Below are 57,671 nucleotides of genomic sequence, written 5' to 3'. Positions count from 1 at the left end.
ATTGCATCAATCCAACCAACCCATTTTCGAAAAAAGTGGTATCGAAAGACAAATTAAAACTTCCTTTGGCCGCACCGTTTCTATGAGTAAAGGCGCCTATCTGGTAATAGAACACACAGAAGCTATGCACGTTGTAGACGTAAATAGCGGAAATCGTTCCAATAAATCCAAAAACCAGGAAGATACCGCACTAGAGGTAAATATGATTAGCGCTACAGAAATAGCCCGCCAGTTACGACTTCGTGATATGGGAGGTATTATTGTAGTAGACTTCATAGACATGAATAAAGCTGAAAATAGAAAGAAGCTTTATGACCACCTCAGAAATGAGATGAGTGACGACAGGGCAAAACACAAAATATTGCCTCCAAGTAAGTTTGGATTAATTCAAATTACGAGACAGCGCGTAAGGCCAGAAATGAACATCAAGACCCGTGAGGACAACCCTAACGGTAATGGTGAAATTGAAGCACCAATAAGTTTGGTGAACAAAATTAAAGTGGACCTTGAAAAACTGATCAAAAAAGAACATAAAAAGATCACGCTTAGCGCACATCCATTTATTGCAGCCTTTTTAACCAAAGGCTTTCCATCTCCCCGATCTAAGTGGTTTGTAGACCACAAACGTTGGGTGAAAATTTTACCTCGCGATGCTTACACGTATTTAGAGTACCACTTTCACGATAAAGACGGGAAAGTGATTAAATAAAAGAAAACGCCTTTCAAGCAATTGGAAGGCGTTTTTTTATGCCTGAACTTTTCAGAATTAGCACTTTTAAAAATATTATTAGTTCAGAAGATTGAATTAGCAAATACTCAACAAATCTTTAGTACTCATTTAACTTCAATACAGCATAATCAGAAGTAGTTTTATATAATTAACCATAAAATATAAAATCATGAAAGATTTAAAGGAGTTATTTGAACATCAATTAAAAGATCTTTACAGTGCAGAAAACCAGCTGATTAAGGCACTACCTAAAATGGTGAAAAATGCCCACGACAAAAAGCTAAAAGATGCTTTTGAAAGCCATTTGGAAGAAACAAAAGAACATAAAGAAAGATTAGGCGAAATCTGTAAAGAACTAGGCATAAAACCAACCGGAGAGACCTGTAAAGCAATGAAGGGGCTTATTGAAGAGGCTGAAGACTTTTTAAAAGAAGATGCCAGTGAAGAAGTAAGAGATGCCGGTCTTATTGCAGATGCGCAAAGAGTGGAACATTATGAAATTTCCGGCTATGGTACAGTAGTTCGCTATGCAAAAGAACTAGGTCATAAAGATATTGCTAAAAAACTTCAGAAAACCCTGGATGAAGAATATGATGCCGACAATAAACTGGACAAACTAGCCGAAAGTCGACTCAATAAAAAAGCCAAATAAAACCTTTTATTCTGTAAACTACTTAAGCCTTTCAACCGTTTGAAAGGCTTTTTTATATCCAAAAATCTACCGGGAATCTTGTATTATCATGTCTTAATACTCATCAATATTTTATATTTGGAATATGAGAAAATATTCCACTATAGTAAGTATTATTACCCTCATCTTTGGTTTTGCATTTTATGGAGAAAAGCTCACTATCAATATTTATGACACCTACTATATAATTGCTGCGGAAGTGGTTTGCTTTTCTATCTGGTTACTTTTCATGATTATATTTCAGCTTATCAATCTGAAGAAATTTCTATCTAAGAATGCAGCATAATCAAAAGTCTTATACCGTAGAAGAAGCGCTGCAAAAGCTAATGCACTATTGTGCATACCGCGACAGGTCTCAGAAGGAGGTAGAGGATAAACTGGATAATATGAAAATGATTCCGGAGGCTAAAGAGCAAATCATTATTTCCCTGATGCAGGAAGGATTTTTAAATGAAGAACGTTTTGCCAGAAGTTTTGTTCGCGGGAAATTCAGAATTAAAAAATGGGGAAGAGTAAAGATTATTCAGGAACTGAAAAAACGTGGAATTTCATCTCCCATCATCAAATTAGGGCTTTCAGAAATAAAAGAGTCTGATTACCGGCAAACACTTTATGAGTTAGCTGAAAAAAAATTAGAAAAAATAAAGGAGCCTAATGCATATAAAAAAAAGGGAAAACTAGCTGACCACCTTTTGCGAAAAGGCTACGAATCTACTTTAGTTTTTGATTGCATTAACGATCTTACAGACTAACATCGTTTCTTTTATGAGTGCGCTTAACAGCCTGCTCATTTTTGTAATCTATCCACTTCTGACCTCTTAACTTGCGCATATAATTATCAAAATGTCGCATAAAAATAAGATTATAAACAGCTTTTGAAAAATTAGTCAAATTACGGGAAGTTGCTCTAAGGCTCATAGAAAAGCCTGCAGTAAGATACGTCATATGATGCCAGTAACCTTCAGGCATATACAAAGTTTCCCCATGATTTAATTCTGTAATATAGCCTTCAGCTTTTTTTAATACCGGAAATTGATCAAAATCAGGATCATTAAAATTGATATCTTCCCTGGCGATCAAAGCATGTGGAACTTTATATAAATATTTACTTTGTGTAGGCGGAAATAAAATACATTGCTTTTTTCCGTGGAAATGAAAATGAAGAATATTGGCGTAATCTATATCATAATGCATAAATACCTTGGAATTCTCTCCACCAAAGAATAACATTGGCAACTGTTTTAGAAATCTTAAGCCTACATCAGGAAACTTAAAATCTTTCTGAAGGCTGGGCACTTCCTTCATTAAATGATAAAGAAAAATACGGTAGTTTGTAGGCCCTGCTTTTAAAAGATCTATATACTCGCTCATTTTCATTTTCGCATGAGCCTCATTGAATTTATATTTGGAAGAAATTGGCCTGTTATCATAAAGAGGAACGGTTTTATCCCCTGCTACTTCTTTAATATATTCAAGATTCCATTTCTCATAGGCAGGCCAGTCATCGATAAGCCTTTCGATAACTACCGGTTTTTGTGGCTGAACGTAATCCCGAATAAAATCTGCTTTAGAAATTCGCTTAACCCTGGGTATTTGCTGCAGTTTCATTTTTTCGTTCTTCATTCTTCAATACCTGCCTTTCTATGTGTTCTTTTTATTGCCAATCTATTTTTATAGTCTATCCAATTCTGACCTCTAAGTTTGCGCATTAAATTATCATAATTCCTAATGAACAAAAGATTATTTAAAACTTCGGCAATCTTTTTTGGAGATTTTGGAAGTGAACGTAAAGTTAATGATAAACAAGCTGTTTCGTATTTTATAAAATGCCACCAATGGCTGGGAATATATAAAGTATCTCCATGTTTTAGCCTGGTCTCAAAACCTTTTGCCTGCGCCAGGGCGGGATATTTGTCAAAATCTGGCTTATCCATATCTATTACCTCCATACTCACAATAGAATAAGGCACTTTATATAATAAACCCGTTTGATCTGGCGGATAAAGAATAACTTTCTTCTCTCCTACAAAATTAAAATGAAAGTTATTCGCAAGATCCATATCATAATGCATCACTACCTTGGAACCTTCACCCCCAACAAACAATACCGGAAGTTTTTTAAAGAATTTTACCCCCAAATCGGGATATTTAAAATCTTTGATTAACTCAGGGCAATTTTGAAGCAGGTTAAAAAAGAACATTCTTAGATCTGTAGGCCCTTTTTTTAGTATATCTATATATTCATTAAAAGGAACCTTCATCGCTGCGCCATGTGAACTCTGCCTGCCTTTGGCGGGTGTCCCATCATATAATGGAACTATTACCTCGCCAGCTTTCGCTTTAAAATACTCGAAATTCCACTTTTTCTTCGCGTCCCAATCCTCAGTAAGATCTTCGATAACTACCGGTTTCTTAGGAATAAAATATTCCCTCAGGAAATCTTCTTTGGAAAGATTCTTTCTTCTGGGAATATTTTCAAGATCAAGTTTCAAGTATCCTATTTATAACTATGCTTTAGTTTTGGCGTTTTGTTGAGCTTCCAGGTTTCGATCAATTTTATGTTCAGGACGTGACCATCTTGGTTTCTCTCCCTGAGACTGATATTTTGATTTTTCCGCAGCTACACTTTCAGGCTGAGATTTTTTCTCAAAGGCTTTTTGAGGATTTAACCCAAGCATTTTGAACATTTCCATATCCTCACTTACATCAGGATTAGGAGTAGTTAGTAGTTTATCTCCGGCAAAAATGGAGTTTGCTCCTGCGAAGAAACACATCGCCTGCCCTTCTCTACTCATCTGTGTTCTTCCTGCTGAAAGTCTCACCTGGGTTTCAGGCATTACAATTCTGGTAGTTGCGACCATTCTAATCATTTCCCAGATTGGAACCGGCTCCTGTTCTTCCATTGGAGTTCCTTCTACCGGCACCAAAGCATTGATCGGTACAGATTCCGGCTGAGGATTCAAAGTTGAAAGCGCTACCAGCATTCCTGCACGGTCGGCTTCACTTTCCCCCATTCCAATAATTCCGCCGCTACAAACAGTTACATTGGTTTTTCTAACATTTCCAATAGTATCCAGCCTATCCTGATAACCACGGGTAGAAATAACTTCTTTATAATATTCTTCAGAAGAATCCAGGTTATGGTTATATGCATATAACCCTGCTTCTGCCAGACGTTGCGCCTGGTTTTCAGTAAGCATTCCCAGCGTACAACAAACCTCCATATCCAGTTTATTGATACTCCTCACCATCTCCAGCACATTATCAAACTCCTCACCATCCTTTACGTTTCTCCAGGCTGCACCCATACAAACACGGGAACTTCCTGAAGCTTTCGCTCTTAATGCCTGAGCTTTCACCTGGTTTACGCTCATAAGATCATTTCCTTCCAGATCTGTATGATACCGGGCTGCCTGTGGGCAATACCCGCAATCTTCAGGACATCCTCCTGTTTTAATAGAAAGCAGGGTTGAAACCTGAACCGTATTTGGGTCGTGATGTTCACGGTGAATGGTAGCTGCATCATAAAGCAGCTCCATAAACGGTTTATTATATATTTCTAGAATTTCTTCTTTGGTCCAGTCGTGTTTTAGTGCCATGTAATTCGATTTGTATTCAAAAATAACGAAAACTAAGGTTTATTCAGGAAAGCTCCCTTAAGATTTATAAACGGAATAACGAACAATATCATTTTTTTCCGATAAGGAGAGATACTGCATTACCTCCAAATCCCACCGAATTTACCAATATGTTTTCAAGTTTATCTGGTTCTTGTTTAAATTCTGAAAAAGGAACCGGCAAAAATTGCTGATGCTGAAGCATTAAAATTGCCATTTGCAGGCTCAGTATTCCCGAGGCTGCAAAGCTATGTCCTGTTTTCCACTTATTACTTGTAATTGCAGGTAATTTATCCTGAAAAACAGATTTTACGGCATTTACTTCGGAAAGGTCTCCCCCAATTGTTCCGGGAGCATGCATCACCACAGCATCTATATCTTGTTTATCCAGGCCTTGCATGGCCATTTCCATAGATTTCTGAAGACACTTTCCATCTTTGCTCAAAGAAGCTCCATGCTTTAAAGTTTCATTGGCAAAGCCAATTCCTTTTATCACCGCTATTGGAGTTTCTTCATTTTCCAGACTCAACGCCACAACTCCTGCCCCTTCTCCCAGGATCATAGAATTTCTGGTTTTGTCCATATCCAGCGAACGGCATGGAAAATCAATATTTTCAGAAGCATAAATTTTCATCGCCTTCATCTGTGCCAGCGTAAAACCAGTAAGTGGGGCTTCGCTGCCTCCGGCCAGAAAGCTTTTCGCCATTCCGCTTTTAAGCCAGGCGATGGCATTTAAAATTGAATGCATCCCTGTAGAACAGGTGACACTGTGAGAAAATTCAGGACCTTCCAGTTCCAGATCCTGCGCTACCCAAGAAGAGATATTTCCCAGGGTAGTAGATGGTGAACTATAGATAGAAGATTTTCCCGTTTTGAGATATTCTGAATAATATTTTTCAAAAAGACCGGTAGCCCCTCTGCTGCTACCTATATTAATACCGGCGTCCTTATCTGAAATATTTAAATTTTTAAAAGCGGCTCTTCCCGCCAGAATAGCAAAAAGTACCGACTCATCCAGATGCCGGTATTTTGAATTTTCGCTTCTTAACGACGCGACTTCTTTCTGAATATTTTCAGGTAATTTTCCCATCCAGGAAGTGGCTCCTTCAATATCTTTTTTCTGAAAAAAATGATCTTCGGAAAGATAATTTTTCCAGATTTCTTCAGAAGTTTTTCCTAAGGTAGAAATCGTACCGATAGAGGCTATAGCAACCGGGTTTTTCAAAAGCTTGATTTTTCAGCAAAAATAAGGCTGAATTACCGACTGGCTAAATTTAGAAGCCTAAATTCTGCTTTTCTCAGGCTCAAAATAGAGATTTTTTGTAGATGGCATTTTCTTTTTACCATTCGCAATTTCATGAATATCATCTTTCACTTTTTCTGAAAGCAACTCAAATAGAGGCTGGTCCAGCGTCTCGATAACCGGAAACAAAGGCTCCAGTGTTTTATCCCATTGCTTATAATAGGTGAGAATATCGTCTGGAAATACGGTTTTACGCTCTGCATCCTCATCTTCGGGCATAAAAGCTTCTGAAAGGTTTAAGTACCCATAATCATCGGTGAGTTCTTCATCTATCTGAATGTCCCTAACCGCAATTTCAAAATTCTGAGCCGTAGAAAGGCAGTTGGAACTAAAGCTATGATTCATATATTTAGCGATATCCCAACAAAGAATATGCTCCCCTTTATTATTTCTAAAACTGTACTTTTCCAGGTGATCCCTGGTAATAGGTTTTAACCTGTCTGGTGTTTCAGGAGGAAAAACACTATCCAGTTCATCCTGTACCCAGGTAATTGTTCCTTTCGGGATTAAAGCCGTTGCCACAACTCCAAATCCTTTTTGATCACTGATCCATTTCAGCTTTGTATCGGGATGCATCATAATTTTCAGATTAACCTATCTAAATTAGACAAAAATTAAATCCGAAAATTAAAAATATTGACTGATACGCAATTATTTAGAAATTTGAGAGTACGTCTTCTATAACTGAGTATATCTTTTGAAGCTCTTCTTCTGAAATCACATAGGGCGGTACTATATAGATCGTATTTCCAAGCGGACGAAGAAATACGCCATTATCCATAAAGAATTTGAAAAGTTTATTTCGCAAACCTCCGTAACGCTCGGTTTCTACAGCCAGTTCAAACGCAAAAATCACTCCTTTACTTCTCACATTCTTAACCTTGGGATGATCCTTTAATTTCGCCGTAAAAGCCATATTTGACTCTGTAATTCGATTAATTCCGGTCTGAATTTCATCTGTTCTTAAAAGCTGAACTGCAGCCAAAGCCGCGGCACAGGCTAACGGATTGGCGGTATAGGTATGGCCATGAAATAACCCTTTCGCGATATCATTAGAATAGAAGGCGTTGTAAATCTTTTGGGAGCAGGAAGTAAGTCCCATAGGCAAAAGACCTGCGGTAAGAGCTTTGGACATACAAACTACATCTGGTTTTTCTTGCATATAATCTGAAGCAAAGTAGCTCCCGGTCTTACCAAATCCCGTCATCACTTCATCGGCCACCAATACAACCTCATTTTCACGACAGATTTTAAGTATTTCATTTAAGCCTTCGCCATCATGGAATTTCATGGCTGCCGCTCCCTGGATTAAAGGTTCATAAATAAACCCGGCGATATTATGATTTTTAAGAATATTATTTAAAATTGAAATGACCTCCTGGTTGTTTTCGCCGGTCGGCACAGGAATTCTCTCCACCCTGATAAAGTGATCCTCAAAAGCCCCATTATAAACCGACAACCCGGAAACGGACATTGCTCCAAAAGTATCCCCATGAAACCCCTCTTCAAAAGCCAGCATTACTTTTCGGTCATTTCCAAGATTATGATGGTACTGCAGCGCCATTTTGATACCAATTTCGGTAGCTGTGGAACCATTATCGTTAAAAAAAAGCTTTTGCTGACCTTCAGGCAGGATCTCGATCAAAGCTTCTGAAAGTGCAATGGCAGGCTCATGAGTAAATCCGCTAAAAACCACCTGATCCAGGTTCTGCATCTGCTCAGCTACCTTTTCTGTAATATATGGATTGCAGTGGCCATAAACCGCGGTGTACCAAGAGGAAATACCGTCTATATATTCATTTCCTTTCTCATCGGTGAGTGTACATCCTTTGGCTTTTTTAATCGGCAACATTTCCGGAGAGACTTTATGTTGCGTTAAGGGATGCCATAAATGCTTTTTATCTCTTTCGGTTAGATTTTCATGTTCTAAGCTTATATCTCGCATAATCTCTTTCTAAATTTTTCAGCATATTCTTTTACGACCATTTCATCAAAATAAGGCTCCTCTTCAATTCTTCCAACCACCTTTACTTTCCCAAGTTTTTTGATCGCAGCCTCGGTTGTTGGATGTTCATCACCACTAAATATAATCCCGATCTTATCAATTCCCCGGCTTTTCAAGGCTTCGATACTTAATAAAGTATGATTAATACTTCCCAAATAATGTCTAGAAACAAGAATAACCAAATCTTCTTTAGAAATGAGGTCTGCAATAACTTCTTTAGCATTAAGAGGAACCATCAGTCCGCCGGCACCTTCGATCACCAGGTCTTTTTCTGTTTCGGGTCTTTTAATATTTTTAATCTGAAGCTTAATTCCGTCAATTTCAGCAGCGGCATGCGGACTCATAGGCGTATTTAGTGCACATGCGTTTTTGAAGAAAACCGAATCCTTATTACTTACCAGTTTCTTGACTTTATGAGAATCGGAATTTTCAAGATCGCCTGCCTGGATAGGTTTCCAGTAATCGGCTTTTAGTGCTTCCGCAACTATTGCTGAAACAACAGTTTTTCCAACTTCGGTTCCAATCCCGGTAATAAAATAGCTTTTTGGCATTATTCTGAATTTGCCACAAAATTACTCAGGACTTTTAAGACCTCCGAAATTTCCTGCTTCGAATTATAGCTATGTATGCAAAATCTTAATCTTTCACTCTCTGCCGGAACTGTGGGAGAAAGAATTGGTTTTACGATAAATCCCTGTTTCTGCAGTTCCAAAGCTGCCCGTTTCACTTTGGTATTTCCCGAAATAACACAGGCCTGAATAGCCGAATCACTTTCGATAAAAATATACTGAAGATTATTTTGAAGTATTTCAGATTTAAAATGCTGAATATTTTTCTTAAGTTCATTTAAATGGCCCTGTTCCCTGTCTAAATTTCGGTAAGCAGCACTAATTGTAGCTACCGCATGCGGGGATAAAGCGGTGGTATAAATAAGGCTTCGGGAAAAGTTTACCAGATAATCCTTTAGATCACTACTCCCGAGAATCACCGCACCATGACATCCCATTGCTTTCCCAAAAGTATGAATTCTGGCAAAAATTCTACTTTCTAATTTCAGTTGCTGGACAAGGCCCTGACCCTTTTCTCCAAAAACACCGGTGGCATGAGCTTCATCTACAATAAGATTTGCATGATACTTTTCAGCTAATTCCACAAGGCCTATCATGTCTGGAGAATCCCCATCCATAGAAAAAACAGATTCAGTCACAATATAGATCTCTTTTTCCTCCTTGTTTGAAGTTAAACGCTCCAGTTTCTGTGCCAGATCTCCCAAATCATTATGCTGAAATTTGTAATTTCTGGCCAGGCTCATTTTAAGTCCGTCACGTATTGAAGCATGAGAGAATTCATCATATAAAATGATATCAGCTTTTTGGAGAACCGCCGAAAAAAAGCCAATATTAGCATCGTACCCCGAATTAAATATTAAGGCAGACTGGGAATTATGAAAACTGGCAAGCTGGTTTTCTACTTTTTTGAAAAGAGGATGATTTCCTGATAGAAGACGGGAACCGGTAGCTCCGTTTACAGTCCCGAATTCTTTTATTATTTTCAGGCTATTTCCTGTAATAGCTTCAGATCTTGAAAAACCCAGGTAATCATTCGAGAAAAAATCGACCCCACGTGGAAATGGTAATAATTTCCTAAAAGAATCCTCATCTTTTCTCTTCTGAAGTCTTTTCTCTAATTTTAATGGGAGCTTTTTCATGCTACTAAAATATAAAACAGTATTCTTTTAAATTATGGATATTATAGATTTCGCAATTAAAGCCGGAATTGCCGTTGTTGCCGGGTTGTTTATTGGATTAGAACGTGAATTCCGCGGAAAATATGCAGGACTGAAAACCCATGCGCTGGTCGCTCTTGGCGCTTGTATTTTTATTATGATGTCTCTTCAATTTGAAGGTGCAGAATATGCCGATATGACCAGGGTACTTAGCCAGGTAATTATAGGTATTGGCTTTATTGGTGCCGGGACCATCATGAAAAAAGGTAATGATGTGGAAGGTTTGACCACGGCAGCTACTATCTGGTGCAGTGCGGCTGTGGGTTGTCTTTCAGGGTTTGGATATTTTAAAGAACTTTTAGTAGCCACCGCTATAGTTATACTCGTCAACTTTGTATTTAGCCTTGTAGAATCAAAGATTATTAAAAAGAAGAAAAATTGAGCTTATTTATCTTTCATTTTTGAGTGATCTACATTGTCTTCAGGAGTATCATCAACCACACTTTTCAGAATATGGGTGTTCTTTTGATATTTCCCTCTAAGTTCATCCATCACAGATTTATCCCAGAGCTTTACCCCAATAAAATAAGATGCTCTTCCAATAAGATGCGCACTTACCGGGGCGGTTAGAAACAAGAATAGAATAATAACAAATGCCTGGGAAGTAACATCTGCATTACTAAAATAAACAGTGGTAGATAACAATACCAGTCCAACGCCTAATGTAGCTGCTTTCGTGGTAACCGAAATCCTCAAATAAGTATCTGGCATACGTACGATCCCAATTGCCGCCAGAAGAACGAACAGGGCTCCGAATGTTGCTATGGTTCCTATTATTATATCTATCATTTTCTTTTTCGTTTTTCAAGATAATAAGACAGGGCCACTGTACTCAAAAAGGCGATCAATGCCAAAATTAAAGCCGTATCCATCAAAGTAGACTGATTGTATATAATACTGTAAACTGCTATAATTCCTATTCCTGTAGTTATGAGAAGATCTAACGCAACAATCTTATCGGCAATGCTCGGGCCTTTGATGAACCTCCAAAGTATTAATACTGCGGAAACGACCAGCACTGGTAAAATTATAAAATGTAAATATTCAAATAATGTCATGACAATACCTCCAATATTCTACGTTCAAAACCATCCTTAATTCCTTTGATAAACTTATCCCTGTCTTTTACGTACATCGCATGTACAAAAAGTACTTTTTTATCATTAGATACATCCAGACTCAATGTTCCCGGTGTAAGAGAGATCATGTTAGCCAGCATAGTGATCCCCATATCAGATTTTATATCTAACGGAACCATAATAATTCCCGGGGTCATATTAAGTTTTGGTGTGATCACCTCGTAAGCTACTTCAATATTTGCCTTAATAAGCTCATATAAAAAGAACACAAGCAGTATAATGATTTTCGGAACAATAAGAAAATAAGTGCTTTTTTTACGCCCTACGGTAATTAACCAGAGAATATGAAAATTAAGAAAGAAGCCGAACAGATAATTTTCGAATGAAAAATCTCCTGTCAGGGCAACCCAGACAAAGGTCAATAATATGTTCGACAGAAATTTATTCTTCATTATTCCTTAGTTCTTCGAGTTTAAAACTGCATCAATATAACCCTCATTATTCACAAGTTCATCTGCAATTCTCGCTGATAGCAACTGAATGTGCTCCGCACCAAAACCAATATACAAAGATACAATACTCAGCATAGCTACAGGCACTATAAACTGAAGCCTTTTTGCAGTAGTCATTTTAGAGAAATATCCAAAATTACTTCTTAGCGGAAGCTTTTTACCATCTTTCCAGAATACTTCAGCCCATAATTTAGCGATGATCACAAGTGTTATAAAACTGGCAAAAATGATGGCTCCAACGGTTATATAAGAACCACCTGCGAACCCGGCCTTTATCAAATTAATCTTTGGCCAGAATCCTGATAATGGTGGAATTCCCACCAATGAGAATAAGGGGATAAATAGCAACAAACTGATCTTAGGCCATTTTGCGTAAATTCCGCCAAGATCTCGCATGCTGTTTGTACCCTTAATTCTATAGACCACACCACTTAGCATGAACAAATTTGTTTTTACTATAATATCATGTATTAAATAGAATATAGCCCCGGCTATGGCGACTTCTGTAAACATACCAATACCGGCGATCATATATCCAATATGGCAGATAATAAGGTATGAAAACACTTTTCTCATATTGTTTTGAACCAAAGCACCTACCCCTCCACTTATGAGCGTGAGAATAGCAATGATCATTATAATATCATGCAGAAAAGGATCATCAACAAAAATGAGGGTAAAAACACGAATTAATGCATAGACTCCCACTTTAGTTAGTAAACCACCAAAGATTGCTGAAACTGCAAACGGCGGTGTATGATACGATGCAGGCAGCCAGAAATAGAGAGGAAAAACACCTGCCTTGATTCCGAAGCCTATAAGAAAGAGCAATCCTGTGATTTGTACAAGCCCTCTATTCTCAACCTGTGCGATCTGACCTGCCAGATCTGCCATATTTAAACTTCCGGTGATTCCATATAGGACTGCGATAGCCGTTAAGAAAATCATCGAAGCTAGAATATTCAGCGTGAAATATTTTACAGCTCCTTCCAACTGTGCCTTTTCACCACCAATGGTTATGAGCACAAAAGAGCTAATAATCACAATTTCAAACCATACATACAGGTTAAAAATGTCTCCCGTTAAAAACGCCCCGTTTAAGCCAAGTAACAGAAAGTGAAATATGGGAAAATAACCAAATCGCAAACGGTCTTTCAGTACTGATCCCGCTGAAAATATAGAAACTGCAAGTCCTGAAATTGCCGTTAACAACACGAGGGTTGTAGAAAGCATATCGGCCACAAAAGTAATTCCAAATGGGGCTTCCCAATTTCCGGCTTGAATGGTTTGAGTACCATTATTCCAAATATAAGTGAATAACCAGATAGCCAGACCTACACTTAAAATACTTCCGAAAACACTAAAAACCTTCTGAAATCTAATTCTTGCCCACCCAAACATCAGGATGATACTGATGGCCATCTGAAGGAAAAGAGGATATAATATTAATTGTTCATTCATGAATCTTCGTCGGTTGCGTTCATCTCATCCAGATCATCAGTTCTAACCACGGTATGCGCTCTTTTAACGAGCACAATGGCGAAAGACTGAAGACCAAAACTTATAACGATTGCTGTAAGTATCAAAGCCTGTGGTACGGGATCTGCATAAGCCTCTGCAAAGACTTTCGCGTCTCCGGAAATTATTGGTGGCGCTCCTTTTGTGATTCTTCCTAAAAGAAAAATAAGCAGATTAGCTCCATTTCCAAGCAGGATGATTCCAATAATAAGTTTCACCATGCTACGGCGGAGCATCATATAAATGCCCGTCCCATATAAAATTCCTACCATTAATGCTAAAAGGATCTCCATATTAGGCCGATTCTGAAATTGTGAAAATTATAGTTAAGGTTACTCCGTTTACCACAAAGTAAACGCCTATATCAAAAAATAACGCTGAGCCAACACTACCCAAAATCGCAATTTCATCATGCGACCATAAACCTGTCATAAAAGGCAGATCGAAGAATACTACTGGTGCAAGCCCGGCTAAAAATGCTATTGCCAATCCAAGGGGAAGCAGGAAACCCGGATGTATAATTAAAAGTTCTTTAGTTTTATTCAGTCCGTTTGCGAACGAGTGTAAAATAAATGCGATTGAAGCAATTAAACCACCTACAAATCCTCCACCAGGCAGGTAATGCCCACGAAGTAGAATAAAAATAGAAAACACCAACAATACCGGTAAAAGGTAATTAGAAGCTGTCTTTAAAATTATAGTTGTTCGCATGGTTTATTTTAACTTTTTTCATTCTCCTGGTTCAGCCTTTTATCTGCATACCTCCTTCTATCTTTCATCTTCAGCCTCAGTTTCATCAACCCAAATACACCAACAGCAGCAATTGATAATACAGAAATTTCAATTAAGGTATCTGCACCTCTAAAATCTACAAGTATTACGTTAACTACATTCTTACCATGAGCTTCAATATATGAATTAGCAGCATAAAAATCACCTACCTCCTTGCTAACCGGTTCAGAAAGAACTTCAAGGGCCAAAGTGGTTATGATCAGACCAAAGATCGTAGACAAAATACCATCTCTAAGCCTGGTTTTATAATCTGAAAGTTTCAAATATTTTGGCAGTTTATATAGCACCAATACGAAGAGAATCACTGTAAGTGTATCAATAGAAAACTGCGTCATCGCCAGATCTGGTGCACTATAAAAAACAAATATCAAACAAATGGAAAGTCCTACAACTCCCATAGCCGCTACGGCTGCCAGTCTTGACTGCGTAAATACAGTATAAAAAATTCCAGCAATTAAAATTAGTGTTGTGGTAATTTCATAGACTGTAATTTTTGAAAGGGAATTATAGTCTATAGTAAATCTTGTGTTTCCCACCATGATATATCCTACCAGTACCACGAGGAAAAGGATGATAATAGATATATAATTCCGTAGAAATCCATTCTGAAAGAAATTGGTCCAGAAATTAGATATTACTACAAAGAACTTATTGAATTTTTCCAGAATATTTTCCGGAGCAATAAAATCGAATTTAGCGATACCACTCTCAAGTTTTTTAGAAGGCTTAATGATAAAGTAAAGCGCCGTTCCTACTCCTATCGTGATCAAACTCAATATAAAAATCAAATTAAACCCATGCCATAAGGCTAGATGAATTTCAGAAGCATCACCACCCATTGCTGTCACCACCGGTTTAATCAATGCCGATTCAATAATAAAAGGCGCAACTCCAAATACAACACCCAAAACAGCCAGGAGTAGAGGTGGCCCCCACATGATAAAACCAGGCATTTTTACATTAGAATGCTCTTCAGGAAGTTTTCCTGTAAAAGGTTTTATTCCGGCCACGAAACCAGCATATAAGAGTAATATCTTTGTGAGCACAATTGCTATCAGAAGAAATATTACCAGGCTTTCGGCGTGATATGAAGCTTCATAAGTTAATTCTTTTCCAACAAAACCAATTGTTGGTGGGATCCCCGCACTGGAAATTGCTGCTAAAATTCCGGCGATCCCAACTGGAAGCATTACTTTATTTAATCCGGCAAGTCGTGTAATATCCCGGGTATGTGTTTGATGATCTATAATTCCTGTTACCAGGAATAAAGTAGCTTTATAAAGGGCATGAACTACAATAAAAACCGCTGCTGCAAGAAATGCTTCCTGAGTACCTAGCCCCGTTAAGAATACTAGGATTCCCAAGGCTGAAATAGTTGAATAAGCAAGAATACCTTTAAGATCGGTTCTAAAAACGGTATGAATTGCTGAATAAAGCATAGTAAATCCACCTACAAGGATTAAGGTGGTGTTCCATATTTGTTCTCCTCCAAGAACCGGTGTAAACCGCATTAACAAATATATTCCTGCCTTTACCATGGTTGCGGAATGTAAATATGTTGAAACCGGTGTTGGTGCTTTCATAGCTCCCGGTAACCAGAAGTGAAAAGGGAATTGAGCCGATTTGGTAAAAGCCGCTCCAAAAATTAATAATACTGCTAAAAAGTATAATTCATTTCCACGAATCGCCTCACTCATAGTGAGCATCTCAGAAATACTATAGGTGCCGGCAATATTGTTTAAAAGCAATGCCCCCGCTAAAAGAAACAACCCACCAATTCCGGTAATCCCAAGAGCCGTCATGGCCGATTTTCGGGAAGCAGGATTGGTATTATTAAAGCCAATTAAAAAGAAAGAACTAATACTGGTCAACTCCCAGAACACGAACAAAGTGATCATATTATCTGAAAGCACCAGACCGAGCATTGCCCCCATAAAGGAGCCTAAATATCCATAGAATCTATCTAAATATTCGTGACCTTTTAAATAAGAGGAGGTATAAGCAAAGACAAGAAACCCAATTCCTGTAATCATCAAAGAAAACAGTAACGAAAGACCATCCAGCTTAAAGCCAAGATCCACTCCAAAGGAGGGGATCCATTCGTAAGATCTCATAATTACCTCTCCGTTAGAAATAGGAGAAATAAATTGAAAGAAATAAACAAACAATGCTAAAGGAACTAATGATGCAAGGATAGACAGCTTACCTTTAAAGAATTTCCCCGCGAAAACGAGAAAAATAGAAAATAAAAAACCTGTAAGAATTGCGGTAAGCATACTTAGTGAAATCTGTTTCCCGCAAATATAATAGTTATTATTGAAGAATTAGTTTTAGATAATCAGTTAATCCCCACTCATTACAGCTATTTATACTTTCGGATGTTTTAATTAAAAGCCTTCATTATTCTACTGCGAAATTCTTAATTCCCTGAAAAATGCATAAGTCTTGAACTGTTTTAGAAATCTTTTATAAGGATAAAATTATCGTTTTTCAATAATTTATTTATATTTGTTATCGAAAAACAATAAATAATTAAAAATGAAACCTCCAAAATTCTTAAAACTGATTGTTAATATATCTTACTTTCTTTTAGCCCTTGATTTAATACTTAGCAGTCTATGTTATTTATACTTTCTTTTTGGCGGAAGTGTAAAATTAGAATCACTTGATTATATCACCGATATACAAAACGAAGAATCAAGAATTGCTGCCATCGTACTTTTTACCCTGGAGATAATCTATTCTGCAATTTTATTTTATGCTGTTTACATCATAAGGAAGCTAATTAAGGATTTTGAAAAAGAAAGGTTATATACAAAACTTCAAATTACCGGACTGAATCTTGCAGGAAAATTAATTATCGGCGTTTTCATATTACAGATTATTGCAGATTTTTTTACAAGCATAATCCTTGACAATAGATTAAAAATAAGTCTCTCTTTTGAAAATGACCTTGGAAGTCCCTGGCTATTAATCGCAATAGGTCTATTCCTTATTTACTTGAGTAAGATTTTTAAAAATAGTGCTCGTCTATTAGAAGAAAACGAATTAACTGTTTAACAATGGCAATCCTTATTAATCTTGACAAAATCCTGGATGAAAAAGGGATGAAGAGCAATGAACTTGCTGAAATCATTGGTATCACCACTGCAAACCTCTCTATTTTAAAAACTGGAAAAGCAAAAGCGGTTAGATTTTCAACCCTGGAAGCCATTTGCGAAGCTTTAGATTGCCAGCCGGGAGATATTTTAGAATATCAAGCTTAATCAAATCTTGTCTGTATCAGTCCGATAAAATTTTTATTTTAGAGCAAATATCAAAAAAATACTATGCGTACTATTCTTTTAGCTTTCTTATTCCTCTGTTTTACGGGAAACGCTCAAACCAATTCTTACAATATTTCTTTTGAGAATGCGGTTCATCACGAGGCCAAAATTGAAATCAGCTTTCCGGAAGTTAAAACAAAAACCTTAAATATCAGGATGAGCCGTACTTCTCCCGGGCGTTATGCACTTCATGAATTTGTAAAAAACGTATATGGATTCAAAGCCAACAACAGCAAGGGCGAAGAAATCACTGCCAAACGAAAAGGTCCATATTCCTGGGAAGTAAGCGATCATGATGGCACCGTGAATATTGAATATACCTTGTTCGCCAATCGCGGAGACGGCACTTATTCCCAGATTGATGAAACTCACGCACATTTAAATATTCCGGCAACGTTTATGTATGCCGAAGAATTTCAGCACAGGCCCGTTGAAGTGAATTTTGACATAAGAGAGGACCTAAACTGGAAAGTTGCCACCCAACTACAGCAAGAATCTGAAACTACTTATTCTGCTCCAGATTTATATTATTTTATGGACAGTCCCACGGAAATTAGTGACTTCGATATGAAATCTTTCAATGTAAACGGACAAGAAATTCAGTTTGCTTTGCACCATAAAGGAACCGAGGAGAAATTTGCTGAATATTTTGATCAGGTGGAAAGAATTGTAAAACAAGAAAAAGCAGTTTTTGGAGAACTTCCTGAATTCGACTATGGAAAATATACTTTTTTAGCCTGTTATATGCCAAATGTCTCCGGTGACGGAATGGAACATAGGAACAGCACTATTTTAACTAACAAAGAAAGTCTTGCTGAAGGTGGGATGAAAGGAAATATAGGGACGGTTGCCCACGAGTTCTTTCATGCCTGGAATGTGGAGCGCATAAGACCTGCAGAACTTGAGCCTTTTGATTTTGCAGAAGCCAATATGACCGGCTCCCTTTGGTTTGCCGAAGGTTTTACAAGTTACTATACTGGATTAATGCTTTGCAGAGCGAATGTAAAGACACCAAAGGAATACATAGAAGGACTTGCAGGCACTTTTAATTATGTTTGGAACTCTCCGGCCCTGGAATATTTTAGTCCTATTGAAATGAGCTACCAGGCTCCGTTTGTAGATGCAGCAACCTCTGTAGATCCTACCAATCGTGAAAATACTTTTATCTCTTATTACTCCTACGGAAGCGTACTTGGTTTAGCCCTTGATCTTTCCTTAAGACAAAAAGATCTGAATCTTGACGATTTTATGAAAATGATGTGGATGAAATATGGAAAAACTGAAGTCTCTTATGAAATTGAAGATATCGAGATGATTTTAAAAGAATATGCCGGCACAGCATTCGCTTCAGAATTTTTCAATAAATATATCTATGCAAGTGAAATGCCAGATTATAATGAGTTATTTTCCTCAGTCGGGATAAAGCTGGAACGTTCTTCAGATAAAGACCTTGGAGTTTCTCTGAATGAATCAGAAGACGGCCTTAAAATAAGCCGAAATACCTACAAATCCAGCGCGGCTTACAAGGCCGGACTTACTGCTGGTGATATAATTACTTCAATTAACGGAACTAAAATTGAATCTAAGAAACAATTTGATGAAATTATAGGCACGGCTTCCGGGCGAATTACTATTGAATATAACAGGTTTGGCAATAAAAAAACCACTGAAACAGAATTAGGTAAGAATCCAGCCTATACTATTAGCATCGATGAAGAAGCCCCCAGGGAAGCCATCAAGAATCGAGAAAAATGGCTTGAGGCTAAATAATTGACATTTTAGAAATACTTAAAAACTAGGTAAACAGAAATAATCTTTTTCCAATAAAAAAAGGGTCTTTCAAATGAAAAACCCTTTTTTATTATATATGTTCTGAAAGTTTAATCAGCTAAAATAATCGCTTTATTATCTTTCATTTCAAGAACTCCTCCTTTAATAGTATAGTAAACAACATTTGTCTCTGCACCTTCAGTCCTGAATCCCGACTGATCTTTTCTCTTTATTTCATTTTCACTTCCGGAAGTAAGATTGATCTTAAGCTCACCTTCAGATAAAGTAGAAACAATAGGAGCGTGATTATTCAACATTTGAAATTCACCATCGTGTCCCGGTACTTTTACCGCGTCCACTTCTGCTCTAAACACTACAGCTTCTGGAGTTACTATCTCTAAATACATTTCTTCAATTATCAGTTATCAATTATCAGTTCACAATTCCTGGCTTTTGACCGCCTATTGTTACTGAAGACTGCCTACTAATTTTCAGCAAGCATTTTCTCTCCGGCCTCAATCGCTTCTTCAATAGTTCCTTTAAGGTTGAAGGCAGCTTCCGGATACTTATCAAGTTCTCCATCCATGATCATGTTGAAACCTTTGATAGTATCTTTAATATCTACAAGCACTCCTTTAAGACCAGTAAACTGCTCCGCAACGTGGAATGGCTGAGATAGAAAACGCTGAACACGTCTAGCACGTGATACTGCAAGCTTATCTTCTTCAGAAAGCTCTTCCATACCAAGGATGGCAATAATATCCTGAAGTTCTTTATATCTCTGTAATAACTCTTTTACTCTTTGTGCACAATCGTAATGCTCATCGCCTAAGATATCTGCAGTAAGAATCCTTGAAGTAGAATCCAAAGGATCTACCGCAGGATAAATACCCAGCTCGGCAATCTTACGAGAAAGTACCGTTGTTGCATCCAGGTGGGCAAAAGTTGTTGCCGGCGCCGGATCTGTAAGGTCATCTGCAGGTACATAAACCGCCTGTACAGATGTAATAGAACCGTTCTTAGTAGAAGTAATTCGCTCTTGCATCGCACCCATTTCGGTTGCAAGCGTTGGCTGATATCCTACCGCTGATGGCATACGCCCAAGAAGTGCAGACACCTCTGAACCAGCCTGTGTAAAACGGAAAATATTATCTACGAAGAAAAGAACGTCTTTCCCCTGACCTTCTCCAGCTCCATCACGGAAGTATTCCGCAATTGTAAGACCAGAAAGTGCCACACGAGCACGTGCTCCAGGTGGTTCGTTCATTTGTCCGAAAACGAAGGTAGCTTTAGACTCCTTCATTACTTCTTTATCTACTTTCTGAAGATCCCATCCGCCTTCTTCCATAGAATGCATGAAATCGTCACCGTATTTTATAATCCCAGATTCTAACATCTCTCTAAGAAGGTCATTCCCTTCACGAGTACGCTCACCAACTCCTGCAAATACAGAGAGTCCACCGTGACCTTTGGCGATGTTGTTAATCAATTCCTGGATAAGTACTGTTTTCCCAACTCCTGCACCTCCAAAAAGTCCAATCTTACCACCTTTTGAATAAGGCTCAATAAGATCAATTACTTTAATCCCGGTAAACAGAACTTCAGTAGACACAGATAAGTCCTCAAACTTAGGAGCCTGACGGTGAATTGGGAGACCATCTTCACCAGCTTTCGGCAAGTTTCCTAAACCATCAATAGCATCTCCAATTACGTTAAAAAGACGTCCGTAAACATCTTTTCCAACTGGCATTTGGATTGGGTTTCCAGTAGCAAGAACATCAACACCACGACTAAGACCGTCTGTTGAATCCATGGATACAGTTCTTACCGTTTGTTCACCAATATGAGACTGTACCTCAAGAACTAAAATAGAACCATCCTTTCTGGTAATTTCCAAAGAATCGTAGATCTTTGGCAGTTCAGCGTTTTCTGAGTCGAACACAACGTCAACTACAGGACCAATAATCTGGGCAACTTTACCTGTGACTTTAGACATTTATCTAATTCTTTAATTTTTAATAGTAAAATTCAAAAACCTATTTCGCTGATTTAAAAAACCATAAAAATGAAACAGGTCATTTTCAGGCTGCAAAGATAAATTTTTCTAGCAAAAAACATATTGAAAATTTGAGAAGTTTTCAATGTTTCGCAAAACAGCTAAAATCCTGATTTAAAAGCATCCATTGCAGGGAAATAAAAAACCCTTTTGAAAGCTTCAAAAGGGTTTTATTCTTATTTCAATTAATTTCTACTCTACAGTAACAGATTTAGCAAGGTTTCTTGGTTGATCTACATTCTTACCAAGCATCACCGCTATATGATAGGAAAGTAATTGCAAAGGAATGGTTGTTAATAACGGAGTAAGTGACTCCATGATCTCAGGAACCTCGATCACATAATCTGCAAGCTCCCTAACCTCTTCATCTCCTTCTGTAACTATCGCAATGATCTTCCCTTTTCTGGATTTGATCTCCTGAATATTACTCACCACCTTTTCATAATGACCTCGTTTAGTAGCGATCACTACAACAGGCATTTGTTCATCTATTAAGGCAATTGGACCATGTTTCATTTCTGCAGCAGGATAACCTTCTGCATGGATATAAGAAATCTCCTTAAGTTTTAAAGCTCCTTCTAATGCTACAGGAAAATTATAACCTCTACCTAAATAAAGACAGTTTGGGGCATCCTTATATTTTGCCGCAACTTCCTGAATCAATTCATCAGATTTAAGTGCCTCTCTAACTTTTTCAGGAATTCTTTCCAGCTCCTGAAGATGGAATTGGAAATCGCTATGTGAAATGGTTCCTTTAAACTTACCAAGCTTTAAGGCCATCAACGTAAGAACTGTAATTTGCGTAGTAAATGCTTTTGTCGAAGCAACTCCTATTTCTGGTCCCGCATGGGTATATGCACCAGCGTGTGTCTCTCTTGAAATAGAAGAACCAACTACATTACAAACACCAAAAGTAAAAGCTCCTTTCTCTTTGGCCAATTTTATCGCTGCCATAGTATCTGCAGTTTCTCCACTTTGAGAAATAGCGATTACCACATCATTTTCAGAAATAACAGGATTTCTATATCTAAATTCTGAAGCATATTCAACTTCCACAGGAATTCTGGCGATATCCTCGAAAATATATTCTGCTACGAGACCCGCATGCCATGAAGTTCCGCAGGCTACGATAATAAAACGTTTTGCATTTGCAATTCGCTCCATATTATCATCTACACCGGCCATTCTTATCAAACCCTGATCAACCAGCATTCTACCTCTATAGGTATCGCTGATTGCATTTGGCTGCTCATGGATTTCCTTAAGCATGAAGTGTTCATAACCGCCTTTTTCGATCTGCTCAAGATTCATCTGAAGTTCCTGAACGTATGGATCTACTAAAGTATCATCCTTGATCTTTCTTATCTTAACTTCTTTATGTCTTCTAATAACTGCCATCTCTCCATCTTCCAGGTAAATAGCGTTATTCGTGAATTCTATAAACGGAGAAGCATCTGAAGCTACAAAAAATTCATCGTCTCCAACTCCAATTGCCAACGGACTTCCCAGTCTTGCAACTACAATCTCATCTGGTTTGGTCTTATTAAATACAGCTATAGCATAGGCACCAACCGTTTGATTTAATGCTATCTGAACTGCTTTCCCTAGCTTAACTTTTTCCTGCTTGATCACATCTTCAATAAGATTTACAAGCACCTCAGTATCTGTATCACTTTTAAAAGTGTAACCTCTTTTCTTCAATTCCTTTTTTAGAGCATCATAATTTTCAATAATTCCATTATGAATGATCACAAGATCTCCTGAATTGGAATAGTGAGGATGCGAATTCACATCATTAGGCTCCCCGTGAGTAGCCCATCTGGTATGACCAATCCCAACGGTACCATTTGTAGAAATTTCACTCTCTAATCTTTCTTTTAGATCGGCTACTTTTCCTTTAGTTTTACTCATCTTAAGGTCATTGCCATCATACAAAGCAATACCTGCACTGTCATAACCTCTATATTCTAATCTCTGTAAACCTTTTAATACAATAGGATAAGCTTCTCTATGCCCGATATATCCAACAATTCCACACATATTTTCTACTAATTAAAGTTGGTATAATAAATTCTTAATTTTAATCTTTTCTCGTCGTCAGCCGATAAGTTACCATGTAAAATAGTACCATAAGGTGATAATAAAGATCCCGATGGAACCTGATCTATTAAAGCTGAACCTCTAACAGAGGACATAATTGGACCTATAAAATTACCCTGCTGATCTCTTGCCGCTACAGTATTAATATTTGGCACAATTACTAATCCTAGCTTTACATTTTCAGCTTCTTCGTTATTAATAAGATTACTTACATGATTAGTTACCCTAAGCGTATAGAAAGATCCGCTTCCATCTTCAGAAACCTGCACAGGCTCAGAGAAATTTGTAAGCGATAACTCCGGATTTGATGGATTAAGAGTTGCATCCAGCGCGTAATCTGCAATAATTGTATTGTTCGCAACATCGTATAGATACAAACGTCTAGGTTGAAGATCTCCGTTCGTTAAGTCATCATTTATGTAAAAAGTAAGATCAGCTTCATTTACCAATAATTCTTCCTCTCTCAAGTTTTCCAGCACCTCTACGTCCGGAAATAATTCAATTATCGCCATGCTTCCTTCCTGCGATTTTAAATAAAGATTTTCAGCACCTGTTTCTTCTGTTTGAGCCTGGATCTTTTGAAGAATGTCTTCAGGAAATTCTCCTGTATAGGTATTAAATTTGCTATTTCCTGCAATGTTGAGTGTATAAGCTCCCCTGGATCTTTCAACTTCACCATCAGCATTCTCATTTTCAGAAGTATAATAAAGATTGATTTTTGCGTCCTGGTTAGACAAATTGAATAAGATCTGAAGATCTTCTCCGGCATTTGGCTCGGCTTTTATAAAAAGACTTCTGAAATAATCCCTGAAATTAGCATTATTCATAAGCTCATCAGAACCTTCCTTATCTATGATCTTTTGCTTGAAGAAATTCACCGGAAGCTTAATTCTTAATGCCGGGGTATTGACAACCGTATCATTTTCCCCCTCAGCGATTTCGTACGAAACGTAGGATTGATCTGATGGACTAAAGTCTTCATCAACATAAATAGGACCCCCAACTAAATCTTGCTCAATAATATTTTGCTCTATAGCATCCTGCTGATCTGAAAAGTACTTTTGTCTCTGCTCAAAATCGGTATCCGGGTCAAGGTCATTTAGAAAAAACCCGGTCTCATAAATTTTAAGATTAAAAGAACCATTTCCATAAACAGAATCCAACTGGTATTCAACGTTCGATTCGCTTGTAGAAGAAGCGATTTCAGATGAATAATAAGGGATCGTCATCACCACACTATCCAGGGTAACATTATCTCCAAAATCTGGATTTGGACCAGACAAGCTCAATTGAGTTACTATACTTGCCGTGCTCTCCCCATAAATAGGATGATTTGTGGTACCTAGAAAATAGTTATTCAGGTTATTGGTTTGTACTGAATTTAGTTTGTGAGAATATGCATTAACTTCCACTTCTCTAGTTTCAACATTTGAAGGATTGTTGATTATCTCTCCCCCAATCTCAGTAAACTCTTCATCACATGCTACGAAAGCGAAAACAACAGCTACAATAGCTGTCATTTTAAAAAACTTATTTAATATCATTTAAAATTTTTCTTACTATTCAGACAATACTTTAGTGTCGTAAAACTCCTGGTAGGCGTGAGAGAAATTTTCTTTCTCCGTAAAAGGAAGTACTGGTTTTTTAAGTTTATCAACATAAGTCTTTAACTCTTCCGGAACATTATCACCACCCATCACCACAGCATCAGAATTATCTACTGCCGTTTTCAATAAATTGACATAATTAGGAGTTTTGAGGTGTTTGACGTTCGCATTTTCCAGTCCATCAAACAAAATTTTCTCTTTTAACTCTTCATCTAACGTTTCTTCAAAACTTTGATTGTAAATAGAGGTAACTATTTTTGCATCCTTGAACAATGGTTCATTCCCATAATAATTTCTCAAATACAATGGCAATAAAGATGCCAGCCAACCATGAACGTGGATGATATCTGGAGACCAGTTTAATTTCTTCACCGTCTCAATAACCCCTTTCGCGAAGAATATTGCTCGTTCATCATTATCAGAAAAGAGATTTCCGTCTTCATCAGTTAATGTTGCCTTTCTTTTAAAGTAATCTTCGTTATCTATAAAATAAACCTGCATTCTTTCTTTTGGAATAGAGGCCACTTTAATAATTAACGGCATATCCAGATCGTTGATCACAAGGTTCATTCCCGATAAACGGATCACTTCATGCAATTGATGCCTACGTTCATTGATATTCCCGAACCTTGGCATAAAAATTCTTATTTGCCCTCCAAGGTTATTCACCATTTTTGCTGCTTCAAAAGAAGTTGAGGAAATATCGGTTTCAGGTAAGTAGGGTATAACTTCAGACGAGACGTATAACACTCTCTTATCTTTCATAAATTCTTTGCTTTAGTTACGTTTCCGAATAAAAAACACGCAAAATTACAAAAATTTATGCAGATTGCCAGAGATATATTAAGTTTGCACGCTGTTAATTTTATAATAAAATGCAGGTTTTTAGGGAGAAACAACTACTTATACAGGCTATTCAGAAGGTAAAATCTGATGGTAAAAGCATTGGATTAGTTCCAACAATGGGAGCTCTCCATGAGGGACACCTGTCTTTGGTGACAAATGCTTTAAAAGATTCAGATCAGGTTATAGTAAGTATTTTTGTAAATCCTACACAGTTTGATAACCCTGAAGATCTTGAGAAATATCCTAGAAATTTAAATAAAGATATCGAGCTGTTAGAAAAGGAAACTTCAGATATCTGGGTATTTTCGCCTACTGCAAATGAATTATATGGAGATAAGATACTTTCCCAAAATTTCGATTTTGAAGGACTAGAATCTGTGATGGAAGGTGAATTTAGAGCGGGTCATTTTAATGGTGTTGGCACGGTAGTTAAGCATCTTTTTGAAGTTATTACTCCTGATAAAGCATTTTTCGGGGAAAAAGATTTTCAACAATTACAGATAATCAGGAAATTAATTGAAAAGACAGGTCTTCCGGTAGAAATAGTTGGATGTCCTATCTTAAGAGAAGATTCAGGACTTGCAAGGTCCTCCAGAAATGAACGTCTAAGTTTTCAAAACCGGAAAGAAGCTGCTTTTATTTATGAAGTCCTGCAAAATGCCAACCGTCTATTTGGCACAGAAAGTGCAGAACATACCACGAATTGGGTAGAAAATCAATTTAAAAATAATCAGCATCTTAAATTGGAGTATTTTGAAATTGCCGATTCAGAGACTTTGAAAAAAGTAAACAAAAAAGAAAAAGGAAAACAATACAGAGCGTTTATTGCTGCTTATTCCGATGGAATAAGGTTGATAGATAATATTGCTTTGAACAACTAATTAAGAAATGCAAATTCACGTAGTTAAATCAAAAATTCATAGAGTAAAAGTAACCGGGGCAGATCTTGATTATATTGGCAGCATAACCATAGATGAAGATCTTATGGAAGCAGCCAGTATTATTGAAGGTGAAAAAGTACAGATCGTAAATAATAATAATGGAGAACGTCTGGAAACTTATGTTATTCCGGGACTAAGAAACACTGGAGAAATTACCCTCAATGGTGCGGCAGCACGTAAAGTAGCTAAAGGAGATATTCTTATTATTATTGCCTACGGAATTATGGAACTTGAAGAAGCCAGAAATTTTAAGCCTTCTCTCGTATTTCCTGATGAAGAAACCAATTTGCTGAAATAAGTCACTTTGAATAAAAAATTTATCAAATTTTTAAAAATTAGCATCCCCTTATTTTTGGGGATTTTTTTGATCTGGTATTCTTTGAAAAGTTCTACCCAGGAGGAACGTGAAAATTTGTGGCAGAGCATTGTAGACGCAAACAAGTTCTGGATCTTTGTTTCTTTTCTATTGGGCGCTACTTCTCATTTTTCCCGAGCCTATCGCTGGAAATTTATGCTGGAACCAATGGGCTATAAATCATCTCAGGCCAATCGGTTTATGGCGGTAATGGTTGCTTATCTGGCAAATTTCGGGATTCCCCGCTCCGGAGAAGTATTACGGGCAGTTACGCTCTCAACCTATGAAAATGTACCTTTTGAGAAGGGTTTCGGGACTATTATATCTGAAAGGGTTGCAGATCTTCTTATCCTGATGTTAATTATTGGAGTAGTAGTTATTCTTCAAACTGATGATCTCCTAATTTACCTGAATGATCAAAATATTAAACCATTAAACACCCTCCTCATATTTCTGGGCTTGGTTGGCGTCATAATTATTGGAATCAACATCGTTAAACGCTCCAACTGGCTGCCATTTCAAAAAATAAAAAAACTGGCTAAAGGCCTTTTGGAGGGAATGAAGAGTATTCTTAGTATGAAACAAAAATGGGCTTTCATATTCCATACAATTTTCATTTGGTCCATGTATCTCATCATGTTCTTTATCATCAAACTAAGCATTCCTGAAACCGCTGGCACTTCAGCCGGCATCATCATGGCTGCCTTTGTGGTAGGATCTTTCGCAGTCTCTGCAACCAATGGCGGAATAGGCGTTTATCCACTGGCTGTTGGTGGTGTCTTGACGTTTTTCGGCGTTCAGGAACATGCTGCCGAAGCTTTTGGATGGATCTCCTGGGCTACACAAACCTTTGTAGTACTGCTTTTTGGTGGTTTATCCTTTATTTTACTGCCACTTTTAAACAATAAGAAATAATAATTATATTGTAGGTCCGAATCAATACTACACCTATGAAACGATTATTACTTTTGCTATTGGCAATTTCATTGCCGATAGTAAGCAATGCGCAGATTAAAAACGAAAGTTTATCTTCCCAAAAGCTTGGTGAAACCAGGCAAATAAAGATCCAGTTACCAAGGAATTACGAAGAAAATAAAGAAAAACGATATCCTGTTGTTGTGGTGCTGGATGGAGATTATTTATTCGAACCCGTAGCGGGAATGGTGGATTATTATTCCTACTGGGAAGACATTCCTGAAATGATCGTGGTAGGCATAAACCAGGACGGAATAAGAATGGATGACACCTCATATTCTGAAAATAATTTTCTCCCTTCTGAAAAAGGCGCGAAATTCTTTGAGTTTATTGGAATGGAACTTCTTGCCCAACTAGATCAAAAATACAGAACCGCTAATTTTAGAATTATCGTAGGACATGACTTTACTTCTAACTTTATTAATTATTACCTGCTCAAGCAGTCTCCAATTTTTCAGGGATATGTTAACCTAAGCCCTGATCTTGCTCCCGAAATGGCGAATAGAGTAACCAACGCCCTGAGTACTGCGGAATCTAAGAAATGGTTCTATATGGCAACAAGTAGTGACGATATTCCTGATCTAAAAAAGAATATTATGAGTTTTGATAATCAGTTGAAGAATATCGAAAATAAAATGGTCACTTATAATTTCGATGATTTTAAGGATGAAACGCATTATTCACTGGTAGGAAAAGCTATTCCGTCTGCAATTTCCAGTATGTTTGAGATTTACAGGCCCATTTCAACTAAAGATTATAATGAGATCCTGCTTCAAACCTCCGCTTCTCCATCACAATATCTGGCAGACAAATACAACTCCATCGAAGAATTATATGGTTTAGAGAGAAAGATAAGCCTTAATGATTTTATGGCTGTTTATAATGCTATTGAGAAAACAAGGAACTGGGAAGAATACAAAACTTTATACAAAATGGCTTTTGAACATTATCCAGGAACTATGCTAGGAACCTTTTTCGAAGCCAGGTATGAAGAAGAAACCGGGAATCCAAAGAAGGCTATGAGAATTTATCAAAATGCTTACGGACAGGAAAAAATTGCGTTTATAGACACCGATTTTATGCTTGAAAAAGCCGATGCTATTAAAAAAGATTTCGGTTATTAGCATAAAATAGATCTATTAAATGGCCAAGGTCAAGACTACTTATTATTGTCAAAAATGTGGTGCGCAGTATTCTAAATGGCAGGGAAAATGTAATTCCTGTGGCGATTGGAATACCATAGTTGAAGAATTAGTACAAAAACCAGATCCAAAAGACTGGAAAACTTCCGCGAAAAAAGAAGCGAAAAAAGCTTCAAAACCGCTGCTGATAAATGACATAGAAAACACTCCGCAAAACCGGATGAATACCGGCAATAATGAATTAGACAGGGTTCTTGGTGGTGGTCTGGTACCGGGTTCTTTAACCCTTCTAGGTGGTGAACCGGGAATAGGAAAAAGCACACTGCTACTTCAAATATCCCTTGGGCTAAATTACAGGGTTCTGTATGTTTCCGGAGAAGAAAGTCAGCAACAGATCAAGATGCGCGCTGAACGTATAAATCCTAATCCCGCAAATTGCTTTATTCTTACTGAAACCAAGACGCAAAGCATTTTCCGCCAGATAGAAGAAGTAGAACCAGAAGTGGTGATCATAGATTCCATTCAAACACTTCACAGCGACTATATTGAAAGTGCCCCGGGAAGTATCTCTCAAATTAGGGAATGCACAGCAGAGCTTATTAAATTTGCCAAAGAAAGTAACACTCCCGTTATTCTTATTGGCCATATTACCAAAGAGGGCAGTATTGCAGGACCAAAAGTTCTGGAACATATGGTAGACACCGTTCTTCAATTTGAAGGTGACAGAAACCATGTGTATAGAATATTAAGGGCCCATAAAAACAGGTTTGGCTCTACGCATGAATTAGGAATCTATGAAATGCAGGGCAGCGGGCTACGAGAAGTGAGCAATCCATCAGAAATTCTGATCTCCAAAAACGAAGAAGACCTTAGTGGAACTGCTATCGCATCTACATTAGAAGGCATGCGACCGTTAATGATAGAAATCCAGGCGTTAGTGAGCACGGCCGTTTACGGCACACCTCAGCGATCTACTACGGGTTATAATGCTAAAAGACTGAATATGCTTTTGGCGGTTCTGGAAAAAAGAGCCGGTTTTCGACTTGGAGCTAAAGATGTCTTTCTAAACGTAACCGGAGGAATTAGTGTGGACGATCCCGCCATAGATCTTGCTGTAGTTGCAGCCATTCTTTCTTCAAACGAAGATATAGCTTTAGAAAAAGATACCTGTTTTGCTGCAGAGGTAGGACTTGCCGGTGAAATAAGACCCGTAACCCGTATTGAGCAACGCATCATGGAAGCTGAAAAATTAGGTTTTGCATCCATTATGCTTTCCAAACAAAGTAAAATTCCGAAGGGAGATTTCAATATTAGAATTATTAAGGTCGCTAAAATGGAAGATGTAGTTAGCCATCTTTTCGACTAAAAATGGCATAATTACTGATTATATGTGACTCCATTTGAGTGAAATATGCGATCAATAAAAATACTTCCCTTTCTTATAATCATGTTCTTTTTCTCCTGTTCCCAGTTGGAGAAAGCGGAAGAACTTATTACCGGACTTTCTGAAAAAGAAAAGTATAAGAAAGATAATGATATCTCTGATGAACTATTTAAAATCTGGGAAGATAGAATTACCAAAGCACTTGACGACAGTCTTGAAATAGAATTGCCTTATCTTGAAAGCGGTGAATTAAAACCCAGGAATTTTGCCATTTATTCTTATGCAACCTATCTCATTCCCGGGGAAGTTATCGAAGCGACAATACTTACAGACAGCTCTTCTACCCTTATTTTTTCTGAGCTTTATAAAATAACTAATTCAGAAAATAAAGAATTTGAAAAGATCAAATCTGGTGAATCACAAACCGGAATTTTACAGTTTGAGGTAAAAGAAAAAGGTCTTTATAAAATTGTTATTCAGCCGGAAATTGAAGCAAATACCTCATTCCAAATCGGGATTAAAAAATCTCCCACCTATTTATTTCCCGTCTTAAATGGTGCCAATGCCGATATTGGAAGTTATTGGGGCGATATGCGTGATGGCGGAAAAAGAGATCATAAGGGTATAGACATTTTTGCCGATAGAGGCACTCCAGTGATTGCACCCACTTCGGGAAGAGTCGGTTTTACTGGCGAAAAAGGCCTTGGCGGGAAGCAGGTCTGGTTACGGGATAGTAAACGAAAACAATCTTTATATTATGCGCATCTGGATAGCATCGTGCCCGATCTTGGCCGTGTAAACATTGGTGATACGCTTGGTTTTGTTGGAAATACCGGAAACGCAAAAACCACTCCTCCACATTTACATTTTGGAATTTATAGAAGTAATGATGGTGCCATTGACCCGTTAGGCTTTGTTTATTTAACCGAAGAACCTGAAAACCAAAAATTAGATAAAAGCGAAATAGCCCCGAGATTAAAGGTGAACTCTCAAATTGCAAATTTCAGGAATAAACCTGCGTCTAATAATTCATCTGTGATCAAAAAAGGAAAACAAGGTGAAATATTAATGGTTCAGGGCAAAACTGCCGACTGGTTCCATGTACGTGATAGCCTGGATCGCTCCATGTTTATTCACGAAAGTCTGGTACAGGCTATTAACTAAGGTGCCGGATTTGGGATGGAATTATGAATCTCATTTACCTCCTCCATGATTTCCTCGGAAAGAACCACCTCAATACTTTCTATATTTTCTTTAAGCTGATCTATACTGGTGGCACCAATAATATTACTGGTCACAAAAGGCTGCTGATTCACAAATGCTAAAGCTAAATGCGTTAAGCTCATATCATGTTTATCTGCCAGTTCTTTATACTTTCTTGTCGCCCTTACCGCTTCTTCATTAGAATATCTGTTATACTGCGGAAAAAGACTCAACCTTGTATTTTTCTGAATTCCATTTAAATGTTTTCCGCTTAAGGTTCCCATTCCTAAAGGAGAATATGGAAAAAGACCTACATTCTCACGATGCAGAATTTCGGTTAGACCAATTTCATCCTTCCTATTCAGTAAATTATAAGGATTCTGAACGGTTGACACCCTTGGCAGATCATTTTTACTTTCTTCAAGAAAACGCATTAGACCAAATGGAGTTTCATTAGAAAGACCGATATGTCCTATTTTACCCTGATCTACAAAATGCTGTAGATCTTCCAGAATCTGGCGGAAATTATCTTCCCATTTTTCTTCTTCGGAATGATCATAACCTCTTTTTCCGAAAAAGTTAGTATTCCTTTCAGGCCAATGAAGCTGATAAAGGTCTATATGATCTGTTTGAAGCCTTTTTAAGCTATTATGAATAGCATCTTCCAAAGCTTCCCTGTGATAACCCATATTTTCACGAATATGTGAAACCATTTCAGCAGGTCCGGCAATTTTGGAAGCAATTACTACCTCATCGCGCCTACCGGTCTTCTTCAGCCAACTTCCAATAACCTTCTCGGTGCTGCCCTGAGTTTCCGGTTTCGCAGGAGTTGAATACATTTCGGCTGTATCAATAAAATTCACCCCCTTATCCAGTGCATAATCTAATTGTTCATGACCTTCAGCTTCTGAATTCTGCTGTCCCCAGGTCATGGAGCCCAGACAAATTTTGCTAACTTTTAGTTCGGTATTCGGAAGTTTGGTGTACTTCATTCTCTCTTAGTCTATTTCGTTTAAAACTCTGGTTATTTCATCTAGTTTCGGGGTAAGGATCACTTCTATCCTACGATTTTTGGCTTTTCCTGCTTCCGTATCATTAGATCCAACCGGGGCGTATTCTCCCCGACCAGCTGCAGTAAGACTTTGAGGATCTATATTTGAATTTTCACGCAGGATCTGAACGATTGCAGTAGCTCTTTTTGTAGAAAGATCCCAGTTATCTTTTAGCTGGCCACTTCCTCCATAAGGCACATTGTCTGTATGTCCTTCAATTAGTACTGCAATATCAGGATTTTGTCCCAGTACCGTTCCCAGTTGCTGTACTGCTTTACGTCCTTCAGAATTTACTGCCCAGCTGCCGGAATCAAAAAGCAATTTGTTCTCCATAGATACATATACTTTCCCATCCCTTTGCTCAACACTTAAGCCTTTTCCTTCAAAATTGGTAAGTGCGTTGGAAACTGCATTTTTAAGTGCATTCATTTTCGCATCCTTCGCTGCGATCACGTTTTCAAGGTCATTAATTCTTTGAGAACGCAAGGCAAGATCTTTCTCCAGTTTTTCCAGGCGATTCTTTTCCTGAAGCAGCGCTGCTTCCTTTTCATCCAGCTGCCCCAGTAGATCCCTGTTTTGTCTCGAATTCTCGGCAATGGCGGCAGAACTATTTTGCTCTAAAGCATCATAAGATTTTTCTAAACTTTCATAGTTTTTTTCAAGCGCAGTTAGCTTTTCCATGAGCTGGTTACGCTCAGTGGTTATAGTTTCATAATCTGTCTTTAAGCCTGAAAGCTCCTTATCAAGATCTTCGCTGGACTTTCTATAATTTTCAAGTTCCTTGGCAACAGATCGATTCTCTCGCTGTAAATTGGCATTTTTACTTTCCAGTTCTCCATATTTCTTTGAAGAAACACAGGAACTCATTAATACTAATAAAGCTAAAACAGATGTAAGTCTAATATTCATAATATGTTTATTCAATTTCTACTAAAACGGGACAATGATCACTATGGTATGCTTCCGGTAAAATAACTGCACGCCTTAAACGATCTTTTAATGGTTCAGATACCAGGTTATAATCTATACGCCAGCCTTTATTATTATTTCTTGCATTGGCTCTGTAACTCCACCAGGAATAATTATCGGGATCCTCATTAAAATGACGAAAAGAATCTATAAAGCCATTTTCCATAAATCCATCTATCCACTTTCTTTCTTCCGGAAGGAATCCTGACACATTTTTAAGTCTCACGGGATCATGAATATCTATGGCTTCATGACAAATATTATAATCTCCAGAAATAATAAGATTCGGAATCTCCAATTTAAGCTGATCTATATATCGCTGAAAATCATCCATGAATTTGAATTTAAGTTCCAGCCTGTTAATATTTGTTCCCGAAGGCAAATAAAGACTCATCACTGAAAAATTATCGAAATCTGCACGTATACTCCTGCCTTCAAAATCCATATAATCAATCCCGGTACCGTAAGTGACATTTTTAGGCTCCGTTTTACTGAGAATTGCCACTCCGCTATATCCTTTCTTGTTTGCCGGATACCAGTAGTGATAAGGATATCCTGCTTTCTCAAATTCTGAGAGGTCCAACTGCTCGGGTTGTGCCTTGATCTCCTGTAAACAAACTACATCGGGATTTGACTGTTGAAGCCAGTCTAAGAAACCTTTGCGTATAGCGGCACGAATACCGTTTACGTTATAGGAAATAATGGTCATGTATATTGAATTTTTCCCAAAAATAAGGCTATCTGAAAGAAATACAAATACAGATAGATTCAGGATTTGAAATAAATTATTTTACTATAAATCGTTTGACTTTCCCCACTTTCCTGGTTCCGAATCTAACGAGGTAAACTCCCGGGGCAGCGTACGACATATCCAGTTCATACACATAGGCATCCCCATCGTTCACCACCTGATTCTCGATTAATTTTTGCCCTAGAAGATCATGAACAGTTATTCTTAATGGCTCGCCAAAACTGGTTTCCATGACCACCCTGTATTGATCTTCCTGATTAGGGAGCGTGATCACTACCAATTCAGCTTCATTTAGAATAAAATCTTCGATATCCAGAGTACTATCAGTGATATTCACTGAGTAATCATGTGTGGTACCATAAGCCATTACTGAACACGGATCGTTCAGATCTCCTGAGAAATTGGTATCTCCAGCTCGTATTCTAAGTAAATGCTGACCTAGATCTGCATCTCTCGGAATATTAAAATCATAAGAAAAAGACCTGTTCGCCTGCGGAATAACTTCTGAAGAGATCACACGTTCTTCGTCTTCAAAAACCGCATTATCGTTAAAATCTATCCACATAGAGAATTTTTCCCTTTCACCTTCAGCAAATCCAGTTTCAACCGTAACCGTAAAATCGCCCTGAGATCTATCCAGATCTGTAGTACCTCCAATAAAATCTATATAACCATTGGTGCAAGGGATTCTCTCATTTCTATAATCTCCAAGTTCAAAATAGAATATTCCATCGCCCTGTGAACAATCTGATCCTTCCGGAATACAATTGAGGCTTGCCACAGAAATAGTTTCAGCATCGTTAGATGGATCAAAATCATTCTCTAATCTGGTTCTCGCCTCTATTCTATATCTTCCAAAGCTTGCTAAATTCGCAGTCTGATTAAATGTATAAACCACATCTTCACCCACTTCAAGCACTTCATTGAAGGTTTCAGTAACCGGAGCATTATTTCCTATTTGATAACTAACCGGGAAATCCTGTTGTGGCTCCCCTCCAAAATTTGAAATTGTTATGGTAACCTCTTCAGTACTTGTTAGGTTCTCATCTGTAAAAGGGGAATCGATAGATGTCACTCCAATATCATTAGGAGGCAGGTTTTTTACTTCGACTTCTATAGAATCATTATTTGTGTTAGAGTCATTTTCAAGATTTGTAGACAGCGTTAAAGTATATATTTCTCCAATTTCAGAGAAATCGCCTGTTTCTTCAAAAGTAAATTCAGCAGAACTCTCTGCCGGAATGGTTTCCTCAAAAACTTCTGTTACTAAAGGACCACCATCAATACGGTAACTTACCTCAAAATTAGATTGAGCGTTGGTTCCATAATTTCTAATTCTAATAGTAATTTCTTCAGAATTAGTCAGCGTTGCATTCTGAGGCCCTACCAATACCACAACACCCACATCATTTGGCTCATTAGCAGCGATCCTGAACACGCCAACTTTATTTACCCTATCTACCCCTATAAAATATTCTGCATTATGCCAGAATGTTAGATCATCTACGGGGTCTATACTCAAATGGGCATAATCGCCATATCTTCCTTCCGGTCTTGGCTGAGGGCTCTCCCCTTCCACTATAGACTCTTCCTGAACGGTCATTAATCCCAACTGGTCATTAACGAAGCGACCGGTATACCTAATCGATGGAAAAACAGGATTGGCCGGATTATCGTTTACCACGGTATAACCCATCGCAATATTTCCTCTCATATCAATTCCTATACTTCCACTAAATCTATCACTATTATCTGGAGCATAGGTCCCTTCCTGATACACACTCCAGGGCGCACCATCTGCAGGTTGCCTGAGTTCATACCATCTAATTCCCGCATGTTTCGCAGCTGTCGGTTCCACATCTACCACAAAATTCATTACCACAGAATTATGCGTACCAAACCTTCGGTACTGCGTCATATACATCATTGCCCCCTGCAGGGCATCTATTTCTGAGTTATCACCTGGTTGAGGTAGATTTTTGAATCCACCACCGTCAAAGGTTGCCGTAAAGGGTGAGACTCCATCAGTAATTTCCTGGCTTTCTGAAATAGTTGAAGAACCAACATTATCCCAGTTTACATTCATTAGCCACAATTTTAAATGATCCTGATTAACACCCACCCATTCATCATCCTGTAAATATATAATTGGAGCATTTCCGGGAGGTGGCAAATCCCCGCCCATAACGCTAAAACCTGCAGGACTATAAAAACCGTTATTCTGTATCCCCGGAAGTGGAAATCCTAAAATTCTAACATTATCTGATCCCTGAAGCATCCTATCCCTTTCCAAGACATATACAATTTCCTTTCCCTGAGGTTCCAACGCATCTTTGTTGGTGGTAATATAATAACCATCGTTCCACAAAGAAATTTTTGGATAATCTGGCAAGGATCCCAGATCAAATCTATACGTGTACCAGCCGCTGTTTACAGGATCTGGACCCTGGGACACAGCAAATAATAAAGCCGGAGGAGATGCACTTCCACTGCTGGGCGATGCACTAAACTGCATCAAAATAAATCTATCTGCAGCTTCATCATAAAAAACAATTGGATCTCCATCAGTTTCATTATTAAAAGCTCCGCCAATACTTTCTAAAGAAGAAGGCGGGATAATTTCATTGCCATCTTTATCCCAAATTGCGAAGGCACTATTCCATGCGTTTACATAGTGATTTCTACCTACCGCACCGGTGGGATCACTAGGTGTTGACCTGGTAACCGCTCCGTCAAATGAAAATATTGGGGCTTTAACAGGAATATCCCCCATTTTGCTTTGCAAGGCAGGGTCTTTTACTTTTGGCAATCCCTTTCCCGGAACCACCTTATTAATTCCACGATTTCGAGGATTATATAACTTGGGTTTGGTAATATGCCGGATAAGCCTGGATTTAGACAGCGCTCCCGTTTTAATTACACTTGCTGAATCTATAAATGCCGGGCCAACTATCTCATTTGTTTGACCTAACGCATTAAGATGAAAAATAAAGCTTAAGGAAAATAGAAGAAGTAATTTTTTCATCATTTAAAAGAGTCTTACTAAAATAATTGTTTAAAAATAGACATTATCGACTTAATTGAAATAAAAAAGGCAATTAATAAATCAATTGCCTTTTAAATTATTCTTAAGTTAAGGAGTATTTATTCTGAAAAACCTCTCATCCAGGTTTTAAAATCGGTTTCTTTTCTTATCAAAGTGTCCAACTCCTCAATAGAAACTCTTTTCTGTTCCATACTGTCACGGAATCTAACGGTTACTGCATTATCCTCTAAAGAATCATGATCTACAGTTATACACAACGGAGTTCCTGCTGCATCCTGTCTTCTATACCTTCTTCCAATCGCATCTTTTTCATCATATTGAACTTTAAAATCCCATTTAAGCTCGTCAACGATCTTTTGAGCTAATTCCGGCAGTCCGTCTTTCTTCACTAATGGAAGAATTGCTGCTTTCGTTGGCGCCAGAACTGCAGGAAGCTTCAAGACTGTTCTTGTATTCCCGTCTCCCAGATCTTCTTCTTTTAAAGATGACGAAAGAACAGAAAGGAACATTCTATCTAAGCCAATTGAAGTTTCAATCACATATGGCACATAGTTTTCCTTTAATTCAGGATCGTAAAATCTTAATTTTTTACCGGAATGTTCTTCATGAGCTTTCAGATCAAAATCTGTTCTTGAATGAATTCCTTCTAATTCTTTAAATCCAAAAGGAAAATCAAATTCTATATCTGCGGCTGCATTAGCATAATGTGCTAATTTTTCATGATCGTGTAGACGGTAATTTTCTTCTCCAAGACCTAGTGATCTGTGCCAGTTCAGTCTTATCTCTTTCCATTTCTCGTACCATTCCAGTTCTTCGCCCGGACGTACAAAAAATTGCATTTCCATTTGTTCAAACTCGCGCATTCTAAAGATGAATTGTCTTGCTACAATCTCGTTACGGAAAGCTTTTCCTATTTGTGCGATTCCAAAAGGAATCTTCATTCTTCCTGTTTTCTGCACATTCGAGAAATTCACAAAAATCCCCTGGGCAGTTTCCGGACGCAAATATAAATCTGTAGCAGAATCGGCAGAAGCACCAAGTTTAGTCCCAAACATCAAATTGAACTGCCTCACCTCGGTCCAGTTTTTTGAACCTGTATCTGGATCTGCGATTTCCAGTTCTTCAATCAGGGACTTTACATCAGCAAGATCTTCTTTGGTAAGAGAACTTGCCAAACGTTCAAGGATTTCCTTCCTATCATCAAGATATCTTTTCACTCTTGGGTTGGTTTCCCGGTACATCGTCTCATCAAAATCTTCCCCGAAACGTTTTTTGGCTTTTGTGATTTCCTTTTCAGCTTTCTGAAGAAGCTTTTCAGCATAATCTTCTACCAAAACATCAGCCCTGTACCTCTTCTTAGAGTCCTTATTATCTATAAGCGGATCGTTAAAAGCATCCACGTGACCTGAAGCTTTCCAGGTAGTTGGGTGCATCAAAATAGCAGCATCTATACCAACAATATTCTGATGTAGCTGCGTCATACTTCTCCACCAGTATTCTTTGATATTTTTCTTTAACTCGGCACCATTCTGCCCGTAATCGTAAACAGCGCTTAAACCGTCATAGATTTCACTCGATGAGAAAATATACCCATACTCTTTTGCATGGGATATTACGTTTTTAAAAAGGTCTTCTTGTTTTGCCATGGCGCAAAAATAAAAAAACCGCCCTGAATAATATCCAGGACGGTCTTTAAATTATGAATTAAGATTAATTTAGGCTAAAACTTCCTGTACCAAGAAGTATAGCGTCATTATATACATATACTTTATAATTCCCTTCAAGCAACTTATCTTCCATAGTATTGGCGAGTATACAAACATCAAGTTCTTCATTTTCGTAAAAAACTTTGGATGCGGCACTGTAAACCATAGTACCTCCTTCGTGCTGAATAACCATTTCGTCACCTACCAATTCGTTTTCAGGATTATATACCTGAACGTACATATTCTTTTCACCAGCTTCTGCCAGGTCATTTCCAGTAATAGTGAAACAGGTTCTTATCTGGTCTACACGACGATTATTGTCATTTTCTACCAACTTACCGCTATTTCTTACAATTACACCTTCTCCTGAAAGACTGGTCACTTTCAGCCTTGAAGCTTTATCAACTTTAGTAGACAGACTTTGATTGGTGGTTTTTAAAGAATCTGAAAATTTTGTTCTTTCCTGAAGAGCCACACTGGTACTATCTAATGAAGTTGTCAGCATTTGGTTTTGCGTACTCAAACTATCAACTACTCTAAACAGACGATCTTTTTCAGATTTTAAATTGCCAATTTCTCTTCTGTACCTCGATATCAAAACAAGATTAGCTTCATTATCTTTAACTGAATCCAATAAAGTTGAAATTCTATTCCTTGCATTCACAAGGTCCTGATCCATCACTTCATTTTCATCAATCGCTTCATCATATTTCACGATTAACTCATTAAGTTCATCTTCAATTACAGATTTTTCTTTTTGAAGTATCTCTTTGTTTTCCTTTTCCTCATTATAGAACTTTATGGTATAAATGCTAAGCGCAACCAGGGCTACAGCAAGAATACCGGTTAAGATCTTCAATGCGGTATTGTTCTTTTTTTCTGTCATCATAAGTTTAATTTAGTTCGTAAATTTAGATGTTTAACCAAGTATGGTACAAGCCATTAACAAATGTTTCACGATTTCATCAATCTTCTTTATCCAAGCGTATGTCACATTTGTGACGCTGAATTATTGAAGAATGAAGAACTCATCTGTACTTCTTGTCTCCATGATCTGCCAATTACAAGTTACCACCTTGATAACGAGAACCCTGTAATAAAAGTATTTTATGGCAGAGTAAAGATAGAAAAAGCTACGGCATTATTGCATTTTCGGAAAAAAGCTGGAGTGCAACAGTTAATTCATGATCTTAAATACCGAGGTTACCGTGAGATTGGAACCTACTTTGGCCAATGGTTGGGAAAGGAACTTGCAGACTCTGACTGGTTTGGTGAAATTGATATGATCATTCCTGTTCCCCTTCATAAATCAAAGTTGATACAAAGAGGTTATAATCAGGTAGAAGATTTTGCAAAAGAACTGGCCTTATCTCTAAATGCCGAATACGCTGATGATATTCTCTTAAAAATAAGTGCTACCCAAACGCAAACTTTAAAAGACAGACTTTCAAGATGGGGTAAGTTAAAAGATACCTTGCTGGTTCAAAATTCAGAAAAAATAAGGGGCAAGCATATACTTTTGGTAGACGATCTTGTAACTACCGGGGCAACCCTGGAAGCCTGTGTCCTAAAATTATACGAGGCACAGGAAGTAGAAATTAGCATTGCAACTATGGCAATTACCGACTAAGCTTTGCGTTGTAATTTAAAATAATTGTTTCTTTGTTGAAAGATTTCAGTTTCATCAATAAATGGAGCCATATGGTTTGCCTGTTAATCGAAATGATAATGTACAAATTGCATTAAAAAAATATAAAAGTAACTGATGATAAAAAAAGTACCCGGATTTTTAATCGTTTTGATCTTGCTTTTTACCATGGTGCAGTGTGCTAAAAAAGGAATGCCCGAAGGAGGCCCGATAGATGAAGAAGCTCCAAAATTTATTCGCGCGAATCCTGAAAATTATAGCACTCAGTTTGACAAAAAGGAGATTAGGATCTATTTTGATGAATATATAAAATTAGACAAACCTCAACAGCAGATCATTGTTTCTCCACCAATGACCCCCAAACCAAGTATTATGCCTTTGGGGACCGCCAGAAAAGACATTAAGATCGAGATCTTTGATACACTGGAAGAAAATACAACGTACGCTATAAATTTTGGAAGAAGCATTGTAGACAACAATGAAGCAAATCCCTACGATTACTTTAAATACGTTTTTTCAACGGGAGATTATATAGATTCGCTTATGGTTTCAGGCACCGTAAAAGATGCTAAACTCAAAGCTCCCGCTGAGCCTGTTTCTATTATGCTATATGAAGTAGATTCTACTTATACAGATTCTATAGTTTATAAGGAAACTCCAAGGTATGTAACCTATTCTCAAGATAGCACATTTACTTTTTCTCTTGAAAATTTAAAAGCCGGAACCTATAAAATGGTAGGCATTATGGATAATAACGGGAATTATCTTTACAATCCTAAAAGCGAAAAAATAGGATTTATTGCTGAAAATGTCACCATTCCAACAGACAGTACGTACGATATCACAGTTTTTAAGGAAGAACTGGAATTTGACCCTAAACGGCCTTCCCATTTTAAAGGAAATCAAATTCTTTTTGGTTACGAAGGTACTGTGGATCTGGACAGTCTTGATATCAAAGTGCTTTCAACTACACCCCAAGGTTTTGATTACCGCATGGTAAAAGATCCTAAAACAGATAGCCTTTATTACTGGTATAATATAAAACCTGAACTGGATAGTGTTGTCTTTGAAGTCACCACGCCTAAAACCAGAGACACCTTATTGCTTGCCAGATTGGGAACTTTAGATAGAGATTCCCTGGCAGTAAGTACAGAATCTGGCGGAATAAATAAAGATTTTAAATTCATGGCTAACACGCCAATTGTAGAACATAAAGATGAATTTATAAAAGTAATTGACAAGGATTCTTCAGAAGTTCCTTTTACAACCGAATTCTTTCCGATGAAGAATGAAGTGGTTTTAAAATTCGATAAAACCCCGGATAATAATTATCAGATTTCAGCATTTCCCGGGGCTATCACCGATCTTTTTCAGGATACCAACGATACAATTGTTCAGAGTGTACGAACTAAGGCAACTGCAGATTACGGGAGGATAGTTTTAGATATTCAGAATATTAAATCTTATCCAATTATAGTACAGCTAACTAATACAAAAGGAGAGGTTTTGGCCGAACAATATTCTGAAAACTCCGGTAAATTCACTTTTGATTTCCTTAATCCGGGAGATTTTTTAGTCCGTGTGATTTATGATGCCAATGCGAATATGAAATGGGACACCGGAAGTTACCTTCAGAAACGTCATCCGGAAAGAATCCTTTATTATCAAGACACTATAGATGTGAGAAGCAATTGGGACAAAGTGGAAACTTTTAGTTTAGAGTAAAATTATCCCGATCCTGAAGGAATTTCAACTTGTTTCTAACTTCGTTTAGACTGGCTTTTTCAATACTGAATTCAGCTGTAAATTCATCTGAACGATCTAATTCTGTCAATTCTTTTCCCAGAGGATCATAAGCAGCCGAATGTCCATTGTAAACATAACCGTCACCATCTTCCCCGGTGCGGTTCAAACCTACACAATAGCTCATGTTTTCGATAGCCCTTGCTTTCAATAATGCATCCCAGGCGTTTACCCTTTTTTCCGGCCAGTTGGCGACATAGATTAAAAGATCGTATTCTACCGTATTCCGCGCCCAAACCGGAAAGCGAAGGTCATAACATACCAGTGGACATATCTTCCAGCCCTTATATTCAACTATAAGTCGCTCGGTTCCCGCAGTGTAGGTTAAATGTTCTTTTGCAAGGGTAAACGTATGTCTTTTATCATATAGCTTATAAGAACCATCCGGAAAAACGAAAAATAATCGATTGTAATAATTCCCATTTTCGGTAATGATCACACTTCCGGTAACGGCAGTAGATTTAGACCTGGCGATTTCCCTCATCCAGGTTAAGGTTTTAGCTTCGGTTTCTTCCGCAAGATTTTCGGCGTTCATACTGAATCCCGTCGTAAACATTTCAGGAAGAATAATTAATTCTACACCCTCTGAAATCTTCGCTATTTCTTCTGAAAAAAGCCTTCTATTCGCCTCTGCATCTTCCCAATGAAGGTTCGCCTGTATAAATGCAATATTTAGTTTTTCGCTCATATTCAAAAATATTAAAAATTGCCGGGGCAATCCCAAATACATGTTAAATGATTGGATGTGAGCCAACATATAAATAATTTTATTTCGTAAAAATGAAATAGATTATGAGCGTAAGTACTTTTCTTCAGAAAGATTCATATATGTCTAACACAAGTCGTGGACTTATCTCCGGATTCGTTGGTGGGTTAGCCGGTACGGCGGTAAAAACTCTTATTGAGCAATTTTTACCGGTTAGAAAGATCGAACAAAGTTCAGCTCAAATTAAAATAATTGATGATTTATCGGTTAAAATCACCGGAACTCCTGTCAGCATTGAAAACGAAGCTTTAGCCGAACAATTGGTGAATATTCCTATGGGTGGTTCGTTAGGAGCCGCTTACGGATATGGTAAAAAAGAGCGGTACGGCCTTAGACCCATGGATGGGATTGCATTTGGCGCCACCACCTGGGCATCTACCCACGAAACCTCTTTACCAATTTTAGGTTTGGAACCTAAACCTACAGATGTTCCTATTAGAATGCAGATGAACGAGTTGTTTGCTCACGTCGCATTTGGTGTGGTAACTGAGGTGGTAAGACATTATGTAGATAAGCAGATTAGAGAAAATAATTAATTTTCCAGCTGCTTCAGCATTCTTCGTATTCTATCTTCCAGTTTTTCTGAAGACAATTTTTCCCGTAGCCTATCGGTTATAATCGGAAAAGAGAAAGGCGTTGGTTTTTCACATTTTCGCCATTCTATTTCCTGATCTTCTATTCGTTCCAGGGACAATCTCAATCTTCCTTCTTCCAGTTGATGTTCAAATGTTTCCCTGAATGCTTGCTGATATAACAAATTATCTTCTTCATAATCCCTGAAAACACTGAACAATAGCTGCGAATTAGACTGAAGATGTTTGCTTTTTACCAGTTTATTCGGATACCCGGTAAAGACAAGGCCTGCCACCACCGCAATGTCACGGAATTTCCTTCGTGCCATCTCAGTTGCATTCAGGCTTTTATAGAGATCATCCATCAAATATTCTGCGCTAAACAGGTTATTATCTAGCACCTGTTGCATATCGATCTCCTGATCTGAAAGAAGTTCAAATCCGTAATCATTAAAGGCAATGGAAAAACTGATAGGCGATAAAAGACTTATTCGGTAGGCCAGGAGACTTCCTAAAGCTTCATGCACAAATCTGCCTTCAAATGGATAAAAAACCGCATGATATCCTTCTCTCGTTTTAAAAGTTTCGATAAGAAACTCATCGCTTTTTGGAATAATTGAATCTTTCTTTTGTCTTTCAAAAATCCCGGATAAGGCCATAAGTTCCTTAGTCGACTTTTCACCTTCTTCAAGCCTTGATGCGGTATACATTTCTTCCCTCAGCAATTCACTCATTTGTGCTGAAAATGTCATTCTCCCACCCATCCAGCTAGGTACTTTTGAAGTTTTCTTTGAAGATTTTCGAACCAGTACCTGCATATTTTTGATCCGCACCAACTCTAAATTTCTTCCTGCAAAGGTAAATACATCCCCCGGCTTAAGTTTGGAAATAAACCATTCTTCCATAGTTCCAATATAGCCGCCTTTCATATATTTTACGCTCAACATGGCATCGCTTACGATAGTTCCTATTTGCAGGCGGTGACGCATAGCCACTCCGCGATTATTTATTTTGAACCTACCATCCTCTTCGATCTCCACTTTTTTATATTCATCATAGGCTTGCAGACTCTGGCTGCCTTTGGTAATAAAATTCAGGATCCATGTCCATTGCTCGGGAGTAATTCCCTGGAAACAAAAAGTTGAAGCGATCTCCGGATAAATTTCTTTCGGATAAAACCCATCAGAAACCGCCAGCGAATTCAAATATTGCACCAGTACATCAAAACTCATTAAATATGGAATTCTATCTTCCACAGCCTGTTTTTGTACCGCTTTTTGTAGTGCAGAAGCTTCAATAAGTTCTATGGCATGGGTTGGTAGAAAATATATAACGCTAACTTTCCCCGGTTGGTGACCACTACGACCTGCACGCTGTAAAAATCTCGCAACTCCCTTTGGCCCGCCTATTTGGACGATGGTTTCCACCGGAGCGAAATCCACACCCAGGTCAAGACTGGAAGTACAAACCACTGCTTTCAGACTTTCATTTCTAATGGCCTGCTCTACCCAAAGCCGGGTTTCTTTATTAATACTCCCATGGTGCATGGCTACTTCCCCCGCAAATTCAGGATATTTATGCATTAATTTTTGAAACCAGAGTTCACATTGCGAGCGGGTATTCGTAAAAAGCAGCGTAGTTCTGGAATTATTAATAATGGGAACCACCTCATCCAGAAGATGCAATCCCAAATGTCCTCGCCAGGGAAATTTTTCCATTTTATCAGGGATGATAGATCTCACCTCGATCTTCTTTTTCAAGTTTGCCCTGATCATTACTGAATTTTTCAAGGCTTCAGAAGTTGGTCCTAGCAAAACTTCCCGAGCCTGTTCCAGGTTTCCTATAGTTGCCGAAATTCCCCAGACCCGCAGATCTTTAGAAACGGTCTTCAGTCTGGACAAAGCCAGTTCTACCTGCACTCCGCGCTTAGTGCCTAAAAGTTCATGCCACTCATCTATAACAATTGCCTGAAGGCCTTCAAAAGTTTTATCGTAATTCTTGGAAGATAATAGCAGATGAAGGCTTTCCGGAGTCGTAATTAAAAGATCGGGCATTGCTTTTTTCTGGGCAGCGCGTTCCTTTTGAGAAGTATCTCCGGTTCTTATTCCTACCGTGAACTGAGTGCCCATTTCTTCGGCAAACCTGCTGGCCGCCTGTTCAATTTCTACGGAAAGCGCTCGCAAGGGAGTGATCCAGATCGCTTTTAATCCCTTTTTATGTTTGGTTTGGTAATCGGGATTTTTTTTAATGTAGTCTAAAACAATGGGAACCCACAGGGCATAGGTTTTTCCGCTTCCCGTAGGCGCATTAAGCAATCCATTTTTTTTCTGTAAATATGCTTTCCAGGTATCTTTCTGAAATTTGAAAGGCTTCCAGTCATTTTCAGAAAACCAGTTTTCAGCAAGCTGCAAAAGATCAGCTCTTTTCAAGAGAAATATGGGATTAAATTGGAAAAATACTTCGGGTTCATTGAAAACTAATAATAAGGAGCTAACGCTCTATTTTAAAATTATCAAGGTTGATATCGTCCATACCAATATTATCAAACGGATACTCCAGTTGATTCTGGATATTATACAAAGAGATTAGAATAAACTGGGTTAACAAAACTATAAAATATGCGATCCAGTCTCCATCGCTCATCCCAAGGTTATAGATAATGGTAGGAGCATAAATAAACGGAAAAATATATATAAAGATCTCGCAATAAGCCATCAGGCTAATAGGAGTCCTGTGCGTATGTATGGCATGTAGATTCTCAATACTCTCGTGCATGTCTTTCATATATTTAAACACACGGTCTTTTAATTTTGCAGGAATAAGATTGTCTTCATCAAGCACAAATTTATAGATCTTATGGGAGTCTTCATCTAAGAGTTTAATATCATTATCCCGTTTGGAAAGATGTTCAAGTGTTCTATTATTGATCTCGGTAAGCATAGTCTCAACTTTTAATTTCTGCTCTGGAGAGAGTTCTTCATTACTCACTAAAAAGTATTTCAGCGTTTTTACCGCACTTATAAAATCACTTAAATGTTCCAGAGCTTTTTCCCTTCGTTTAAACGAACCGCGAATAGTGAAAACCAGTGGAAATATGATGGCAATACTAAGCAAAGTGAGGTCTACATTGAAGTCTAAATCAAACCTCAAAGCTAAAAACGTAATCAAAGCTGAAATAAGCAAGGTCACGATAGTCCTGTAATTTATTATGGAATAATATTTTCTAATACCTTGATTTTTAATATTTTAGATAAATATATACTATAATTATGGATAAGCGAACTTTCCTCATCATTCTTATCCCTACTTTTTTCTTTTTCAGCTCCTATTCCCAGGATGATATCCAAGATCTTCCGGAGAGCTTCTCTTCGCTGTTTTCTGAAGAAGGAATAATGAATATTTCTATGAAGTATTCTAATAAAGATATTAAAAAAGTCACCAACGATTCTACCTATATTGATAGTTACCTGGTGTTTGAAACCGAAAACAAATGGGATTCTCTGGAGGTGAGAATACGGCAACGGGGTAATTTCAGATTAAAAAATTGCTATTACGCTCCTATAAAAGTGAAGATAAAAAAAAAGGAGGCCAAGAACACTCCTTTTGAAGGTCATAAAAATCTTAAACTGGTCCTGCCGTGTTTAATTCAGCGAGATAATAACGATAATGTGATCAAAGAATATCTGGCTTATAAACTTTATGAGATCGTCTCTCCTTTTCATTTTCAAACCCGCCTGGTTGAAATAAACTATGAGGAAGTTAAAACGAAAAATAACAGGACACATGAGCTCAAAGGGTTTTTTATAGAAGATGATAAGCACGTGGCAAAACGCATTGGCGGGAAAGTCTTAGCGTCCAACACCCATCCTATGAACCAGATGGCACTGGAATCTGTGAAAAACTCCTTTTTTCAGTTTATGATTGGAAATACAGATTTCTCTAATGCCTACCAGCATAATTCAAAATCTATCTTTCTGGAAGGCCAGATTATTCCTGTTCCGTATGATTTTGACATGGCAGGAATGGTAAATGCAAGTTACGCAACAGTATCTCAAATAAATGATAAAAAACTGGAGATCGAAAAAGTCACTCAGCGTATGTACCGAGGTTTCCAGAGAGACCCGAATCTTTTTAATCAAGTAAGAATTGAATTTATCGCCAATCGCTTACCAATTTTAGAAGCTATTCAAAAATGTGAATATCTGTTTGAGAGTGAGAAAGAATACATTGGAACAATAAATTATATCGAAGAATTCTTTGAAATTTTGATCAACGATAGGAAATTTCAACGGGAGATCCTGGGGATGGCTCGAAGAAACTAATCAGGGAATCAAATTTTTGAGATCTTCCAGCGTATTGGCATCCTCCATCTTTTTATCTTTCCGCCAGCGTAGAATTCTCGGGAACCTGGTTGCTACACCGCTTTTATGTCTTTTAGATTCTGCAATGCCTTCAAAAGCTATTTCAAAAACATGATGCGGAGTTACACTTCTGACCGGGCCAAAACGCTCCAGGGTATTTTTCTTGATCCAGGCATCCAGGCTTCTAAACTCTTTATCGGTTAACCCGGAATAGGCTTTGGCAAAAGTTACCAATTCTTTATTTTCTTCATCCCAAAGCCCAAAAGTATAATCGGTAAATAAATTGCTTCTCCTACCATGACCTCTCATGGCATAAGTAAGAACCCCATCAATGGTTAAAGGATCCACCTTCCACTTCCACCAATCTCCCTTTTTCCTACCAACTAAATAAGGAGAATCCAATCTTTTCAGCATTAAGCCTTCAGATTTTACTTCCCTGGAATTTTCCCGCACCTGGGCCGCTTCTTCCCAACTCTTAAATCGAATGCTTTCAGATAAATGTAAAGGCAGTTCTTCAGATTTCACTTTATAGTATAATTTTTCGAGAATTTTTCTACGCTCGCCAAATGCAATATTTCTAATATCCTCTCCTTCCCATTCCAGAACATCATAAGCTTTCAGAATTACCGGCGTTTTCTCCAGCAGTTTCTTACTTATATTTTTTCTACCTATCCTGGTTTGGAGGTCCTTAAAGGTTCCTATTTCCCCCTTCGGAAATGGTAAAATTTCACCGTCTATCACTGTCCCATTTGGAATAGCTTCTACCAATGCCTCAAATTCCGGATATTTATCGGTAACCAATTCTTCCCCCCGGCTCCAGACAAAAAGTTCATCATTCCTTATAATTACCTGCGAACGTATTCCATCCCATTTATGTTCTGCACTCCATTGGGAAACATCCCCTAAATCTTGCGGTTCTCCTTCAATAGCGTAGGCCAGGTAAAAAGGATAGGGTTTGGAAAGAAAATTTTCCTCATTCTCTTCCAGAATCAGTTTCTCAAAAGTGATTTTTGAAGGTTCCCAGTTGCCCATCAGTTTATAGGCGAGGATATCTTCGTCAATACTAGTCGCTTTGGAAAGCGCACGGGTCATTAATTTCTGACTTACCCCAATTCTGAAACTTCCGGTAATGAGCTTTGTAAAAACAAAGCGTTCATAATAGTTCAAGTTCAGCCAGTTATCAAAAAGATAAGCTTTCTTCTCTTCTTCAGATTTCTTTTTCAACTCAACGATTTCCTGTAGAAATTGATTCAGACTTTTCTCAGATGATTCATCGGCAGGTGGTATTACCAGGGCAATAGTTTCAGCAAGATCACCTACAATATGATAAGATTCTTCAAAAAGCCATAGTGGAATTTTTGATAATTCTGATGCCCACTCACGCATAAGCGTAGTATTTACAGGACGTGGTGGTCTTCTATGACTCAATATCGCAATGGTCCACACTTTATCTTTTGGCGGCGCATTATTAAAATATTCGGTAAGTGCCGCTACCTTTAAAGTGGTTTTATTAGTGCTGTCCAGCGTTTTAATAAGATCTGCAAATGCCTTCATTCTGAATCTTTTTCTTTGTCGCTTTCCATCTGGCCAGCTTCTCCCTCGTATTGAGTTTCTTCGGTTCTGGCGTCATATCCCTGTTCCCTCAGAAATCTGGAGAAAATATCGGTATAGCCATGCGTGCAGATCACTTTTTCACAACCGGTTTCTTTTATAGATTTCAACAATCCCTGCCAGTCACAGTGATCGCTTAGCACAAATCCTTTATCTATCGCCCTTCTGCGTCTCGCCCCTCTAAACGTCATCCAGCCACTTGCCGAGGCAGTCACATAAGGCACCATTTTCTTGATCCAGGTAGTACCGTGTGCACTTCCCGGCGCCAGCACTATATTTCCTTTGATCTCTTCTTTTTTGGTCTCCCTGGTAATCCTTGTAGTTTCCGGGAAATCTATCTGATCTCTCAGTACTTCGGTCATATTTTCAATAGCTCCGTGGGTATATATTTTACCGATAGATGTATCCAAATGTTTCAGCAGTCGCTGAGCTTTACCTAAAGAATATCCAAAAAGCACAGATGTTCTTCCATCATCCTGGTTTTGCTGCCACCAGTTATTAATATCATCAAAAACCTGTTTCTGCGGAATCCATTTAAAAGCCGGAAGACCAAAAGTACATTCAGTAATGAACGTGTCGCATTTTACGGGTTCGTATGGAACAGCGACGCCATCATCTTCGGTTTTATAATCCCCGGTAAAAACCCAGACTTCGCCCTTATATTCAACCCTTATCTGGGAAGAACCTATAATATGACCGGCAGGATGCAAAGAGAATTTCACGCCGTTAATCGTAAAATTTTCATTCCATTCAACTCCTGAAACTACAATATCCCCAAGCCGGTGCTTAATGATAGGCACATTGCTGTGATGGGTTATATATTTTTTATGTCCCCAGCGGGAATGATCGGCATGTCCATGGGAAATAATAGCTTTATCTACCGGTTTCCACGGATCCAGATATACATCTGCCGCAGCACAGTAAATGCCATTCTCATTAAAAGCTAATAAAGGTATTTCCATAAATTTACTTGAAGGACATTGAAATTAAAGAATAGAATTTTCAACCTGAAAGGATTAAGAAAAGATTAGCGATTGACTAGGTTTATTTTCCATGCCGCCAAATGCTAAAAACATACTTGTTTAACTATATTTGTATAATAAAAACATTACTAGAATGTCCTTTTCAGATTTATTTGGCTCGGGAGAGCACTTACGTAACCTTAGTCACTTCGCTTCTATTGTGAACCTTGCTGCCGTTGATGGCGACATCAATGAGGATGAAGAATTACTTCTTAAACGTTTTGCGAGAAAACTTGATATTAGTGAAGATGAATATGCCAAGGTTATAGAAAACCCTAAGTCTTTTCCTTTGTCTTCTTATAACAGCATTGAAAGAAGACTGGAACGTCTTCATGATCTTTTCAGAATAATTTTTGCAGATCATATTATTGATGATGAGGAAACTGAGCTGATCAAAAAATACGCAATAGGTCTTGGCTTCTCAAGCCAGGCTTCTGAAGGTATTATTAAGCGCTCTATACAGATTTTTAGCGGACAGCTGAATTTTGAAGATTATCGCTACTTGCTTGAAAAGGAAAATTCCTGAGACTGAGGATTAGCCTTCGCATTTGCCATAAATTCTTCTGCTTTTTCCACCATTTTTTTGCTTCCGCAGAAGAAAGGCACACGCTGATGTAATTCTGTAGGATCAATATCCATGATCCTTTGAAAACCATCACTGGCTTTTCCCCCGGCCTGTTCGGTAATAAATGCAAACGGATTACATTCATACAGCAGTCTTAGTTTCCCTTCACTGGCTTTAGAACTTTTTGGATACATAAAGATCCCACCTTTGATCATGTTTCTATGAATATCTGAAACCATTGAACCAATATATCTCGAAGTATATGGTCGGTTCCCTTCTTCCTGCTGGCAATATTTAATATAATCTTTTACTCCCTGTGGAAAATGAATATAATTCCCTTCGTTTATAGAGTATATCTGCCCTTCTTCCGGAAATTTCATATCTGGATGAGATAAATACCAGGAACCCAATGCAGGATTCAGGGTAAAGCCATTTACTCCATGCCCGGTTGTGTAAACCAGCATGGTTGAAGTTCCGTAAATAATATATCCCGCAGCTACCTGCTTATTTCCCGGCTGAAGAAAATCTTCTTTTTGAACCGGCGTTCCCACTGGAGTTACTCTTTGATAAATAGAAAAAATAGTTCCTACAGAAACATTTACATCAATGTTAGAGCTTCCATCCAAAGGATCCATTAAAACCACATATTTATTCTGGTGATCTCCCTTATGTCCTTCAATCTGGATAAAATCGTCATTTTCTTCGGAAGCAATTCCACAAACGATCTCCCTGTTGGTTAAGGTTTGAATAAATTTATTATTCGCATACACATCCAGCTTTTGCTGATCTTCACCCTGAACATTGGTTTCTCCATAAGCGCCAATAATATCTACCAGTCCGGCTTTATTAACTTCGTGATTTACTACTTTGGCTGCTAATCGTAAAGAATTGATCAACCTGGAAAGCTCTCCCGAAGAACCCGGGAAATCTGATTGATTTTCTATAATAAACTCTCCAAGGGTTTGATTTGGCTTAGACATCGATGCTTTTGTTTTTCGCTGGCTAAAGTATTAAATTTTATACTTACTACAACGTTTTCGCTTGCAATAGTAGTATTGTTTATTTTTGTATAAAACTATTTACATGGAAATTAACATACGTAAAGCTACAAAAGTTGATATGAAAGCCGTTTTGGAACTCATCAATGAACTTGCTGTATTTGAAAAGGAACCCGAAGCTGTTATTATTGATGAAAATGACTTAATTAGAGATGGCTTTGGAGAGAATCCTGCCTTCCATTGTTTTGTAGCTGAAGCTAATGGAAAAATTGAAGGAATGGCCCTTCTTTATTTTAGGTATTCTACCTGGAAAGGAAAAACGGTACACCTGGAAGATCTTGTGGTGAGGGAGAAATTCAGAGGAAAAGGACTCGGTTCTGCTCTTTATACAAAAGTGATAAAATTTGCTGCGGAACAGAAGGTAAAACGTGCAGAATGGGTGGTGCTCAACTGGAATAAAGAAGCTGCAGATTTTTACCGTAGAAGTGGAGCAGATGTTATGGAAGACTGGAATACCGTACAAATAAACGAAAAATCTATGCATAGCTATCTTCAAAATAAGGGCATCCTTTAAGACTGCTTTAATAGGCTTATGAATTTCAATCCGTATTTTTGTTAAAAATCTGAATTATAAAATAAGTCATAAGAAATTTTGATCCCTATCTAAATGATTATTGGCGAATTGCATTAGACCGTTAAAAATAATAAATATAAAAGTGATGAAATATACTATACGCGAAGCCAGACGAGAAGATATGAACCAGGTTCTGGAACTTATCAAAGAATTGGCAGCTCATGAAAATCACCTGGACGATGTTGAGGTCACTACTAAGGATCTTGAAAAAGAAGGTTTTGATCATGGCAATTTTAAATGCTTTGTAGCGGATGTTTCGGGCACAATTGAAGGAATGGCGCTAGTATACTTTAGATTTTCCACCTGGAAAGGCAGAACCGTTCACTTGGAAGACCTTATTGTTCGTGAAAGTGTTAGAGGTACTGGGCTTGGCGGTGCACTTTATCAACAAGTAGTGAAATATGGGCATGAACATGGCGTTAAACGTATAGAATGGGTGGTTTCTGAAGGAAATAGAAATGCGATAGAATTCTATGAAAACACCGGAGCTGAAATAAAAGAAAGCTGGAAAACCGTTCACATGGAAGAAGGCGGAATTCAAAAAAATATAACTAAGAAGTGATCAAAGTTTTTAAGTTTGGTGGAGCCTCGGTCAAAGACGCCGATGGAGTTAAAAATCTTATTAAAGTTCTAAGAGCAACCGGTAGCGAAAATAAGCTCATCGTGATCTCGGCGATGGGAAAAACCACCAATGCATTAGAAGTCGTGGTTAAGGATTATCTGAATATCGCTGGAATTCCGGCTAGTTTAGACGAAGTGAAAAATTACCATAGAAATATAATAACCGGCCTTTTTCCAAATAAAGAAGCTTCGGTTTATCCTAAAATAGAAACCTTATTTACTGAACTTGAGAATTTTCTTCAGCATAATAAATCAAATCAGTATGATTTTGTGTATGACCAGGTCGTGAGCTTTGGAGAGTTATTTTCTACCACCATTGTTAGTGAATATCTAAATTCCCGGCACATAAGTTCTAATTGGCTTGATGCTCGAAATTTTATTAAAACAGATAGCACTTACCGCGATGCCCAGGTAAACTGGAGTAAAACGCAGGAGAGAGTTCAGGAAAATATAGATCCTAAAAAACTTAATATTATCCAGGGATTTATCGCTTCAGACCTTAACAACTTTACTACCACACTAGGCAGGGAAGGTTCAGATTATTCTGCAGCGATCATGGCATATTGTCTAAATGCTGAAAGCGTCACCATCTGGAAAGATGTTCCGGGAGTTTTAAATGCAGACCCCAGGTTTTTTGAAAATGCCCAACTTCTGAATAAAATATCATATGAAGAAGCCATTGAGCTTGCATTTTACGGAGCTTCTGTAATTCATCCTAAAACCCTTCAGCCATTACAGGGAAAGGAAATCCCGTTGTTTGTTCGTTCCTTTCTAAATCCTTCAGAAGAAGGTACTGCCGTAAGCAAGGGTAAGACCATCTTCCCTGAAATCCCCTGTTTTATTGTAAAAAAAGATCAGGTTTTGATCTCCCTGTCTTCCCTGGATTTCTCGTTTATGGTAGAAGAGAATATTTCAGAAATATTCAAACTTTTTCATCAATATCAAATGAAGGTAGATCTTATCCAAAATTCTGCCATTAGTTTTCGGGTTTGTGTCGATAATAGATTTAATCAACTTGAAAAGCTTATTCAGCACTTAAAGGCCAGATTTAAGGTAAATTATAAGACCGGTGTTTCTTTATATACCATTAGACATTTTAATGAAGAGGCTATTAATTCTCTGGAAAAAGATAAAAATGTGCTTTTAAAACAACTCACCCAAAATACCGTTCAACTGGTAGCTGAAAACTAAATTTTGATTTCTTATTTTTATTGAACTAAACCAACCGCCTCATGGGAATCGTAAGTGCCAAAGAAGTTGCAAATGTTATGAACCTGGGGAAACTGGGATTTTTGGGAACAGGAATAGGCTGGCTTGTTTTGAAAACCACCAAACTTTCCAGAATCAATAAAGAATATGACAAACGAAAAGATCTGGAAGGTGTAGATTTTATCGAGTCGATACTGAAAGAATTTGAGATCGACTTTGATATTCCCGAAAAGGATTTGAAAAGAATCCCGAAAGAAGGCCCGTTTATTACCATTTCTAATCATCCCCTAGGGGGCATTGATGGGATGATCCTGATGAAACTCGTTTTAAAAAGCAGACCCGATTATAAGGTGATCGCCAATTTCCTTTTACATAGACTGGATCCGCTAAAACCTTATATACTTCCGGTAAATCCTTTTGAAGATCATAAGGAAGCAAAATCCAGCCTTAGCGGAATGAAAAATGCTATTTCACACTTAAAAGAAGGTCATGCGCTGGGCATTTTTCCCGCCGGAGAAGTTTCTACCGATCGCGATAAACGACATATTGTTGACAAAGCCTGGGAACCCTCGGCAATGAAGCTTATTCAAAAATCCAAAGTCCCGGTAGTTCCTATCTATTTCCATGCTAAGAATAGCTTATTTTTCTACAGACTTGCCTCTATGAGTGATGTTTTTAGAACTGCGAAGCTTCCAAGTGAGATGCTTTCTCAACACCGCAGAAAGATCAAGGTAAGAATTGGGCATCCTATTTCAGTAGAAGATCAACAGGAACATTCAAATCTCGAAACTTACACGGCATTTTTACGTAGAAAAACTTATATGCTGGCTAATGTTTTTGAAAAGAAAAAACTTTTGTCCAGTCTTCCAAAAACGTTGAAAATCCCTCGTTCTACAAAAGATATTGCTGAAGAGACAAATTATGAACTCATAAATAGCGAGATCGAGAATTGTAGAAAAATGGATAAACGCCTGCTTCAAAGCAAGAATTATGAGGTATTCCTGGCAAAAAGAGAGGTAATCCCGAATATTCTAAATGAAATTGGCCGACTGCGGGAGATTACTTTCAGGGAAGTTGGGGAAGGCACCAATAACAGCACAGATCTGGATAAATTTGATGATCATTATCATCATCTTTTTCTCTGGGATAAAGAAGCCGGAAGGATAGCCGGCGCTTATAGAATGGGGATGGGAAATGAAATCTTTGCCAACCATGGAATCGATGGTTTCTACCTTCAGGACCTTTTTCGCTTTGAGCCGGAATTACATAAAATGATGAGTCAGTCTATTGAAATGGGACGAGCCTTTATCATCAAAGAATATCAGTTAAAACCCATGCCACTCTTCCTTCTTTGGAAAGGTATCGTGCATTGTACTTTAAGATTTCCTGAACATAGATATCTTATTGGCGGAGTGACCATCAGTGATAAATTCAGTAATTTTTCAAAATCATTGATGATCGAGTTCATGAAATCCAATTATTACGATCCATATGTTGCGCAATATGTTCATCCAAAGAAGGAATTCAAGGTAAAACTGGAAGATGCCGATAAAGACCTGGTTTTTGACGAAAGCGAAGCTGACCTCAATAAATTTGATAGAATTATCGACGAACTGGAGCCTGAAAATCTGCGCCTGCCTGTACTTATCAAAAAATATATTAAACAGAATGCTAAAGTGGTCGCCTTTAATGTGGATCCTCTTTTTAATGATGCGGTTGACGGCTTGATGTATATTAAAATTGCCGATCTTCCCGAAAGTACCGTAAAGCCAGTAATGGAAGAATTTCAGAAGGAACTTGAAGAGAAAGCTGCGGAGATTAAGTAAGTTAGTTGGTAATTAGGAAAAAAAAATTAAACCTTAACTTAAAGACCTTTTTTGGAAACTGGAAACTGGAAACTGGAAACTGGAAACTGGAACTCCAAACCTGTTAAGATACTGTTATTCCTGAATTCGTATTGTGCAATCTTTCTATTCCTCCGTATCTTGTGAAAAGTAAAAAAGACAGAAAAACTATGGAAAATATATTAATTGCCGGGGCTACCGGTCATACTGGGAAAAGGGTTATTGAAATTCTCAATAATTCTGAAAGTTTTAATCCGCTGGCACTTATCAGAAAGGAAGAGCAAAGACAGCAATTTGAAGACATGGAGGTGGAAGCCGTGATGGGCGATCTCGAGGGAGATGTAAGTCATACCATGAAAGGTATTGATAAAGTGATCTTTGCAGCAGGTTCTGGTGGAAGTACGGGGAAAGAAAAAACTACCGCAGTAGACCTTGAAGGTGCGAAAAAACTTATAGATGCGGCAAAAAATGCGAATGTCAAAAAATTCGTAATGCTAAGTTCTATGGGAGCCGATGATCCTTCAAAAAATGAAGATCTAAGGCATTATTTAGAGGCTAAAAAAGAAGCTGATGAGTATTTAAAAGAAAGTGGTCTTAGTTATACCATATTTCGTCCCGGAGCACTTACAGATGATCTTGGACTTGCAAAAGTGAAAGTTGCTAAAGGTTCTTTGAATGAAAGAGGAGAGATCTCCAGAGATGATGTTGCTTTTATTCTGGTAATGTCATTGGCAGATCCGTTGGTGAAAAATGTA

Annotated in this window: 56 protein-coding genes (2 of these 56 only partly in view); 24 read left to right on the top strand and 32 right to left on the bottom strand. The window is 37.9% G+C overall.

Features of this window, described 5'->3' with window-relative positions:
* The 4 genes from GFO_RS16855 to GFO_RS16840 all read left to right on the top strand — a co-directional run.
* Window positions 1-709: the end of an Rne/Rng family ribonuclease gene (locus tag GFO_RS16855; protein WP_041250426.1), read on the top strand. It extends 830 nt beyond the left edge of the window; 709 of the gene's 1,539 nt are visible here — the last part of the coding sequence; the start codon falls outside the window, past its left edge; the stop codon is at window positions 707-709.
* Between the two features lie 190 nt (window positions 710-899).
* Window positions 900-1,382, top strand: a complete 483-nt coding sequence (locus GFO_RS16850; RefSeq protein ID WP_011711410.1) for a YciE/YciF ferroxidase family protein — start codon at window positions 900-902, stop codon at window positions 1,380-1,382.
* Between the two features lie 124 nt (window positions 1,383-1,506).
* Complete coding sequence (locus GFO_RS16845; RefSeq protein WP_011711409.1) at window positions 1,507-1,707, top strand: hypothetical protein; 201 nt, start codon at window positions 1,507-1,509, stop codon at window positions 1,705-1,707.
* The gene (locus GFO_RS16840; RefSeq protein ID WP_011711408.1) at window positions 1,697-2,173 is read left to right on the top strand and encodes a regulatory protein RecX; all 477 of its coding nucleotides are present in this window, start codon (window positions 1,697-1,699) and stop codon (window positions 2,171-2,173) included. Before GFO_RS16845 ends, GFO_RS16840 begins: the two co-directional genes overlap by 11 nt.
* Here GFO_RS16840 and GFO_RS16835 read toward each other — a convergent pair.
* From GFO_RS16835 to GFO_RS16800, 8 genes are all read right to left on the bottom strand, one after another.
* A complete protein-coding gene (locus GFO_RS16835) occupies window positions 2,163-3,044 on the bottom strand; it encodes a cupin-like domain-containing protein (RefSeq protein WP_011711407.1) in 882 nt (293 codons plus the stop codon). The genes GFO_RS16840 and GFO_RS16835 overlap by 11 nt on opposite strands.
* A complete protein-coding gene (locus tag GFO_RS16830) occupies window positions 3,041-3,913 on the bottom strand; it encodes a cupin-like domain-containing protein (protein WP_011711406.1) in 873 nt (290 codons plus the stop codon). Before GFO_RS16830 ends, GFO_RS16835 begins: the two co-directional genes overlap by 4 nt.
* A 15-nt stretch (window positions 3,914-3,928) precedes the next feature.
* A complete protein-coding gene (gene bioB / locus GFO_RS16825) occupies window positions 3,929-5,020 on the bottom strand; it encodes a biotin synthase BioB (protein WP_011711405.1) in 1,092 nt (363 codons plus the stop codon).
* A gap of 88 nt (window positions 5,021-5,108) precedes the next feature.
* Window positions 5,109-6,263 carry a beta-ketoacyl synthase N-terminal-like domain-containing protein gene (locus tag GFO_RS16820; protein WP_011711404.1) on the bottom strand — a complete coding sequence of 385 codons (1,155 nt, stop codon included), beginning with the start codon at window positions 6,261-6,263 and terminating at the stop codon, window positions 5,109-5,111.
* A 57-nt stretch (window positions 6,264-6,320) separates the two neighbouring features.
* Complete coding sequence (locus tag GFO_RS16815) at window positions 6,321-6,920, bottom strand: SET domain-containing protein (RefSeq protein WP_011711403.1); 600 nt, start codon at window positions 6,918-6,920, stop codon at window positions 6,321-6,323.
* Between the two features lie 76 nt (window positions 6,921-6,996).
* Window positions 6,997-8,286 (bottom strand): adenosylmethionine--8-amino-7-oxononanoate transaminase, encoded by a 1,290-nt coding sequence (bioA, locus tag GFO_RS16810; protein ID WP_011711402.1) that lies wholly within the window; start codon window positions 8,284-8,286, stop codon window positions 6,997-6,999.
* Window positions 8,274-8,897: a dethiobiotin synthase gene (gene bioD / locus GFO_RS16805; protein WP_011711401.1), complete on the bottom strand. Its 624-nt coding sequence runs from the start codon at window positions 8,895-8,897 to the stop codon at window positions 8,274-8,276. Before bioD ends, bioA begins: the two co-directional genes overlap by 13 nt.
* On the bottom strand, window positions 8,897-10,054 hold the full coding sequence (locus GFO_RS16800; RefSeq protein ID WP_011711400.1) for an aminotransferase class I/II-fold pyridoxal phosphate-dependent enzyme: 1,158 nt from the start codon (window positions 10,052-10,054) through the stop codon (window positions 8,897-8,899). Before GFO_RS16800 ends, bioD begins: the two co-directional genes overlap by 1 nt.
* Window positions 10,055-10,088: 34 nt before the next feature.
* On the opposite strand from GFO_RS16800, the gene GFO_RS16795 reads away from it, so the two are divergent.
* The gene (locus GFO_RS16795; protein WP_011711399.1) at window positions 10,089-10,514 is read left to right on the top strand and encodes an MgtC/SapB family protein; all 426 of its coding nucleotides are present in this window, start codon (window positions 10,089-10,091) and stop codon (window positions 10,512-10,514) included.
* A 2-nt stretch (window positions 10,515-10,516) separates the two neighbouring features.
* Here the strand turns inward: GFO_RS16795 and mnhG are convergent, their stop codons facing one another.
* Genes mnhG through GFO_RS16760 form a run of 7 tightly spaced genes read right to left on the bottom strand, consistent with a single transcriptional unit; the run spans window position 10,517 to window position 16,309 of the window.
* Window positions 10,517-10,921: a monovalent cation/H(+) antiporter subunit G gene (gene mnhG / locus GFO_RS16790; protein ID WP_011711398.1), complete on the bottom strand. Its 405-nt coding sequence runs from the start codon at window positions 10,919-10,921 to the stop codon at window positions 10,517-10,519.
* A complete protein-coding gene (locus GFO_RS16785; RefSeq protein WP_011711397.1) occupies window positions 10,918-11,190 on the bottom strand; it encodes a cation:proton antiporter in 273 nt (90 codons plus the stop codon). Before GFO_RS16785 ends, mnhG begins: the two co-directional genes overlap by 4 nt.
* A complete protein-coding gene (locus GFO_RS16780) occupies window positions 11,187-11,663 on the bottom strand; it encodes a Na+/H+ antiporter subunit E (RefSeq protein WP_011711396.1) in 477 nt (158 codons plus the stop codon). The genes GFO_RS16785 and GFO_RS16780 overlap by 4 nt, the downstream gene beginning before the upstream one ends.
* Before the next feature lie 6 nt (window positions 11,664-11,669).
* Window positions 11,670-13,184 (bottom strand): proton-conducting transporter transmembrane domain-containing protein, encoded by a 1,515-nt coding sequence (locus tag GFO_RS16775; protein WP_011711395.1) that lies wholly within the window; start codon window positions 13,182-13,184, stop codon window positions 11,670-11,672.
* A complete protein-coding gene (locus GFO_RS16770; protein ID WP_011711394.1) occupies window positions 13,181-13,534 on the bottom strand; it encodes a Na+/H+ antiporter subunit C in 354 nt (117 codons plus the stop codon). Before GFO_RS16770 ends, GFO_RS16775 begins: the two co-directional genes overlap by 4 nt.
* A gap of 1 nt (window position 13,535) precedes the next feature.
* Window positions 13,536-13,952: a Na+/H+ antiporter subunit B gene (locus GFO_RS16765; RefSeq protein WP_011711393.1), complete on the bottom strand. Its 417-nt coding sequence runs from the start codon at window positions 13,950-13,952 to the stop codon at window positions 13,536-13,538.
* Between the two features lie 8 nt (window positions 13,953-13,960).
* Complete coding sequence (locus tag GFO_RS16760; protein ID WP_011711392.1) at window positions 13,961-16,309, bottom strand: putative monovalent cation/H+ antiporter subunit A; 2,349 nt, start codon at window positions 16,307-16,309, stop codon at window positions 13,961-13,963.
* A gap of 262 nt (window positions 16,310-16,571) precedes the next feature.
* Here GFO_RS16760 and GFO_RS16755 point away from each other — a divergent pair, with 262 nt between their 5' ends.
* The 3 genes from GFO_RS16755 to GFO_RS16745 all read left to right on the top strand — a co-directional run bounded on the left by GFO_RS16755 (window position 16,572) and on the right by GFO_RS16745 (window position 19,129).
* On the top strand, window positions 16,572-17,093 hold the full coding sequence (locus GFO_RS16755) for a DUF2975 domain-containing protein (RefSeq protein ID WP_011711391.1): 522 nt from the start codon (window positions 16,572-16,574) through the stop codon (window positions 17,091-17,093).
* A 2-nt stretch (window positions 17,094-17,095) separates the two neighbouring features.
* Complete coding sequence (locus GFO_RS16750; RefSeq protein ID WP_011711390.1) at window positions 17,096-17,299, top strand: helix-turn-helix domain-containing protein; 204 nt, start codon at window positions 17,096-17,098, stop codon at window positions 17,297-17,299.
* A 63-nt stretch (window positions 17,300-17,362) separates the two neighbouring features.
* A complete protein-coding gene (locus GFO_RS16745) occupies window positions 17,363-19,129 on the top strand; it encodes a M61 family metallopeptidase (protein WP_011711389.1) in 1,767 nt (588 codons plus the stop codon).
* A 110-nt stretch (window positions 19,130-19,239) separates the two neighbouring features.
* On the opposite strand, the gene GFO_RS16740 is transcribed toward GFO_RS16745, so the two are convergent.
* From GFO_RS16740 to GFO_RS16720, 5 genes are all read right to left on the bottom strand, one after another.
* Entirely contained in the window at window positions 19,240-19,536 is a 297-nt protein-coding gene (locus tag GFO_RS16740) for a FoF1 ATP synthase subunit delta/epsilon (RefSeq protein WP_011711388.1), read from the bottom strand.
* A gap of 77 nt (window positions 19,537-19,613) precedes the next feature.
* A complete protein-coding gene (atpD, locus tag GFO_RS16735; protein ID WP_011711387.1) occupies window positions 19,614-21,125 on the bottom strand; it encodes a F0F1 ATP synthase subunit beta in 1,512 nt (503 codons plus the stop codon).
* Window positions 21,126-21,377: 252 nt separating this feature from the next.
* Window positions 21,378-23,225 (bottom strand): glutamine--fructose-6-phosphate transaminase (isomerizing), encoded by a 1,848-nt coding sequence (gene glmS / locus GFO_RS16730; protein WP_011711386.1) that lies wholly within the window; start codon window positions 23,223-23,225, stop codon window positions 21,378-21,380.
* Between the two features lie 8 nt (window positions 23,226-23,233).
* Complete coding sequence (gene bamH / locus GFO_RS16725) at window positions 23,234-24,805, bottom strand: BamH family beta-barrel-assembly machinery protein (RefSeq protein ID WP_158308635.1); 1,572 nt, start codon at window positions 24,803-24,805, stop codon at window positions 23,234-23,236.
* Window positions 24,806-24,844: 39 nt separating this feature from the next.
* Window positions 24,845-25,657: a glycogen/starch synthase gene (locus GFO_RS16720; RefSeq protein WP_011711384.1), complete on the bottom strand. Its 813-nt coding sequence runs from the start codon at window positions 25,655-25,657 to the stop codon at window positions 24,845-24,847.
* Between the two features lie 110 nt (window positions 25,658-25,767).
* Between GFO_RS16720 and panC the strand changes: the two genes are divergently transcribed.
* From panC to GFO_RS16690, 6 genes are read left to right on the top strand one after another with little or no spacing between them, the layout of a single operon-like run.
* Window positions 25,768-26,619 (top strand): pantoate--beta-alanine ligase, encoded by an 852-nt coding sequence (gene panC / locus GFO_RS16715; protein WP_011711383.1) that lies wholly within the window; start codon window positions 25,768-25,770, stop codon window positions 26,617-26,619.
* Window positions 26,620-26,626: 7 nt separating this feature from the next.
* Window positions 26,627-26,977 (top strand): aspartate 1-decarboxylase, encoded by a 351-nt coding sequence (panD, locus tag GFO_RS16710; RefSeq protein ID WP_011711382.1) that lies wholly within the window; start codon window positions 26,627-26,629, stop codon window positions 26,975-26,977.
* A gap of 6 nt (window positions 26,978-26,983) precedes the next feature.
* Window positions 26,984-27,949 carry a lysylphosphatidylglycerol synthase transmembrane domain-containing protein gene (locus GFO_RS16705; RefSeq protein WP_011711381.1) on the top strand — a complete coding sequence of 322 codons (966 nt, stop codon included), beginning with the start codon at window positions 26,984-26,986 and terminating at the stop codon, window positions 27,947-27,949.
* 35 nt (window positions 27,950-27,984) lie between these two features.
* Entirely contained in the window at window positions 27,985-29,133 is a 1,149-nt protein-coding gene (locus GFO_RS16700) for an alpha/beta hydrolase (RefSeq protein WP_011711380.1), read from the top strand.
* A 19-nt stretch (window positions 29,134-29,152) separates the two neighbouring features.
* Window positions 29,153-30,517, top strand: a complete 1,365-nt coding sequence (radA, locus tag GFO_RS16695) for a DNA repair protein RadA (protein WP_011711379.1) — start codon at window positions 29,153-29,155, stop codon at window positions 30,515-30,517.
* A 45-nt stretch (window positions 30,518-30,562) separates the two neighbouring features.
* Window positions 30,563-31,699 carry a M23 family metallopeptidase gene (locus GFO_RS16690; protein ID WP_011711378.1) on the top strand — a complete coding sequence of 379 codons (1,137 nt, stop codon included), beginning with the start codon at window positions 30,563-30,565 and terminating at the stop codon, window positions 31,697-31,699.
* Here the strand turns inward: GFO_RS16690 and GFO_RS16685 are convergent.
* The 6 genes from GFO_RS16685 to GFO_RS16660 form a co-directional block, all read right to left on the bottom strand.
* On the bottom strand, window positions 31,696-32,730 hold the full coding sequence (locus GFO_RS16685; protein ID WP_011711377.1) for an aldo/keto reductase: 1,035 nt from the start codon (window positions 32,728-32,730) through the stop codon (window positions 31,696-31,698). The two genes, GFO_RS16690 and GFO_RS16685, sit on opposite strands and share 4 nt — an antisense overlap.
* 6 nt (window positions 32,731-32,736) lie before the next feature.
* Window positions 32,737-33,699, bottom strand: a complete 963-nt coding sequence (locus GFO_RS16680) for an OmpA family protein (protein ID WP_011711376.1) — start codon at window positions 33,697-33,699, stop codon at window positions 32,737-32,739.
* Window positions 33,700-33,706: 7 nt separating this feature from the next.
* Complete coding sequence (locus tag GFO_RS16675) at window positions 33,707-34,468, bottom strand: exodeoxyribonuclease III (protein ID WP_011711375.1); 762 nt, start codon at window positions 34,466-34,468, stop codon at window positions 33,707-33,709.
* 76 nt (window positions 34,469-34,544) lie between these two features.
* Complete coding sequence (locus GFO_RS16670) at window positions 34,545-37,535, bottom strand: T9SS type A sorting domain-containing protein (RefSeq protein WP_148264707.1); 2,991 nt, start codon at window positions 37,533-37,535, stop codon at window positions 34,545-34,547.
* A gap of 119 nt (window positions 37,536-37,654) precedes the next feature.
* Complete coding sequence (locus tag GFO_RS16665; protein WP_011711373.1) at window positions 37,655-39,202, bottom strand: glycine--tRNA ligase; 1,548 nt, start codon at window positions 39,200-39,202, stop codon at window positions 37,655-37,657.
* Between the two features lie 64 nt (window positions 39,203-39,266).
* Entirely contained in the window at window positions 39,267-40,151 is an 885-nt protein-coding gene (locus GFO_RS16660; protein WP_011711372.1) for a hypothetical protein, read from the bottom strand.
* 60 nt (window positions 40,152-40,211) lie between these two features.
* Between GFO_RS16660 and GFO_RS16655 the strand changes: the two genes are divergently transcribed.
* Window positions 40,212-40,892: a ComF family protein gene (locus tag GFO_RS16655; protein ID WP_011711371.1), complete on the top strand. Its 681-nt coding sequence runs from the start codon at window positions 40,212-40,214 to the stop codon at window positions 40,890-40,892.
* Between the two features lie 135 nt (window positions 40,893-41,027).
* Window positions 41,028-42,635, top strand: coding sequence for an Ig-like domain-containing domain (locus GFO_RS16650; RefSeq protein WP_011711370.1), 1,608 nt, complete (start codon window positions 41,028-41,030; stop codon window positions 42,633-42,635).
* Here the strand turns inward: GFO_RS16650 and GFO_RS16645 are convergent.
* Window positions 42,622-43,401, bottom strand: coding sequence for an amidohydrolase (locus tag GFO_RS16645; protein WP_041250176.1), 780 nt, complete (start codon window positions 43,399-43,401; stop codon window positions 42,622-42,624). The two genes, GFO_RS16650 and GFO_RS16645, sit on opposite strands and share 14 nt — an antisense overlap.
* A 104-nt stretch (window positions 43,402-43,505) precedes the next feature.
* On the opposite strand from GFO_RS16645, the gene GFO_RS16640 reads away from it, so the two are divergent.
* A complete protein-coding gene (locus tag GFO_RS16640) occupies window positions 43,506-44,015 on the top strand; it encodes a DUF1440 domain-containing protein (protein ID WP_011711368.1) in 510 nt (169 codons plus the stop codon).
* Here the strand turns inward: GFO_RS16640 and GFO_RS16635 are convergent.
* The gene (locus GFO_RS16635; protein WP_011711367.1) at window positions 44,012-46,480 is read right to left on the bottom strand and encodes a ligase-associated DNA damage response DEXH box helicase; all 2,469 of its coding nucleotides are present in this window, start codon (window positions 46,478-46,480) and stop codon (window positions 44,012-44,014) included. The two genes, GFO_RS16640 and GFO_RS16635, sit on opposite strands and share 4 nt — an antisense overlap.
* Before the next feature lie 61 nt (window positions 46,481-46,541).
* Window positions 46,542-47,240, bottom strand: a complete 699-nt coding sequence (locus GFO_RS16630; RefSeq protein WP_011711366.1) for a hypothetical protein — start codon at window positions 47,238-47,240, stop codon at window positions 46,542-46,544.
* An 80-nt stretch (window positions 47,241-47,320) separates the two neighbouring features.
* On the opposite strand from GFO_RS16630, the gene GFO_RS16625 reads away from it, so the two are divergent.
* Window positions 47,321-48,373, top strand: coding sequence for a hypothetical protein (locus GFO_RS16625; protein WP_041250175.1), 1,053 nt, complete (start codon window positions 47,321-47,323; stop codon window positions 48,371-48,373).
* On the opposite strand, the gene GFO_RS16620 is transcribed toward GFO_RS16625, so the two are convergent.
* Window positions 48,374-49,966: an ATP-dependent DNA ligase gene (locus GFO_RS16620; RefSeq protein WP_011711363.1), complete on the bottom strand. Its 1,593-nt coding sequence runs from the start codon at window positions 49,964-49,966 to the stop codon at window positions 48,374-48,376.
* Window positions 49,963-50,985: a ligase-associated DNA damage response exonuclease gene (locus tag GFO_RS16615; protein WP_011711362.1), complete on the bottom strand. Its 1,023-nt coding sequence runs from the start codon at window positions 50,983-50,985 to the stop codon at window positions 49,963-49,965. Before GFO_RS16615 ends, GFO_RS16620 begins: the two co-directional genes overlap by 4 nt.
* A gap of 154 nt (window positions 50,986-51,139) precedes the next feature.
* Between GFO_RS16615 and GFO_RS16610 the strand changes: the two genes are divergently transcribed.
* Window positions 51,140-51,571, top strand: coding sequence for a TerB family tellurite resistance protein (locus GFO_RS16610; RefSeq protein WP_011711361.1), 432 nt, complete (start codon window positions 51,140-51,142; stop codon window positions 51,569-51,571).
* Here the strand turns inward: GFO_RS16610 and fbp are convergent.
* Entirely contained in the window at window positions 51,544-52,590 is a 1,047-nt protein-coding gene (gene fbp / locus GFO_RS16605; protein ID WP_011711360.1) for a class 1 fructose-bisphosphatase, read from the bottom strand. The two genes, GFO_RS16610 and fbp, sit on opposite strands and share 28 nt — an antisense overlap.
* Before the next feature lie 103 nt (window positions 52,591-52,693).
* Here fbp and GFO_RS16600 point away from each other — a divergent pair, with 103 nt between their 5' ends.
* The 5 genes from GFO_RS16600 to GFO_RS16580 form a co-directional block, all read left to right on the top strand.
* Window positions 52,694-53,182: a GNAT family N-acetyltransferase gene (locus GFO_RS16600; RefSeq protein ID WP_011711359.1), complete on the top strand. Its 489-nt coding sequence runs from the start codon at window positions 52,694-52,696 to the stop codon at window positions 53,180-53,182.
* A 145-nt stretch (window positions 53,183-53,327) separates the two neighbouring features.
* Window positions 53,328-53,804 carry a GNAT family N-acetyltransferase gene (locus GFO_RS16595; RefSeq protein ID WP_011711358.1) on the top strand — a complete coding sequence of 159 codons (477 nt, stop codon included), beginning with the start codon at window positions 53,328-53,330 and terminating at the stop codon, window positions 53,802-53,804.
* Window positions 53,804-55,054, top strand: a complete 1,251-nt coding sequence (locus GFO_RS16590; RefSeq protein ID WP_041250424.1) for an aspartate kinase — start codon at window positions 53,804-53,806, stop codon at window positions 55,052-55,054. Before GFO_RS16595 ends, GFO_RS16590 begins: the two co-directional genes overlap by 1 nt.
* Window positions 55,055-55,095: 41 nt before the next feature.
* Complete coding sequence (locus GFO_RS16585; RefSeq protein ID WP_011711356.1) at window positions 55,096-56,898, top strand: GNAT family N-acyltransferase; 1,803 nt, start codon at window positions 55,096-55,098, stop codon at window positions 56,896-56,898.
* 188 nt (window positions 56,899-57,086) lie between these two features.
* Window positions 57,087-57,671, top strand: the 5' portion of a protein-coding gene (locus GFO_RS16580) for an SDR family oxidoreductase (RefSeq protein ID WP_011711354.1). It continues 69 nt past the right edge of the window; 585 of the gene's 654 nt are visible here — the first part of the coding sequence; the start codon lies at window positions 57,087-57,089; the stop codon falls past the right edge of the window.

The organism is Christiangramia forsetii KT0803, from assembly GCF_000060345.1.
Taxonomy (GTDB): Bacteria; Bacteroidota; Bacteroidia; order Flavobacteriales; family Flavobacteriaceae; genus Christiangramia; species Christiangramia forsetii.
The sequence above is the reverse complement of the archived record's forward strand: the minus strand, read 5'-3'. Positions and strand labels throughout refer to the sequence as shown.

Bases quoted from the DNA above. Each gene is read 5' to 3' on its own strand.
- GFO_RS16850 (WP_011711410.1), top strand. From the start codon at position 900: ATGAAAGATTTAAAGGAGTTATTTGAACATCAATTAAAAGATCTTTAC.
- GFO_RS16845 (WP_011711409.1), top strand. From the start codon at position 1,507: ATGAGAAAATATTCCACTATAGTAAGTATTATTACCCTCATCTTTGGT.
- GFO_RS16840 (WP_011711408.1), top strand. From the start codon at position 1,697: ATGCAGCATAATCAAAAGTCTTATACCGTAGAAGAAGCGCTGCAAAAG.
- GFO_RS16835 (WP_011711407.1), bottom strand. From the start codon at position 3,044: ATGAAGAACGAAAAAATGAAACTGCAGCAAATACCCAGGGTTAAGCGA.
- bioB (WP_011711405.1), bottom strand. From the start codon at position 5,020: ATGGCACTAAAACACGACTGGACCAAAGAAGAAATTCTAGAAATATAT.
- GFO_RS16815 (WP_011711403.1), bottom strand. From the start codon at position 6,920: ATGATGCATCCCGATACAAAGCTGAAATGGATCAGTGATCAAAAAGGA.
- bioA (WP_011711402.1), bottom strand. From the start codon at position 8,286: ATGCGAGATATAAGCTTAGAACATGAAAATCTAACCGAAAGAGATAAA.
- bioD (WP_011711401.1), bottom strand. From the start codon at position 8,897: ATGCCAAAAAGCTATTTTATTACCGGGATTGGAACCGAAGTTGGAAAA.
- GFO_RS16800 (WP_011711400.1), bottom strand. From the start codon at position 10,054: ATGAAAAAGCTCCCATTAAAATTAGAGAAAAGACTTCAGAAGAGAAAA.
- GFO_RS16795 (WP_011711399.1), top strand. From the start codon at position 10,089: ATGGATATTATAGATTTCGCAATTAAAGCCGGAATTGCCGTTGTTGCC.
- mnhG (WP_011711398.1), bottom strand. From the start codon at position 10,921: ATGATAGATATAATAATAGGAACCATAGCAACATTCGGAGCCCTGTTC.
- GFO_RS16785 (WP_011711397.1), bottom strand. From the start codon at position 11,190: ATGACATTATTTGAATATTTACATTTTATAATTTTACCAGTGCTGGTC.
- GFO_RS16780 (WP_011711396.1), bottom strand. From the start codon at position 11,663: ATGAAGAATAAATTTCTGTCGAACATATTATTGACCTTTGTCTGGGTT.
- GFO_RS16775 (WP_011711395.1), bottom strand. From the start codon at position 13,184: ATGAATGAACAATTAATATTATATCCTCTTTTCCTTCAGATGGCCATC.
- GFO_RS16770 (WP_011711394.1), bottom strand. From the start codon at position 13,534: ATGGAGATCCTTTTAGCATTAATGGTAGGAATTTTATATGGGACGGGC.
- GFO_RS16765 (WP_011711393.1), bottom strand. From the start codon at position 13,952: ATGCGAACAACTATAATTTTAAAGACAGCTTCTAATTACCTTTTACCG.
- GFO_RS16760 (WP_011711392.1), bottom strand. From the start codon at position 16,309: ATGCTTACCGCAATTCTTACAGGTTTTTTATTTTCTATTTTTCTCGTT.
- GFO_RS16755 (WP_011711391.1), top strand. From the start codon at position 16,572: ATGAAACCTCCAAAATTCTTAAAACTGATTGTTAATATATCTTACTTT.
- GFO_RS16750 (WP_011711390.1), top strand. From the start codon at position 17,096: ATGGCAATCCTTATTAATCTTGACAAAATCCTGGATGAAAAAGGGATG.
- GFO_RS16745 (WP_011711389.1), top strand. From the start codon at position 17,363: ATGCGTACTATTCTTTTAGCTTTCTTATTCCTCTGTTTTACGGGAAAC.
- GFO_RS16740 (WP_011711388.1), bottom strand. From the start codon at position 19,536: ATGTATTTAGAGATAGTAACTCCAGAAGCTGTAGTGTTTAGAGCAGAA.
- atpD (WP_011711387.1), bottom strand. From the start codon at position 21,125: ATGTCTAAAGTCACAGGTAAAGTTGCCCAGATTATTGGTCCTGTAGTT.
- glmS (WP_011711386.1), bottom strand. From the start codon at position 23,225: ATGTGTGGAATTGTTGGATATATCGGGCATAGAGAAGCTTATCCTATT.
- bamH (WP_158308635.1), bottom strand. From the start codon at position 24,805: ATGACAGCTATTGTAGCTGTTGTTTTCGCTTTCGTAGCATGTGATGAA.
- GFO_RS16720 (WP_011711384.1), bottom strand. From the start codon at position 25,657: ATGAAAGATAAGAGAGTGTTATACGTCTCGTCTGAAGTTATACCCTAC.
- panC (WP_011711383.1), top strand. From the start codon at position 25,768: ATGCAGGTTTTTAGGGAGAAACAACTACTTATACAGGCTATTCAGAAG.
- panD (WP_011711382.1), top strand. From the start codon at position 26,627: ATGCAAATTCACGTAGTTAAATCAAAAATTCATAGAGTAAAAGTAACC.
- GFO_RS16700 (WP_011711380.1), top strand. From the start codon at position 27,985: ATGAAACGATTATTACTTTTGCTATTGGCAATTTCATTGCCGATAGTA.
- radA (WP_011711379.1), top strand. From the start codon at position 29,153: ATGGCCAAGGTCAAGACTACTTATTATTGTCAAAAATGTGGTGCGCAG.
- GFO_RS16690 (WP_011711378.1), top strand. From the start codon at position 30,563: ATGCGATCAATAAAAATACTTCCCTTTCTTATAATCATGTTCTTTTTC.
- GFO_RS16685 (WP_011711377.1), bottom strand. From the start codon at position 32,730: ATGAAGTACACCAAACTTCCGAATACCGAACTAAAAGTTAGCAAAATT.
- GFO_RS16680 (WP_011711376.1), bottom strand. From the start codon at position 33,699: ATGAATATTAGACTTACATCTGTTTTAGCTTTATTAGTATTAATGAGT.
- GFO_RS16675 (WP_011711375.1), bottom strand. From the start codon at position 34,468: ATGACCATTATTTCCTATAACGTAAACGGTATTCGTGCCGCTATACGC.
- GFO_RS16670 (WP_148264707.1), bottom strand. From the start codon at position 37,535: ATGAAAAAATTACTTCTTCTATTTTCCTTAAGCTTTATTTTTCATCTT.
- GFO_RS16665 (WP_011711373.1), bottom strand. From the start codon at position 39,202: ATGGCAAAACAAGAAGACCTTTTTAAAAACGTAATATCCCATGCAAAA.
- GFO_RS16660 (WP_011711372.1), bottom strand. From the start codon at position 40,151: ATGATGACAGAAAAAAAGAACAATACCGCATTGAAGATCTTAACCGGT.
- GFO_RS16655 (WP_011711371.1), top strand. From the start codon at position 40,212: ATGTTTCACGATTTCATCAATCTTCTTTATCCAAGCGTATGTCACATT.
- GFO_RS16650 (WP_011711370.1), top strand. From the start codon at position 41,028: ATGATAAAAAAAGTACCCGGATTTTTAATCGTTTTGATCTTGCTTTTT.
- GFO_RS16645 (WP_041250176.1), bottom strand. From the start codon at position 43,401: ATGAGCGAAAAACTAAATATTGCATTTATACAGGCGAACCTTCATTGG.
- GFO_RS16640 (WP_011711368.1), top strand. From the start codon at position 43,506: ATGAGCGTAAGTACTTTTCTTCAGAAAGATTCATATATGTCTAACACA.
- GFO_RS16625 (WP_041250175.1), top strand. From the start codon at position 47,321: ATGGATAAGCGAACTTTCCTCATCATTCTTATCCCTACTTTTTTCTTT.
- GFO_RS16620 (WP_011711363.1), bottom strand. From the start codon at position 49,966: ATGAAGGCATTTGCAGATCTTATTAAAACGCTGGACAGCACTAATAAA.
- GFO_RS16615 (WP_011711362.1), bottom strand. From the start codon at position 50,985: ATGGAAATACCTTTATTAGCTTTTAATGAGAATGGCATTTACTGTGCT.
- GFO_RS16610 (WP_011711361.1), top strand. From the start codon at position 51,140: ATGTCCTTTTCAGATTTATTTGGCTCGGGAGAGCACTTACGTAACCTT.
- fbp (WP_011711360.1), bottom strand. From the start codon at position 52,590: ATGTCTAAGCCAAATCAAACCCTTGGAGAGTTTATTATAGAAAATCAA.
- GFO_RS16600 (WP_011711359.1), top strand. From the start codon at position 52,694: ATGGAAATTAACATACGTAAAGCTACAAAAGTTGATATGAAAGCCGTT.
- GFO_RS16595 (WP_011711358.1), top strand. From the start codon at position 53,328: ATGAAATATACTATACGCGAAGCCAGACGAGAAGATATGAACCAGGTT.
- GFO_RS16585 (WP_011711356.1), top strand. From the start codon at position 55,096: ATGGGAATCGTAAGTGCCAAAGAAGTTGCAAATGTTATGAACCTGGGG.